This is a genomic window from Nocardiopsis sp. CNT312 (assembly GCF_000515115.1).
In the GTDB taxonomy this organism is placed as follows: domain Bacteria; phylum Actinomycetota; class Actinomycetes; order Streptosporangiales; family Streptosporangiaceae; genus Nocardiopsis.
This window is the reverse complement of sequence record NZ_AZXF01000032.1, coordinates 1-57671: the sequence shown is the minus strand read 5'-3', so window position 1 is coordinate 57671 and position 57671 is coordinate 1. Positions and strand designations below refer to the sequence as shown.

General features: G+C 70.1%; 42 protein-coding genes, 1 pseudogene, 1 CRISPR repeat array and 1 riboswitch (1 of these 45 running past the window's edge). Of the genes and pseudogenes, 31 read left to right on the top strand and 12 right to left on the bottom strand.

Annotated features, from left to right (window positions below):
* Nucleotides 1–321: a CRISPR direct-repeat array (repeat unit 29 nt; unit sequence GGGTCCATCCCCGCGTGCGCGGGGAGCAG); it reaches 13 nt to the left of the window's first position.
* Nucleotides 322–1498: 1177 nt separating this feature from the next.
* The gene (locus B042_RS0115055) at nucleotides 1499–2221 is read right to left on the bottom strand and encodes a glycerophosphodiester phosphodiesterase (protein ID WP_028649007.1); all 723 of its coding nucleotides are present in this window, start codon (nucleotides 2219–2221) and stop codon (nucleotides 1499–1501) included.
* A gap of 233 nt (nucleotides 2222–2454) precedes the next feature.
* Between B042_RS0115055 and B042_RS0115050 the strand changes: the two genes are divergently transcribed.
* Complete coding sequence (locus B042_RS0115050) at nucleotides 2455–3225, top strand: DeoR/GlpR family DNA-binding transcription regulator (protein ID WP_028649006.1); 771 nt, start codon at nucleotides 2455–2457, stop codon at nucleotides 3223–3225.
* A gap of 21 nt (nucleotides 3226–3246) precedes the next feature.
* Here the strand turns inward: B042_RS0115050 and B042_RS0115045 are convergent, their stop codons facing one another.
* Both B042_RS0115045 and B042_RS0115040 read right to left on the bottom strand, forming a co-directional pair.
* Complete coding sequence (locus tag B042_RS0115045; RefSeq protein ID WP_028649005.1) at nucleotides 3247–3660, bottom strand: VOC family protein; 414 nt, start codon at nucleotides 3658–3660, stop codon at nucleotides 3247–3249.
* 197 nt (nucleotides 3661–3857) lie between these two features.
* Nucleotides 3858–4313, bottom strand: coding sequence for an Lrp/AsnC family transcriptional regulator (locus B042_RS0115040; RefSeq protein ID WP_028649004.1), 456 nt, complete (start codon nucleotides 4311–4313; stop codon nucleotides 3858–3860).
* A 181-nt stretch (nucleotides 4314–4494) separates the two neighbouring features.
* Between B042_RS0115040 and B042_RS0115035 the strand changes: the two genes are divergently transcribed.
* The 8 genes from B042_RS0115035 (at nucleotide 4495) to B042_RS0115000 (ending at nucleotide 13910) form a co-directional block, all read left to right on the top strand.
* A complete protein-coding gene (locus B042_RS0115035; RefSeq protein ID WP_028649003.1) occupies nucleotides 4495–5403 on the top strand; it encodes a tryptophan 2,3-dioxygenase in 909 nt (302 codons plus the stop codon).
* A 32-nt stretch (nucleotides 5404–5435) separates the two neighbouring features.
* Complete coding sequence (gene kynU, locus B042_RS0115030; RefSeq protein WP_028649002.1) at nucleotides 5436–6674, top strand: kynureninase; 1239 nt, start codon at nucleotides 5436–5438, stop codon at nucleotides 6672–6674.
* A 591-nt stretch (nucleotides 6675–7265) separates the two neighbouring features.
* Nucleotides 7266–8147 carry a hypothetical protein gene (locus B042_RS0115025; RefSeq protein WP_028649001.1) on the top strand — a complete coding sequence of 294 codons (882 nt, stop codon included), beginning with the start codon at nucleotides 7266–7268 and terminating at the stop codon, nucleotides 8145–8147.
* A gap of 187 nt (nucleotides 8148–8334) precedes the next feature.
* A complete protein-coding gene (locus B042_RS0115020; protein WP_028649000.1) occupies nucleotides 8335–9129 on the top strand; it encodes a PhzF family phenazine biosynthesis protein in 795 nt (264 codons plus the stop codon).
* A gap of 40 nt (nucleotides 9130–9169) precedes the next feature.
* Nucleotides 9170–9598: a hypothetical protein gene (locus B042_RS0115015; protein WP_028648999.1), complete on the top strand. Its 429-nt coding sequence runs from the start codon at nucleotides 9170–9172 to the stop codon at nucleotides 9596–9598.
* Between the two features lie 320 nt (nucleotides 9599–9918).
* Nucleotides 9919–11667, top strand: a complete 1749-nt coding sequence (locus tag B042_RS0115010; protein ID WP_028648998.1) for an ABC-ATPase domain-containing protein — start codon at nucleotides 9919–9921, stop codon at nucleotides 11665–11667.
* Nucleotides 11668–11838: 171 nt separating this feature from the next.
* The gene (locus tag B042_RS0115005; RefSeq protein WP_028648997.1) at nucleotides 11839–12765 is read left to right on the top strand and encodes a proteasome assembly chaperone family protein; all 927 of its coding nucleotides are present in this window, start codon (nucleotides 11839–11841) and stop codon (nucleotides 12763–12765) included.
* On the top strand, nucleotides 12762–13910 hold the full coding sequence (locus B042_RS0115000; RefSeq protein WP_028648996.1) for a quinone-dependent dihydroorotate dehydrogenase: 1149 nt from the start codon (nucleotides 12762–12764) through the stop codon (nucleotides 13908–13910). The genes B042_RS0115005 and B042_RS0115000 overlap by 4 nt, the downstream gene beginning before the upstream one ends.
* A 10-nt stretch (nucleotides 13911–13920) precedes the next feature.
* On the opposite strand, the gene B042_RS0114995 is transcribed toward B042_RS0115000, so the two are convergent.
* Together B042_RS0114995 and B042_RS0114990 are read right to left on the bottom strand one after the other, a co-directional pair.
* Nucleotides 13921–15375 (bottom strand): polysaccharide deacetylase family protein, encoded by a 1455-nt coding sequence (locus B042_RS0114995; protein WP_051415714.1) that lies wholly within the window; start codon nucleotides 15373–15375, stop codon nucleotides 13921–13923.
* A 251-nt stretch (nucleotides 15376–15626) separates the two neighbouring features.
* The gene (locus B042_RS0114990; RefSeq protein WP_036555193.1) at nucleotides 15627–17165 is read right to left on the bottom strand and encodes a polysaccharide deacetylase family protein; all 1539 of its coding nucleotides are present in this window, start codon (nucleotides 17163–17165) and stop codon (nucleotides 15627–15629) included.
* A gap of 224 nt (nucleotides 17166–17389) precedes the next feature.
* A riboswitch (cobalamin riboswitch) is annotated at nucleotides 17390–17634 on the top strand.
* A 138-nt stretch (nucleotides 17635–17772) separates the two neighbouring features.
* On the opposite strand from B042_RS0114990, the gene metE reads away from it, so the two are divergent.
* Nucleotides 17773–20046, top strand: coding sequence for a 5-methyltetrahydropteroyltriglutamate--homocysteine S-methyltransferase (gene metE / locus B042_RS0114985; RefSeq protein ID WP_028648993.1), 2274 nt, complete (start codon nucleotides 17773–17775; stop codon nucleotides 20044–20046).
* A 103-nt stretch (nucleotides 20047–20149) separates the two neighbouring features.
* Here metE and B042_RS0114980 read toward each other — a convergent pair whose 3' ends face one another.
* Together B042_RS0114980 and B042_RS0114975 are read right to left on the bottom strand one after the other, a co-directional pair.
* Nucleotides 20150–21199, bottom strand: a complete 1050-nt coding sequence (locus tag B042_RS0114980; protein ID WP_028648992.1) for a hypothetical protein — start codon at nucleotides 21197–21199, stop codon at nucleotides 20150–20152.
* A 458-nt stretch (nucleotides 21200–21657) separates the two neighbouring features.
* Nucleotides 21658–22716, bottom strand: coding sequence for a hypothetical protein (locus B042_RS0114975; RefSeq protein WP_028648991.1), 1059 nt, complete (start codon nucleotides 22714–22716; stop codon nucleotides 21658–21660).
* A 501-nt stretch (nucleotides 22717–23217) separates the two neighbouring features.
* On the opposite strand from B042_RS0114975, the gene B042_RS0114970 reads away from it, so the two are divergent.
* The 17 genes from B042_RS0114970 to B042_RS0114885 all read left to right on the top strand — a co-directional run bounded on the left by B042_RS0114970 (nucleotide 23218) and on the right by B042_RS0114885 (nucleotide 41937).
* On the top strand, nucleotides 23218–24615 hold the full coding sequence (locus tag B042_RS0114970) for a GH1 family beta-glucosidase (RefSeq protein WP_028648990.1): 1398 nt from the start codon (nucleotides 23218–23220) through the stop codon (nucleotides 24613–24615).
* 91 nt (nucleotides 24616–24706) lie between these two features.
* A complete protein-coding gene (locus tag B042_RS0114965; RefSeq protein ID WP_028648989.1) occupies nucleotides 24707–25741 on the top strand; it encodes a LacI family DNA-binding transcriptional regulator in 1035 nt (344 codons plus the stop codon).
* 360 nt (nucleotides 25742–26101) lie between these two features.
* Entirely contained in the window at nucleotides 26102–26764 is a 663-nt protein-coding gene (locus B042_RS0114955; RefSeq protein ID WP_028648988.1) for a hypothetical protein, read from the top strand.
* 749 nt (nucleotides 26765–27513) lie between these two features.
* Nucleotides 27514–30699, top strand: a complete 3186-nt coding sequence (locus B042_RS0114950; RefSeq protein WP_369797711.1) for a nitrate- and nitrite sensing domain-containing protein — start codon at nucleotides 27514–27516, stop codon at nucleotides 30697–30699.
* A 232-nt stretch (nucleotides 30700–30931) separates the two neighbouring features.
* On the top strand, nucleotides 30932–31333 hold the full coding sequence (locus tag B042_RS0114945; protein ID WP_028648986.1) for a roadblock/LC7 domain-containing protein: 402 nt from the start codon (nucleotides 30932–30934) through the stop codon (nucleotides 31331–31333).
* 98 nt (nucleotides 31334–31431) lie between these two features.
* Nucleotides 31432–31848, top strand: coding sequence for a DUF742 domain-containing protein (locus B042_RS0114940; RefSeq protein ID WP_231494102.1), 417 nt, complete (start codon nucleotides 31432–31434; stop codon nucleotides 31846–31848).
* Nucleotides 31849–31882: 34 nt separating this feature from the next.
* Entirely contained in the window at nucleotides 31883–32476 is a 594-nt protein-coding gene (locus B042_RS0114935) for an ATP/GTP-binding protein (RefSeq protein ID WP_028648984.1), read from the top strand.
* 414 nt (nucleotides 32477–32890) lie between these two features.
* A complete protein-coding gene (locus B042_RS0114930) occupies nucleotides 32891–34561 on the top strand; it encodes a DUF885 domain-containing protein (protein ID WP_028648983.1) in 1671 nt (556 codons plus the stop codon).
* Nucleotides 34562–34638: 77 nt separating this feature from the next.
* Nucleotides 34639–35205 (top strand): HIT domain-containing protein, encoded by a 567-nt coding sequence (locus tag B042_RS0114925; protein ID WP_028648982.1) that lies wholly within the window; start codon nucleotides 34639–34641, stop codon nucleotides 35203–35205.
* Between the two features lie 105 nt (nucleotides 35206–35310).
* Nucleotides 35311–35937: a phosphatidylinositol phosphate synthase gene (gene pgsA / locus B042_RS0114920; protein WP_036555172.1), complete on the top strand. Its 627-nt coding sequence runs from the start codon at nucleotides 35311–35313 to the stop codon at nucleotides 35935–35937.
* A 26-nt stretch (nucleotides 35938–35963) separates the two neighbouring features.
* A complete protein-coding gene (locus tag B042_RS23340) occupies nucleotides 35964–36920 on the top strand; it encodes a phosphatidylinositol mannoside acyltransferase (RefSeq protein ID WP_081748803.1) in 957 nt (318 codons plus the stop codon).
* Nucleotides 36917–38143, top strand: a complete 1227-nt coding sequence (locus B042_RS0114910; protein ID WP_028648980.1) for a glycosyltransferase — start codon at nucleotides 36917–36919, stop codon at nucleotides 38141–38143. The genes B042_RS23340 and B042_RS0114910 overlap by 4 nt, the downstream gene beginning before the upstream one ends.
* Nucleotides 38125–38751: a hypothetical protein gene (locus B042_RS23335; protein ID WP_369797710.1), complete on the top strand. Its 627-nt coding sequence runs from the start codon at nucleotides 38125–38127 to the stop codon at nucleotides 38749–38751. Before B042_RS0114910 ends, B042_RS23335 begins: the two co-directional genes overlap by 19 nt.
* 113 nt (nucleotides 38752–38864) lie before the next feature.
* The gene (gene pdxS / locus B042_RS0114900; RefSeq protein WP_028648979.1) at nucleotides 38865–39776 is read left to right on the top strand and encodes a pyridoxal 5'-phosphate synthase lyase subunit PdxS; all 912 of its coding nucleotides are present in this window, start codon (nucleotides 38865–38867) and stop codon (nucleotides 39774–39776) included.
* A gap of 89 nt (nucleotides 39777–39865) precedes the next feature.
* Nucleotides 39866–40474: a pyridoxal 5'-phosphate synthase glutaminase subunit PdxT gene (gene pdxT, locus B042_RS0114895; protein ID WP_028648978.1), complete on the top strand. Its 609-nt coding sequence runs from the start codon at nucleotides 39866–39868 to the stop codon at nucleotides 40472–40474.
* A complete protein-coding gene (locus tag B042_RS0114890; RefSeq protein WP_028648977.1) occupies nucleotides 40471–41220 on the top strand; it encodes a YebC/PmpR family DNA-binding transcriptional regulator in 750 nt (249 codons plus the stop codon). The genes pdxT and B042_RS0114890 overlap by 4 nt, the downstream gene beginning before the upstream one ends.
* A 228-nt stretch (nucleotides 41221–41448) precedes the next feature.
* Nucleotides 41449–41937: a DUF4282 domain-containing protein gene (locus B042_RS0114885; RefSeq protein ID WP_028648976.1), complete on the top strand. Its 489-nt coding sequence runs from the start codon at nucleotides 41449–41451 to the stop codon at nucleotides 41935–41937.
* Nucleotides 41938–41952: 15 nt separating this feature from the next.
* Here the strand turns inward: B042_RS0114885 and B042_RS0114880 are convergent, their stop codons facing one another.
* The 4 genes from B042_RS0114880 to B042_RS0114865 form a co-directional block, all read right to left on the bottom strand.
* Complete coding sequence (locus tag B042_RS0114880) at nucleotides 41953–42390, bottom strand: DUF6653 family protein (RefSeq protein WP_028648975.1); 438 nt, start codon at nucleotides 42388–42390, stop codon at nucleotides 41953–41955.
* 65 nt (nucleotides 42391–42455) lie between these two features.
* Nucleotides 42456–42731 carry a DUF397 domain-containing protein gene (locus B042_RS23330; protein WP_036555166.1) on the bottom strand — a complete coding sequence of 92 codons (276 nt, stop codon included), beginning with the start codon at nucleotides 42729–42731 and terminating at the stop codon, nucleotides 42456–42458.
* Between the two features lie 10 nt (nucleotides 42732–42741).
* Nucleotides 42742–42948 (bottom strand): DUF397 domain-containing protein, encoded by a 207-nt coding sequence (locus B042_RS23325; protein WP_036555164.1) that lies wholly within the window; start codon nucleotides 42946–42948, stop codon nucleotides 42742–42744.
* Nucleotides 42945–43802: a helix-turn-helix transcriptional regulator gene (locus B042_RS0114865; RefSeq protein WP_028648974.1), complete on the bottom strand. Its 858-nt coding sequence runs from the start codon at nucleotides 43800–43802 to the stop codon at nucleotides 42945–42947. The genes B042_RS23325 and B042_RS0114865 overlap by 4 nt, the downstream gene beginning before the upstream one ends.
* Before the next feature lie 223 nt (nucleotides 43803–44025).
* Between B042_RS0114865 and B042_RS0114860 the strand changes: the two genes are divergently transcribed.
* The 4 genes from B042_RS0114860 (at nucleotide 44026) to B042_RS25775 (ending at nucleotide 56088) form a co-directional block, all read left to right on the top strand.
* A complete protein-coding gene (locus B042_RS0114860; protein WP_028648973.1) occupies nucleotides 44026–44382 on the top strand; it encodes a hypothetical protein in 357 nt (118 codons plus the stop codon).
* Nucleotides 44383–44816: 434 nt separating this feature from the next.
* A complete protein-coding gene (locus B042_RS0114855) occupies nucleotides 44817–48332 on the top strand; it encodes a LamG-like jellyroll fold domain-containing protein (RefSeq protein ID WP_028648972.1) in 3516 nt (1171 codons plus the stop codon).
* A gap of 79 nt (nucleotides 48333–48411) precedes the next feature.
* Nucleotides 48412–55575, top strand: coding sequence for an RHS repeat-associated core domain-containing protein (locus B042_RS26950; RefSeq protein WP_051415709.1), 7164 nt, complete (start codon nucleotides 48412–48414; stop codon nucleotides 55573–55575).
* A gap of 207 nt (nucleotides 55576–55782) precedes the next feature.
* Nucleotides 55783–56088: a hypothetical protein gene (locus tag B042_RS25775; RefSeq protein ID WP_155989112.1), complete on the top strand. Its 306-nt coding sequence runs from the start codon at nucleotides 55783–55785 to the stop codon at nucleotides 56086–56088.
* A gap of 88 nt (nucleotides 56089–56176) precedes the next feature.
* Here B042_RS25775 and B042_RS23315 read toward each other — a convergent pair.
* Nucleotides 56177–56940, bottom strand: a pseudogene (locus B042_RS23315) (transposase family protein).
* Nucleotides 56941–57671 lie beyond the last annotated feature (731 nt).

Below are 57671 nucleotides of genomic sequence, written 5' to 3'. Positions count from 1 at the left end.
CGTGCGCGGGGAGCAGCGCGCTGGGGTTGGGGTCGAGGGCTAGTTGTAGGGTCCATCCCCGCGTGCGCGGGGAGCAGCTCGGCGGCGGCCATGAGAGTGAGGATGCACTGGGTCCATCCCCGCGTGCGCGGGGAGCAGGACTCCCCCCCTCGGCTCCGTTTCGGCGCTCCGGGTCCATCCCCGCGTGCGCGGGGAGCAGACGGTGGAGGAGGCCGCCCAGCAGATGGCGCGGGGTCCATCCCCGCGTGCGCGGGGAGCAGAGGTTGAGGGACTGGATCTGCGACCACTGCTCGGGTCCATCCCCGCGTGCGCGGGGAGCAGTCTTCCTGACCAGCAATTTTATCCGAGTGAACCCCTCGAATCTGCAAGTTGTTCAGAAACGGACATTTCGCGCACCCTTGCCTGCCAGGCTGCTTCGCTCGAATCGGCCACCAATGGCGGCTACTGCGGAGGCTACACGGAGTCTGCGGAGGCTGCCAGGAGGCTGGAGTCTTCGCTTAGCCTCCGCCCCGTTTCCGCACGTCAGCCGTTGTTCGCCCGCGACTGCGGAGGCTGCGGAGGCTCCTTCTCCTAACTCTCTAAAGAAAGAAGACGTACAGGAGCCCCCCGAATGGCTAGCCATGGGGGGCACCTTGTCAGGGGAGAGGGCGGGCGAACGCTTCCCTGGTCTGAGAGAGGGCTCCGCGAGGCACTTCATCGCGCCCCCACGGGGAATACACGTTGAAGTTTTCGCGCCCACTGACGGGGGTGGGGGAGGAGCGCAGGTCAGGCCGCATGCGCTGATGTGAGGGTGTGTGGACTCATAATCCCTGGGTCGCGGGTTCGAGTCCTGCCCGGCCTACCTCCTTCACCTGCGGCGACGCTACTCCGCAGGGTTCGGGGGCCCGGTTGTGAAACCCCGTTCGAAACCCTGGGCGCTGCAAGTCCTCGCGAACACAACGGACCCGATTCCACCCCGTTCGCCTGTTCTGTGTATTTTTGCACGATTGTTCGGCTCGTGTCGGAAAAGGTTGCGTTGTGTCCGGCCTTGTGCGAGCTGTCGGAGTGGTGGCCGCCACGCCGTCGGGGCGTGTGCCCTCCTCGGTGCGGGCAGCCCGGGTGGTGGTGGGCCACCAGGTTGACGAAGACGGTGCCGAGGTCGGCGGGGTCCGTTCCGGTCTCGGAGGCGATCCAGCGGGTCAGGGCAGACATCGTCGCACCGTGTTCGGCGAACGGGCCTGCCGCGCAGTCCAGGGCAGGGCCCGCCGTCCGGAGCCCGTGAGGGGAGGTCTCGGCCGTCATGAGTTTTTTTCGTCGTTCGGAAGGACCGCTGGGGGCTGGGCGGCGTGCGGCTGATTCTGAGTAGGCCCTTTCCGAGGATATCCCGGAGGGGAGTGGAAAGGTGCCGAACGGAGAATTCACGGCGACGTTTCGACGGTTCTCGTCGATGGAGGGGACGGCCTCCCGGGAGCGGTGGTGCGCCCGCTGCGGTGGAACCGGGATCAGTGCTGATGGGAGTTCACGCCGACTCCGCCGCCTGAGGGATGTCGCCGCGGTCGCGTGAGGACAGCGACACCAGGTCCTCGACCCGCTCCGTGGCGAGTGCATCGATCCCCATTCCGACCTGTCGCGCCATTTCCGGAAACTCGTTGACTCCCCACGCCGCGACGAGATACCCAAAACGATGGATCTCCCCGATTCGTTCCCTGTTCAGCAGTGTGTGCTGAATACGGAGGTAGGTCGGCCGCAGTGTGCGTGCGACGTCCTCCGGGGGCAGACCCGGCTGGTCCCAGGACAGCATCGTCCCGGCCTCCTCACCCCGGGTGCGCAGCGCCCCGAGGACCTCCGCGGAACCGGTGAAGGGCACGCGTCCGGCCAGCCCGCGCTCGTGCAGCAGGGACTCCGCGGCCAGAGCGGCCTCGGCGGCGGGGGCGTGGATCAGCAGGGGCGGCACGGTGCCCGGACGGAACTCGGCCAGCACCTCCATGAGCGTGGGTACGCGCTGTTCCACGTTGTCGCGCGCGGCGGCCAGTTCGGCCAGGGACAGTTCACGGACGGGCCGGGGCGGCGCACCCGGGGAGGGGCTGACCTGTTCGGGTGCCAGGACCGGGTAGCCGTCCGCACTCAAGTGGACGTCGACCTTGACCAGGTCCGCTCCGGCGCGCAAGGCTGATCGCAGGGCCGGGAGGGTGTTTCCCGGTGCCTGGGCGGTGTCTGCGCTCATAGCAATGGACAACGTCATGGTGCAAGGGTCGCAAAGACGGGCACCGTACGTGGGGCAAACAGGGAAAACATCGGCTTCGTCCTCCGGGCGAGGAGCATCTGCGTCGGCGTCTGGGGGGCGTCCGCACCGTGATGGGAGCCGTCTCACGCCGCGGGGACGCTGTTGCGCCCCCTCCACGATGGGAAACTTTGTGACATGGCACCGTGGAAGCACGGTGCCCCTGTGGTTGGCCCCTGAGCGTGAGGCGAATGATGATTCCGGATCAGCGACGAGAGCACATCCTGAAGCTCCTCCAGGAGCGTCACGTGTTGAGCATCAACGAGCTCACGTCCATGCTGTCCGTCTCGCACATGACGATCCGGCGCGACATCCAGGCCCTGGAGAACGACGGAAAGGTCCTGTCGGTCACCGGCGGAGTGCGCCTGGCCGCCCGGCTCAAGAGCGAGCCCTCCTACTTGGCCAAGGCCCAGTTGGAGGTGCCCGCCAAGCGTGCCATCGCCCGGGCCGCGGCCGAACTGGTCCGGGAGAACTTCACCATCTACCTGGACGCGGGGACGACCACCCTCCAGATGGTCCCGATGCTCACCGACAAGGTCGGCCTCACCGTGATCACCAGCGACTTCAACGTCGTGGGCCACCTGATGGAGTACCCGGGGATCGAGCTGATCCACACCGGTGGAGTGGTGTCCCACTCCGACCACTCCTCGGTCGGCCAGTACACGGCCGACTTCCTGCGCAAGGTCAACGTCGACCTCGCCTTCATCGCGAGCAGCTCCTGGGACGCCGACCGCGGTTCGACGACCCCCTCCGAGGCGAAGGTGATCCACAAACAGGAACTGCTGAGGATCGCCTCGAAGAGCGTCCTGACCGTCGACAGCACCAAGTACGGCAAGTTCGGCACGTTCAGGGTGGCGCGACTGGAGGAGTTCGACCTCATCGTCACCGACGACCGGCTCCCGCGTTCGGCGGTCGAGGAGCTCGCCGAGCGCGACGTGCGGCTGCGGACGGTGGAGAGCGAGTGAGGAAGGCGCCGCCCGGGCCCTTCAGGACTCGGTGTCGTCCAGTTCGGCCGGGACGAACAGCGCCAGTTCGGTGCCGTCGGGGTCGAAGAACACCAGCGTGGAGCCGTCGACGTCGTGGCTGGTGGGTACGTGCTCCACGTCCAGGTCGGTGAAGCGGTCCTCCCAGGCCTCCAGTTCGCCCAGGTTGCCCACCTGGAGGACGAGCTGGTCCAGGCCGCAGCGGCGGTGGTCGAACCGGCCCTTGAAGTTGTCCCGGTGCTGCACCAGGTCCAGTAGGAAGCCGCAGGAGTGGCGGCACTCGGTGCGCATGGTCCCGTGGTCGTCCTCGGTGCGCCGCAGCTTCTTGAAGCCCAGGACCGAACGGTAGAACCGTACGCTCTCGTCGAGGTCGCGGACGGAGAGCGTGACGCGTGCGAGACCGCTGATGGACGGCACGTTGACCTCCCTTTTGCGTCGTGGGGACCCGGGTTTCATGGTGGCCAGTAGTTCGAGCACGGTTCCCGAGCCTAGGGCCGATTGACCAGTAGCAGGACCTGCCTTAACGCGTGCTTAACACCCGATGTTCCCAGGTCGCTCGACGGTCTTCCCCGAGTCTCGATGGGGTCTCGTCCACCTCACGGTCCGTGGGTGTGTCATGGGGTCACCCGACGCCACGGGACGGGGCTGGAGAGCACCATGGTGCTGGAGGGGCGGCCGTGCTCGGCCAACCGGTCGATGACCTCCTCGAAGTGCTCCATGGAGCGCACCGCGATGAACAGGACGCAGCAGGCGTCGCCGGTCACGCGGTGCACCTGGAGGATCTCCGGTGCCTCCAAGGCCAGGGGCTCGCGGAGTAGGCAGTGCGGCCCGAAACACTCCATCCGCACCAGGGCCGTCACGGGAAGGCCGGCGGCGGCCGGGTCCACGTGGGCGTGGTAGCCGGAGATCACGCCCCGGTCCGTGAGGCGCCGGACGCGGTCGGCCACCGCTGGGGCCGACAGGTTCACCTTGCGGGACAGCGCGTTGAAGGACAGTCGCCCGTCCGCTTGGAGCTCGGACAGGATGCGCAGGTCGACGCTGTCCAGCGGGACGCCCGCCTGTGGAGCCATGCTTTGCACTCCCAAAGTCGATGAGCGGATTTTTCTTCTCTATGTTAACTCGATGACCGATATGCGTGCTCATTGAATCTTCCGAAGCGGCCCCCTCCCGTTCGATCATGGTCTGCGCCCGCGGGGCCCGTCCGCGACGGCGCTTCCGCGGCCGAACGCACAGCACCGACGAGGGGTTCCCATGTATTCCGCGACCGTCCCGCAGTGTCCGTTCTCCCCGGAGGACACCGCGGCGGAGGAGGCCCGGACACCGGCCGCCGCACCGGAGGAGGCGGCAGGGGGAACTCCGACGCTCTCCTTCGACCGTGTCACTCCCTACGTCGGCTACGCCGGGATCGACACCCTCCTGAGCCTCAAGCGGACGCGCACCGACGAACCCGCCGAGTCCGCGTTCATCCTCGCCACCCAGGTGATGGAGTTGCTCTTCTCCCTGGTCGCGGAACGCTGGGAGGGGGCCCGTGACGCCCTGGAGGCCGACGATGTCCCCGGCGCCCTCGCCTGGCTGCGCCGCGCCCACGACGCCCAGGACGTGCTCAACGACTCCTGGAAGCTGCTCGCCGACATGACACCGAACGAGTTCGCGCGCTTTCGCGGAGCCTTCGGCGAGGCCTCCGGCTTCCAGTCCTACGGCTACCGCAAGCTGGAGTTCCTCCTCGGCCACAAGTCCGCGGCGATGATCCGTCCGCACAGGGCCATGGGCGGGGTCGCCGACGAACTCACCGCCCTCCTGGAACGGCCGAGCCTGTACGACGCTGCGCTGCGCCTCCTCCACCGCAGGGGCCTCCCGGTGCCCGGGGACAGGGTCGAGCGCGACTGGAGGGGCGACTACGAGCCCAGCGCCGGGGTCGAACGCGCCTGGGAGGGGGTCTACGCCGACGACAGTCCCGGCCACGACCTGTTCCTCCTGGCCGAGGCGCTGCTCGACGTCGCCGAGCGCACGGCCGAGTGGCGTCGCCGCCACCTTGTCGCCGTCAAGCGCGTCCTGGGGGCCAAGCGTGGCAGCGGCGGCTCCAGCGGCCTGGCCTGGCTCGCCCGCAACGCCGAACGGGACGCCTTTCCCGAACTGTGGAGCCTGCGCTCCGCACTCTGACCACGACAGCACCGCCAGAAAGCAGGAACCGCATGCCACCCGCCACCCGCGAGGAGTGTGCCGCCCTCGACGCCGCCGACCCCCTCGCCCCCTTCCGTGAGGAGTTCGTCCTTCCCGAGGGGGTGGTCTACCTGGACGGCAACTCGCTGGGGGCGCTGCCGAGGTCCACCCCGGGCAGGGTCGCCCGCATGGTCGAACACGAGTGGGGCCAGGGGCTGGTCACGAGCTGGAACGGCGCGGGGTGGTGGGACAAGCCGCGCACCCTGGGTGCCGGGGTCGCGCCCTTGGTGGGCGCCGGGGCAGACGAGGTGGTCGTCGGCGACGGCACCTCGGCCAACCTGTTCAAGGTCCTGGTCGCGGCGCTGGGTATGTCCGACCGCTCGGTCGTCCTGGGAGAGGCGGGCAACTTCCCCACCGACCTGTACGTCGCCGAGGGTGCGGCCGCGCTCACCGGGGCCGTGCAGCGCCGGGTGGACCCCGACGGACCGGACCTGGCCGAGGCGCTGGCGCGTGGGGACGCGGCCGTCCTCCTGCTGAGCCACGTCGACTACCGGAGCGGCACACTGCGCGACATGGCGGGGATCACCCGTCTGGCCCACGAGCACGGGACTCTGGTGGTCTGGGACCTGTGCCACAGCGCTGGCGCCGTGCCGGTCGCCCTCTCCGCGAGCGGGGCCGACTTCGCCGTGGGCTGCACGTACAAGTACCTGAACGCCGGGCCCGGTGCCCCGTCCTTCCTCTACGCCGCGAAACGGCACCACGCCGCCGCGCACCAGCCGCTGAGCGGCTGGCACGGGCACGCCCGCCCCTTCGACTTCACCCCCGAATACGAGCCTTCGCCGGGGGTGTCGCGCTTCCTGAGCGGGTCGCAGCCCCTCGTGGCCGCCGCCGCTCTGGAGGCGAGCCTGGACGTGTGGGCCCGGGCCGACCTGGGTCTGGTGCGGGCCAAGAGCCTGGCGATGACCGACCTGTTCCTGCACAGGGCCGCCGAGGCGGGCCTGGCCTCGCTCACACCCCCCGAGCACGAGAGGCGGGGCAGCCAGGTCGCCTTGCTGGAGCCGGAGCGGGGCGCGGGCTACCCGATCGTCCGGGCGCTGATCGAGCACGGTGTGATCGGCGACTTCCGGGCCCCCGACGTCATGCGGTTCGGTTTCACTCCGCTGTACCTGCGCTACGTGGACGTGTACGATGCCGCGTCCGCGCTGGTGGAGGTGGTGCGGACCGGCGAGTGGCGCCGGGGGCGCTTCGCAGTGCGCGACCGGGTGACCTGACCGACACGCCTTGACCTTCCGGTGGCTCGGCGGGGTGTTTCCGCCGGGGCGCCCTTGTGCCGCGGCCCCTCGTCCGAACGTCCTGCCCTCGCGGGCGGGGCGGCTGCCAGAGGTGTGGCGCGTGGTGCGGGGGCGGTCTCCCCGCCCGGTCCGACGCCCGGGGTCTCCTGCCGAGGCGGCGTTGGCACGTGCACCGAGGGCACGGGGGAGACATGCCACAGGGTTATCGGTCAACTGCGAAGTGTCATTTTACGGTTGATGGCTCGCCAATGTGATTAAACGTGGACTAGTGTCGTTCGTGATCGGTTCGTTATTAAACATTGACGAATCGGTGCCGAGCCCTTGGATGGCCGAGTGCCGCAAGGGAGCCGAGACCTTCTCTCGGGACGCTCGGCGCGCGACCGCGCGCCCGTCCCGGCGGAGTGCCGGTGCCACCGGCGCCCTCCCGCCCCATCCGATGCCGCCGCCTGCGGCGCGGGTGATCCATGTCATGACTTGTGGTCACACTGTGCACGTCCACCGTGCCCGTGGGGGCTTGTGCGTCATGCCAGCGGTCTTCTCGGCCCTGTCGCCTACCTGGCTATTTCTTACATGAGCAACGAGACTCCGATTCAGTACGGCAAGGTCACCGCCACCTACTTCTGGGACGACGGTTCCGGCATCAACGGGGACACCGGCGCCCCCGCGAGCGGAGAGCCCATGCAGAAGGGCCTGTTCTCCAGCCCGAGCTGGCCGCTGGGTACCGAGGGCTACATCGTCTACGAGGGCGAGGAGTACGAGTTCTTCATCGGCGACCGCGGCCCGGGCGTCCCCTCCTACGACTGCGACGTACTGCTCGACATCGACGGCAAGACCTTCGCCGACATGATGGGGGAGAGCTTCAACGAGACCACGCTCACCGTGAGCGGCGGCAACGGCCACGCCGACGTCGAGTACTACATCACCGAGTGGGGCGACGGCCACGGGACCCCGGGCGCCCCCCATCCCTTCCAGCAGCCCGGCACCTCCTGCGACAGCGCGGTCTCGCCGATCCCCGAGCAGGCCGCGGCCGAACCCGAGCCCGCCGCGGCGGAGCCCGTCGAGGAGGCCTCCCCCTCCGAGGAGCCCGCCGAGGACACCGAGCCCGCCGAGGACACCGAGCAGGAGGACTCCGCCGAGACGGCCGCCGCGGCCGAAGGCTCCGACGGGTCCGGGACGAGTGCGGAGACCGCGGCGACCGACCTCTCCGGTGCCGAGCTCACCGGATCCGACCACGCTCTGGGCGCGACGGCCCTGCTGACCCTGGCGCTGATCCCGGCGGTGCTGATCGCCCTGTTCTTCGTCTGGTCCCGCCGCAGCCCCGCAGGTGCGCACGCCGGCGCGGCCGAGAACGGCAAGGGTCTGTTGGGCAGGAGCACCGGTGGTCACGGCCTTGCCTCCCTGTACGAGCGCAGCGGCCTCAACGCGATGGTGGAGAAGCTGCGCCGCAAGTAGGCCGGAGCGGCCCCGGGCCCGCTCACCGGGGAGGCGTTCCATGCGCGGGGCCGTGGTCGGTGACCGACCACGGCCCCGACGCGTGTCCCGCCCCCCCGGGCGTGCCGCCTCCGGCGGACTGGCGTTCGGTGCCACTTTGTGGGACTGGTCCTTTCGTGGGCCGCAGCGGTCTTCCACCATGGTCCGCATGACCGAGTACCGCGTCGTCGACGCCTTCACCGACCGCCCGCTGGCGGGCAACCCCGCCGCCGTCCTCGTCCTGGACGGTCCCCGTCCCAACGCGTGGGCGCAAGGCGTGGCCGCCGAGTTCAACCTGTCGGAGACGGCATTCGTGCACCCGGTCGAGGACCCCGGCGCCGACTTCGCGCTGCGCTGGTTCACCCCGGCGGTCGAGGTCGACCTGTGCGGGCACGCCACCCTCGCCGCCTCCCACGCCCTCACCGAACTGGGTGTCCCCGGTCCCCACCGCTTCGCCACCCGCAGCGGGGTGCTCACTGTCACCACCGACGGCGAGCGGCTCTGGCTGGACTTCCCCGCCAACCCGCCCGAAACCGGTGAGAGCCCCGACGGCCTCGTCGAGGCGCTCGGCGCCGAGCCGCTGTACGTGGGGCGGGCTGCGACCGGCGACCTCCTGGTCGAGGTCGCCGACGAGGCCGCCGTCCGGGGGCTCTCCCCGGACCTGGCCGCGCTGAAGGCCCTGCCCGCCCGCGGGATCATCGCCACCGCCCGCGGAGAGGCGCACGACCTCGTCTCCCGGTTCTTCGCCCCCGCCGTCGGGGTCCCCGAGGACCCCGTGACCGGAAGCGCCCACACCGTGCTCGCCCCGTTCTGGGCCGAGCGCCTGGGCCGCACCGGGCTCACCGCCCGCCAGGTGTCCGAGCGCGGCGGCGACCTGCTGCTGCGGCTTCCGGAGGGGGCGCCCGGCCGGGTCCTCATCGGCGGCACGGCGGTCACCGTGGCCCACGGGACCCTGCGGCTCTAGGGTGTCGTTTCGGACCGTCGCCGACACAGGGAGCCAGAGCATGGACGAGCAGTGGGAGACCAGGGAACGCGTCATCCGGGCCCGACAGGAACTGGAGGCCTCCCACACCGGGTGGCGACGGCCCGCGGCCTACGCGGTCGGTGTCGAAAGGGACGGCGTGACCGGGTTCGGGCTGACCAACGCGGGAGGCAACCACCTGCCCGCCGTCGTTCTGGCGCGGGTCCTGGGACACACCTGCGGCACCGCGACCTACCCCATGACACTGGACCAGCTGGACGAGGCGATCGCCGGACTGGCCCCGGCCGAGGCCTGCCCGGACTTCGACCACCCGAACCTGCACCACTGGCGGGAGCTGCGTGCCGAGGTGGCGGAGCGGGGCGGCCGACCGGTCGCGGTGTTCGTCGGCGACCTCGGCGACGACCCCGCCGGTCCGCACGACGCCGTCCTTCGCGCCGCGCTGAAGGGCTGAGACGGCCGACCAGCGGAAGCCGGATCACCCGGGATCGAGGTTTCCCCCGCAAAGGGAGCCGACTTCCGGTAGAAAAGAACGCGAGGCGCCTTCCCCACCCCTCCCGGGAAGGCGGGAACCCGCGGTGCGACCCGGAATGCCCCCTTGATCCCGGAGCGCATCACGGACACCTCACAGGGGCCGCCCTGGTACCGCCACCGGGGCGGCCCCCTCTCCGCCCGGGGGTCGGCCCGCCGTCCCTCCCGGGCCGTCGTCGGGGGCGGAGCCAACGCCCTACCCTGGCGGGGACACCCACCACGAGGCATAGGGGGAAGCACACGATGGCGGGACGCTACGGGGGCGGCCAAGGGCGTCGACACGGCGGTGGCGGCGGTCGTGGGGGCCGCAGGCCCGAACCCGAACCGATCCGCGGCGTGCGCGACGACGCCCGGCTGTCGTCGGAACTGCTGGCGATGGACGGCGGCTCCTACGGCCGCTACAAGTCGCTCAAGGGCGACTGGGACTTCGGTGACTTCACCCTCACCGTCCAGCACGCGCAGTCCGACCCCTTCGCGCCGCCCTCGCGCGTGCGCGTGCTCGTCCGCGACGCGGGCATCCCCGAGAGCGCCTGGGCCGACCCCGTGCGCCGCCGTGCCACCGCCGACTACCTCGGCCGCAGGGCCCGACGCCTCCTCAAGGGGTCCCTGCTCAAGATCGACACCGGCGGGCAGGAGGTCATCGAACGCTCCTCCTGCCAGGTCACCGAGGGCGGAATCGACCTGCGGATCGGTGTCGACCTGCCCGGACGCGGTCGCCGTATCGACGGCCGCGCCGCCGAGCGCGAACTCTGCGGCACCGTCCCCGACCTCGTCGACGGCCTGGACTGGGAGGAGATCGACTCCGCCGAGGCCGTCGCCTTCGCCGACAGCGTCGCCGACACCGTCGCCCTGCGCTCCGGACTGGAGGGGCGCGGGCTGGTGGCGTTCGTCGCCGACGGGGCGGTCCTGCCCCGGCGCAGCGGCGTCAGCGACCAGCCCATGGCCGGCGGCGCCGTCCCCTTCGACTCTCCCGCGTCGCTGCGCGTGAGCGTGGACCTGCCCCACCGCGGCACTGTCACCGGCATGGGCGTGCCCGAGGGCATCACCCTCATCGTCGGCGGCGGCTTCCACGGCAAGTCCACCCTCCTCCACGCACTCGAACGGGGTGTCTACGACCACATCCCCGGCGACGGCCGCGAACTCGTCGTCACCCGCACCGACGCCGTCAAGATCCGCGCCGAGGAGGGGCGCCGGGTCGAGCGCACCGACGTCAGCCCCTTCGTCCGGGGCCTGCCCACCGGTGCCGACACCGGCGACTTCCGCACCGAGAACGCCTCCGGGTCCACCTCCCAGGCTGCCAACATCTGCGAGGCCGTCGAGATCGGCTCGCGCACGCTGCTGGTCGACGAGGACTCCACCGCCACCAACCTGATGATCCGGGACGAGCGGATGCAGGCCCTCGTCCACGGCGACCGCGAGCCCCTCGTTCCCTTCATCGACCTGGTACGGCCGTTGAGGCGCGACCACGGTGTCTCCACCGTCCTGGTCATGGGCGGCAGCGGCGACTACTTCGACGTCGCCGACCACGTGGTCATGCTCGACGCCTACCATCCGCACGACGTCACCGACCGTGCCCGGAAACTGGCGCGCGAGCGCTCCGACGCCGACTTCGCCCGGCCCCGCCCCCGGGTCGTGGACCCCGCGTCGGTGGACGACACCACCGCGCGCGGCCGAGGCAGGATCAAGCGCCGCGACATGGACGTGCTGGTGTTCGGCGAGCACGACGTCGACGTCCGCTCGGTCGAGCAGTTCGTCGACCCCGGCCAGATCACCGGGGCCGGGCTCGCCCTGCGCGCACTCGTGCGGGGAGGCCACCTGGACGGCACCCGCACCCTGTCCGAGGCCCTGGACTCCCTCGAACGGAGGCTGGCCGAGGACGGCGTCACCGTCCTCGGCACGGAGTTCGGCGGGGACTACGCCCTGCCGCGCAGGTACGAGATCGCCGCCGTACTCAACCGCCTGCGCGCCCTCAGGGTCGCCGAACTGCGCTGACGTCCGCCGTGTCCCGGGGTGACCGGCCACGTCCGATCGGCCACCCCGGGGTCGGTATTGTGGAAAACAGGGCACACCGCCCCATACGGCGCGCCGACCGGGCTTCCCCCGCAGGCCGCGCCACGCGGACGGCAGACCCGTGCGATCCCGACCCTTTGGAGACGAGACCCGGTGCGTGAACCCTCGGATCTGTACGAACTCCACCCCGGTTTCGACGACGTCACCGGTCTGGCGATGCTCGTCTGTCTGAACGGCTTCGTCGATGCCGGCCACGCAGGAAGGCAGGTGGCCTCGGAGATGTTCGACCGGCTCACCGCGGAGGAGGTCGCCACCTTCGACGCCGACCGCCTCGTGGACTACCGGTCCCGCCGCCCCCCGATGACGTTCGTCGAGAACACCTGGACCGGCTACGAGCCGCCCAAGATCGCCCTGTACCGCATGTACGACGAGGAGGACACCCCCTTCCTCGTCCTGCACGGACCCGAGCCGGACCGCGAGTGGGAGCTCTTCACCGCTGCCGTCATCGGACTGGCCGAGCGCTTCGGCGTCACCCTGTCCGTCGCCGTGCACGGCGTCCCCATGGCCGTTCCGCACACCCGCCCGGTCACCGTCACCCCCCACGCCACCCGCCCCGAGCTGGTGGCGGGCCACACCCCGTGGATCGGCAGGATCGAGGTCCCCGGTACCGCGGTGTCGCTGCTGGAGTACCGGCTGGGCGAGCGCGGTCACGACTTCATCGGCTACGCCGTCCACGTCCCCAGCTATTTGGCCCAGTCCGAGTACCCCCGGTCGGCCATCGCCGCCGCCGAGTACGTCGGCGGCGCCACCGGTCTGGCCCTGCCCACGAGCGCTCTGGAGGACACGGCCAGGGCCACCGACGTCGACATCGCCGAACAGGTGGCGGCCTCTGAGGAGGTCCAGCGCGTCGTGGCCAACCTGGAGCGCCAGTACGACGACATCATGTCCTCCAGGAACGACGGCGGGGAGCGTCCCAAGCTCCCGCTCGCCGAGGAGGAGGGCGGACTGCCCACCGCCGACGAACTCGGCGCGGAACTCGAACGCTTCCTCGCCGAACGCGAGGGTGACGGGAACGGATAAGCGTGTTCTACCAAGTGCTCTTCAGCTCGGTCCTGCGCCACATGGACGCCGAGCGAGCCCACGGAGTGAGCTTCGCCGCGCTGCGCGCCGCCGCTGCGGTACCCGGTGTCGCCGCGGGGATGGGCCGCCTGCTGGGGCCGCGCGAGCCTGAGCTGACCGTGCACGCCCTGGGCCGGGAGTTCCCCGGGCCGCTGGGCCTGGCGGCCGGGTTCGACAAGAACGCGGAGAGCCCACGCGGGCTGGCCGCGCTCGGGTTCGGGTTCGTGGAGGTGGGCACCATCACGGCCCAGCCCCAGCCCGGGAACCCGGCCCCGCGCCTGTTCCGCCTGATCGGCGACCGCGCGATCGTCAACCGCATGGGGTTCAACAACGAGGGGTCGGCCCTGGTCGCCGAGCGCCTGTACCACCAGCGCGGCACCCGCCTGCCGGTCCTGGGCGTCAACATCGGCAAGACCAAGGCGACCCCCGAGGAGGAGGCGCCCGCCGACTACGCGACCAGCGCCCTCCGCCTGGCCCCCTACGCCGACTACATGGTGGTCAACGTCAGCTCGCCCAACACCCCCGGGCTGCGCGACCTCCAGAGCGTGGAGCGGCTGCGCCCGATCCTGTCCGCCGTACGCGCCGCTCTGTCCGAGGCCGGGCACCCGGATCTGCCGCTCCTGGTGAAGATCGCCCCGGACCTGGCAGACGAGGACATCGACGCCGTCGCCGACCTCGCGCTGGCCGAGGGCCTGGACGGCCTCATCGCCACCAACACCACCATCGCGCGTGAGGGGCTGTCCGCCTCCGACGAGGAGGTGGCCGCGGCCGGTACGGGGGGCCTCTCGGGCGCCCCCCTCAAGGAACGCTCGCTGGAGGTGCTGCGCCGCCTGCGCTCCCGCGTGGGGGACCGGGTGACCCTGGTCGCGGTCGGCGGCATCGAGACCCCCGAGGACGCCTGGGCGCGTATCCGCGCCGGTGCCACACTCGTGCAGGGCTACACGGGCTTCGTCTACGGGGGGCCGGCGTGGCCCCGCCGTGTCCAGCGCGGCCTGGCCCGGCTGGTCCGCGAGGCCGGGTACACCTCCGTCGGTGCGGCGGTCGGCTCCGACGCCCCGCCCCCGGACCTGACGGTGGTGGAGGGCGGAGCCGAACAGGCCTCCTGACGCGGGCGGGTCAGGCCTTCGGCTCCCCGCTCGCGGCCTCCGGCACGTTCCGCCCCTCGGGGTAGGCCGCGCCGGTGACCGGGTCGCCGATCGCCTGGGTGGTGGTCGCGAACGTGTAGCCGTCCTCGCGCAGCAGCCCGATGAGCTCGGGGACGGCCGCCAGGGTGGCGGGCAGCGGGTCGTGCAGGAGGACGATCGCGTCCCGGTCGGCCCGGGCGGTCTGCTCCGTGACGCGCTCCACGATCTCGTTCGGGCCGATCTCCGTCCAGTCCTCGCTGTCGACGTTCCACACCACCTGGGCCATCTCCTGCGCGCCGACTTCCGCGAGCACCTCGGGCGAGCTCTGGCCGAACGGCGGCCGGAACAGCGTCACCCGGTACCCGGTCTCCCGGCTGACGATCGCGTTCACCGTCGCCACCTGCCGGGGCAGCGCGCTGACGGGCAGGTCGCGCATGTGCTCGTGCTGGTCGTTGTGGTTGGCGATCTCGTGGCCCTCGGCGTAGGCGCGCCGGATCACCGCCGGTCGGGTCAGCGCGGGGTCGCCGTTGAGGAAGAACGTTGCGACCACCCCCTCCTCGGCCAGCAGGTCGAGCAGGTGCGGGGTGGTCTCGGCGGGGCCGTCGTCGAAGGTCAGCGCTACACACCGGACGCCCTCCGCCGCGCAGTCCACGTCCTCGCCCGCGGTGATCTCCCCCGGGACGGCGGGGCGGTCGGCGTTCGGCGCGTCAGGCACCGGTACGGCGAAGTCGGGCTCCTCCAGTGCGGAGGCCGCGCGCGCCCGCTCACCCAGGTCGGACAGGAGCGGGGCCGCCTCGTCTGCGTCGACGACCACCCCGATCCGCCCCGGGGAGGCGTCCGGTGGGTGCCCTTCGCGCACCGGTGAGAGGTGCCCGTCGTCGAACTCCACCACGAGGTCGCCGTCGGCGTTGAAGCCCATCGAGTCGTAGGTGGACAGGATCGGCCACAGCGTGTCCGCTCCCGCGTGGGGATGGTCGGCCAGCGCGTCGGCGACGATCCCGTTCAGCTGCTCCAACCCCTCCCGCCCGGCGATCAGCTCGGAGGAGTAGCGGGTCAACCCCGTCTCGGCGTCGTACCAGTAGGTCGCGTACCCCTGCCGGAGCCCGTGCAGGTCCTCCACGGTGTGGACCAGGCGCACCCCCAGGACGCCGTCGCCGGCCGCCGTCACCTCCCAGTCGATGTCCAGGCTCACCGGCTCCCGGCTCCCGCCGTAGAAGTCGCCCACCCGCCGGTCCACGTGCCCGGACAGCCCTTGGGAGAACCCCTCCGCCCCCTCGAACTCGGGGTAGGCGGCGGTCACCGTCACCCCGTCGGGGACGTAGGGGTGGCCGTCGAAGTCGGCCGCGGTGCCGGTCCACTCCGAGACGGGGCCCTCGGGGGCGTCGGCCACCACCGACATCAGGTCCGCGGTGTCGGCGGTGCCGGGATCGGCGGCGCAGGAGGCCATGGGCAGCAGGAGCGCGGCGGCCGCGGCACCCGCCCACCGGGGCCCGGGCCCCCGTCTGCCCGGCGGGGCCGGTTCCCTCGGCTCGTGTGCACGGGCGGTCGTCTGACCCACCGGCGATCCCTCATCCCTTGGTCCGAACGCGTAGCGGCTGCTGGGAGCAACATAGGGGACGGTGCGGCTCCGCCTGGCCGGGTGACCGGATCCGGCCAGGCGGCCACGCGGGGGAAAGGGACGTCGGGGGCGAGACCGGCTCAGCCCGCCGCCTCCTCGCCCACCTGTGCGTCGGTTCCGGAGGCCTCTGACGGTTGCTCCGCCTCCGGGACGCCGTCGGTGTAGAGGCCGCCGGGGGTGGTGGGGCCGAGCAGTTGGGTGACGGTGACCATCGTGAACCCGCGCGCGTCCAGTTCGGAGATGATCCGCCGCGACGCCGCGATGGTCGTGGGGTGGATGTCGTGCATGAGGATGATCGCCCCGTCCGAGGCCCCTGACAGCGCGCGCTGGGTGACCAGCGAGGCGTCGCGGTCCCTCCAGTCGTGGGTGTCCACGTTCCAGATGATCTGGGACAGGCCCAGACCGCTGGTCACGGCGGTGACGCCCTCGTCGGTGGCACCGTAGGGGGGCCGCATCATGTCCATGGTGTAGCCCGTCTCGCGGTACACCAGGGCCTGCACCGCCTCCAGTTCGGAACGCGCTCCCCGCTGGCTCAGCCCGGACAGGTCGGGGTGGTTCAGCGTGTGATTGGCCATCTCGTGGCCCTCGGCGTAGGCGCGCCGCACCGTCGTCGCATGCGACATGACCGGCACCCCGGTGACAAAGAAGGTGGCGCGGGCGTCGTGCTCGGCGAGGGTGTCCAGCAGGGCGGGGGTCCCGCCGCCGGGCCCGTCGTCGTAGGTCAGCGCCACGCACTTGGTGGCGGGGTCGGAGCAGTCCACCGTGTCGTCGACCGGGGACAGCACGCCCGGAGGGGGCGTGTCCGTACCGCCTCCGGCGGTCGCGGGCGGGCTCGGCACGGAGAAGGCGTCGGCGGCGACGGTCGCCGCGTCGCGGGCGCGCAGACCCAGTTCCGACAGCAGCGGTTCGGCCAGGTCCCGTTCCACGACGGCGTGCACCCGGCCGACGCCCACGGGCGCCGCCTGGCCGTCGTCGAACTCCACGACCAGGTCGCCGGCGGGGTTGAACCCGACCGAGTCGTACACCGAGGAGATGGGGTGGATGACCGAGCCGTCCGCCTGGTCGGACACCCGTTCCAGGACGAGGCCGTTGAGGGCGGCCAGTTCCTCCTGTCCGGCGATCAGGGCGGTCGAGCCGTGCGCCAGGCCGGTGTCGGTCTCGTACCAGTAGGTGGAGCGGCGCTCCCGGCTCTCCTCGGAGTCGGTCTCGGTGGCGGTCACGCGCACCCCCAGGACATCGCCCGCGGCGGCGGTCAGCCCCCAGGAGCCCGTATAGGACCTGGCGCCGGGGTTGGCTGCCTCGAAGGCGTGCACCTCGGTGGCGAGCGTGTCCGCCAAAAACGCGGTGAAGGGGTCGGCCCCCTGGACAGCGGGGTAGGCCACCGCCACCTCGGCGCCTCCGTCGTAGGCGAGTTCGACCTCCTCGACACCGACGACGTCGGCGGGATCGACGACCGTGAGTTGGTCGGGGTCCCCGGCGGCCGGGGGTGCGCTCTCCTCCGAGGACTGTGTGGCGGTGCTCCCACCGGGAGTTGAGGGCGGCCAGGGCAGGACCGAGAAGCGGGTGGCGGCCAGGGCCAGGACGACCAGGACCGCGACGGCGCCGGCAGCTGTGGCCATGGCGGCGGCAGGGGCCTTGGCGGATGGGGATGGATTGTTCACGTCGGGGGTTCTCCACGTTCATCGGGGGGCGACGAACATCGGCGGAGGGGAGGCGGGGGCGGCCTCTCTCCGCAGCCTGTATCGGTTGTGACGCACGACGGGGGCGTGCGGTTGCGGTGCGACGACGTGTGTCGGGGACGGTCGAGCGGGGCGGCCATGACGGGCTGGCGTCGGCCCTCCCTATACTCCCAGGTGTGGAAGGTACGCGTTCCGCACTCGGGCCAGCCCGGGCGGGGCGCGTCGAAAGAGGGAATCCGGTGGGAATCCGGAGCTGCCCCGCAGCGGTATGTGGGAACGACAGTCGCCATGAGCACTGGTGGGCCGGCCGAGAGGACCGGTGACCGGGAAGCGGCGGCCGGTAGGTGACCGGACACGGGTCCGGTGGTGCCCGCGAGTCCGAAGACCTGCCTCCACCCGGCGGCCCGCCCGGGCCGCCGGTGGTCCCGCGCCCCGAGGGAGGGCCGGAGGCGGTGTCGGGCGCGCTCGCGGCGCGCTGCCGACGCGTGCCCTCCCCTGCCCTCGTCCCGGTGCCGGAACCCGGCTTTCGACGAGGGAGAGAAGCTGTATGGACACGCCACAGGCCGCCGGCGGGGGGAGCGTGCGCTCCACGGTGCACGGCTTTCCGCGGATCGGTCCGCGCCGTGAACTCAAGCGGGCGGTCGAGGCCTACTGGAAGGGCCGCAGCACCGCCACCGAACTGGACGCCGTCGCCGCCGGACTGCGCACGGACGCCTACGCCCTGTTGAAGGGAGCAGGGATCGACGACCTGCCCTCCAACACGTTCTCCTACTACGACCACGTCCTGGACACCGCGGTCATGTTCGACCTGGTGCCGCCGCGGTTCGCCTCACCGGCCTCCGCCGCCGATCGCGACGAGGAGCTGCGCCGCTACTTCGCGCTCGCACGGGGGGAGCAGGGCGCCCCGCCCCTGGAGATGACCAAGTGGTTCGACACCAACTACCACTACCTGGTCCCCGAACTGGAGCCCGGTACCCGCCCGCGCCTGGTCGGCGACAAGCCCGTCGCCGAGTTCTGTGAGGCGGCCGGGGCCGGGTACCGCACCCGTCCGGTCCTGGTCGGACCGCTCACGTTCCTGCTGCTGGCCAAGCCCGCGGACGGCGCCCCCGAGGGCTGGGAGCCGATCGAGCTGCTCGACCCGCTCCTGGACGCCTACGCCGAGCTCCTGGCCGACCTGAGGGCGGCCGGGGCCCATGAGGTGCAGATGGACGAGCCGGTCCTGGCCGCCGACGAGGGCCGGGCCGCCACCGGGCGACTGGAGCGGGCCTACCGGCGCCTGGGGGCGCTGACCGACCGTCCCTCCCTGCTGGTGTCCACCTACTTCGGATCCATCGGCGCCGACGCCCTGCGCGTCCTCAAGGACGTCCCCGTCGAGGCGGTCGGCCTGGACCTGGTGAGCGACTCCGAGGGCGTCGACGACCTCGTGAAGGTGTCCGGTCTGGGCGCTACCCGCCTAGTCGCGGGCGTCGTCGACGGCCGCAACGTGTGGCGCACCGACCTCCCCGCGGCCGCCGCCACCCTGGGCACACTGCTTGGCCTGGCCGACAAGCTGACCGTGGGCACCTCCTGCTCGCTGCTGCACGTGCCCGTGGACCTGGGCGCGGAGACGTCCCTGGACCCGGGGCTGCGCCGGGCACTGGCCTTTGCCAAGCAGAAGGCCGAGGAGGTCGCCCTGCTCGGGCGGTTGCTCTCCCAGGGGGCCGGGGTCGGAGCGCAGGACTCCGCCCCCTCGCCGTCCTTCACCGACGCCCGGGTCCGGGCGCGGCTCGACGCGCTTGGGCCGGAGGCCGCCGTGCGCCCGGGGGAGCGGGGCGTTCCGGCCGGCACCCCCCTCACCACCACGACGATCGGCTCGTTCCCCCAGACCGCCGAGCTGCGCAGGGCGCGCGCCGCCCACAGCAGGGGAGAGATGGGGAAGGAGGAGTACGAGCGGATCATGCGCGAGGAGATCGACCGCGTGATCGCCCTCCAGGAGGACATCGGCCTGGACGTGCTCGTGCACGGAGAGCCCGAGCGCAACGACATGGTCCAGTACTTCGCCGAACGGCTCGAGGGCTATGCCACCACCGAGTGCGGGTGGGTGCAGTCCTACGGTTCGCGTTGCGTGCGGCCCCCGGTCCTGTACGGGGACGTCTCCCGTCCCGAGCCGATGACGGTCGGGTGGACCACCTATGCCCAGTCGCGGACGCGCAAGCCCGTCAAGGGCATGCTGACCGGCCCGGTCACCATGCTCGCCTGGTCCTTCGTCCGTACCGACCAGCCGCTGGGCGACACCGCACGCCAGGTCGCCCTGGCCCTGCGGGACGAGATCGCCGACCTGGAGCGCGCCGGGATCCGCCACATCCAGGTGGACGAGGCGGCCCTGCGCGAGCTGCTGCCGCTGCGCGAGGAGCGGCGTCCGGCCTACATGGACTGGGCGGTGGGTTCGTTCCGCCTGGCCACCTCCGGGGTCGCGCCGACCACGACGATCCACACGCACATGTGCTACTCGGAGTTCGGGCGGATCGTCGGCGGGATCGAGGCGCTGGACGCCGACGTCACCAGTGTCGAGGCGGCCCGTTCGCGGATGGAGCTCGTGGCGGACCTAGGCCGGCGCGGCTACGCGCGCTCGGTCGGCCCCGGCGTCTACGACATCCACTCGCCGAGGGTGCCCTCGGTGGAGGAGATCGAAGAGTCCCTGCGCCTGGCGCTGGAGCACGTGGACGCCGACCGCCTGTGGGCCAACCCGGACTGCGGTCTCAAGACGCGCGGCTACGCCGAGGCCGAGCAGGCCCTGCGCAACATGGTCGAGGCGGTCCGCCGGGTCCGCGCCGACCTGTGACCGCCGCTCGCGCGGACCCCGCGGGGCCTGTGCGAGCGGACGGGCGCATACGAGGGGGCCGCGGCGCACGCGCCGCGGCCCCCTCGGGCGTTCCGGCCCCGGGTCAGGCGCTGCCGACCAGTGCCAGGGCCTCGTTGCCGGCGTTGAACATGAGGTCCTCGGTGTTGTCCGGCAGGCTCAGCTCGTCGACGGTGGCGTCGCCGAGGAGGCCGAGGAGGACCTGGTACTCGATCTGGATGTTGACGTTGGCCGTGCGGATCAGCAGGACGGCCGTGGGCACCTCGTCACCCAGGTAGTCGTAGGTGGTCAGGACGTAGTGCGCCTGGTCGCCGAGGTCGACTTCACGGTTTTCCTCGACGCCTTCGGCCAGGTAGGCCGAGTAGTCGTTGGCACCCGTGACGTACTCGAGGTTGTACTCGTAGTCGTCCTCGGCGGCCTCCAGCGAGTCGGAGGCGGAGTAGGGCACCGCGTACTCCACGCGCAGGGAGGCGTAGGAGTCCTCGGGGTTGCCCTCGGGTGCGTCGGCCAGGGAGCTGTGGCAGCTAGCGGTGCTGTCCTGGACGGACTTGTAGCCGGCTTCGGTGAGCATGAAGTCCGCGTAGACCTGGTCGGTGAGGGCGTCGCAGGGCTCGGCGGGCACGGCGTAGGGGGGCTCGCCCGTGGGAGCGGCCGTGTTCGGGTCCGGCTCGGAACCGGTGCCCGGCTCCGTCGCGGTGGTCGGCTCCTGCTCGGTGGCGGGCCCGGTCGGGGGCTGCGCGACCGGGTTGTTCTGGCCGTTGATGAAGACGGCCGCCACGACCGCGATCAGCAGGACCACGATCACCGCACCGCCGATGCCGAGGATCCAGGCGACGGCCCTGCCGCCGCTCTTGGGGGGCTGCGGCTGCGGCATGTACCCGGGGTGGTAGCCGGGGCCGTACCCGGGCTGGCCACCGGTGCCCGGGGCGCCGCCCGGGCCGTAGCCGGGGTGGCCGCCCGTGTACACCTGCTGCTCGGGGCCGGGGTGGTAGCCGGGGCCGTACCCGGGCTGGCCGCCGGTGCCCGGGTCGCCGTAGGGGGCGCCGTGAGGCGGCCCGTAGGGCGGCTGCCCTCCGGGCTCTCCGCCGCCGTGGGGGTTCTGCGGTGGCTGGTTGTAAGGTCCGTTTTCGCTCATGGCTCCCCTCGCCCGGTTTTCGCTGACCGTGTTGTCTGTGACGCGTGGGAGCGCCGGTGGGTTGCGGCTTCCCGTATCCGTGGAACCGCCGGTCCGGGCGGCGGGCACGGGAACCGCTGGGGAGGCACCGACGCCGGCGACCGGCCCGCGGGCGAGAACGAGCGATGTGGGGCGGGGGTTCCCGATGTCCTGAGGAGGCCCCCGGGGGTGGGAAGCGACCTTGCGCCGGATCCGAGGACCGTGGAGGCGTCCCCACGGGCCGGACCGGACGTGTTGCATCCTAACCGCGGGGTGTGGTCACGGGGCAGGGCACCCCCTCTCAAGTGGGCGGATCGTCATCGTATTGTGCCCCTCGGGAGGAAAACGAGGTTCTGTTCGGTGCCGCCGTGGTATCGGCGGGAGGGACCCGCGCTGCGGACCGCGGGGACACACGAGGACGCCGATCCCGGCCGGCGGGATCAGAACATCGAGATGTGCACGTGGTCGTAGTGGTTCTCGGTGAGGTTGCCCCGGTCGGCCATCGGGCGCCAGCTCGTGTCGCCCCGGCGGATGTCCCAGATCTGCTGCCGGTAGATGACGTACATGATCCCGAAGTCCTCGGCGTTCTCCCTCGCCCACTCGGCGATCGCCCACCCGCGCTGGACCTGTTCCTCGGAGGGCCACTGCCCGTTGGGGTGGAGCATGAAGTCGCAGGCGCGCCCCTTGGGGTGCTCGCCGACCACGTAGCCCCCGTAGGGGCGGTAGCAGCCCACACCGCCCACGTTCGCGCCGTCGCCGAACAGTCGCTTGACCTCGTCGCGCATCTGCCGGGTGCGCGGCGTGATGCTGTCCGGCGGCTCCATCGGCTGATAGGGGTGGTCGGCGATCAGCCGCTGCACCTCCAGCCGCTGCTCCTCCAGCTCGTCCAGGTCCTCCTCGACCTCCGCGAGCCGCTCCTCGGCGTTCTCCTGTGCGGCCTCGTCGCGTTCGAGTGTCTGGCCGAGCAAGTCGAGCAGGTCCTGGTTGGTGTTGGCGAGGTAGTCGATGATCAGGGCACGGTCGATGACGTCGTCGGGCTCGGCGTCGACGAACAGGGACATGGCGGGGTCGATCCCGCTTCCGGTGTAGGTGGCCACAGCCAGGGCGCGTACCTCGGAGCGGACCTCCTCGACCTCCTCGCGGGAGGTCTCGGCGCGCTCCTGGGCGCGTTCGGCCTCCTCCATGACGGCCTCCATGTCGCGCAGCTCCCCCTGGTAGTCCTCGGTGAGCGTGTCGACGCGTGCCCGCAGAGTGTCCATGTCCTCCGGCTCCCGGGGCAGGGCCGCCGCTCCCGCGGCGTGGGGCGAGGCCACCACCAGCGCCGCCAGGGCGGTGGCGAGGGCTCCGGCGCGGGAGCGGCGCGGGCCGCGGGCCGCGAGACCGGACAGGACGTCGCGCCAGGTCCACGCGCGGAGGTCCGGGCCCCAGAAGTCGGCGAAGGGGTCCTCCCCGGACGCGCGGGCGAGGCCGGGTTCGCTGATCGGATCTTCGGACTGCACGATGTATCGCTCCTCGAACCCGCATGCGGAGGACGCCGGGGCTGACGCTTGCCTGTCCCGGAGCGGTCCGCCGCGGCGGACGCCCGGTTCCCGCCTCCCCGCGCGCGGTCTTCCGAGAGGCGGAACGAGGGGGATCGCCACGAGTGTAGGCGGGTTCGTGCGAATGGGGAAAAGACCTCCCATATCCACCAGCGCCGAAGCCCCCAATGCGCCAAAACAGCCACCCTCAGCACAAGAGGGCCATGGATCTGGCTCGCCGGGGGCGGTTCACGGGCTGCGGTGCGGGCCGGCGGGCACCTTCGTGTCGTGCCCGCCCCCGGTCGCCACCACCGCCGACGCGTCGGTGTGCGAGGCCGGGTGGGAGAGTGCGGATACCGGCCCTGACGTTCGGTAACGTTTGGGTCTCGTCGAATGTCCTGTTCATTGACATGTTCGCAACACCTCTGTTTACGTGATGGGAGCGCTCCCAAATACCGACCACAGAAGGTGCGTGCCGACGCTGTGACCGACCAAGAACGCTTCCCCGAAGGCTTCCTCTGGGGAGCCGCCACCGCCTCGTTCCAGATCGAGGGCGCCACCACCGCCGACGGCCGTGGCCCCAGCATCTGGGACACCTTCGCCGACCTGCCCGGAACCGTCCTGGGCGGCGACACCGGTGAACCGGCCGACGACCACTACAACCGCTACCCCGAGGACATCGGGCTCATGCGCGAGCTCAACCTCGGCGCCTACCGCTTCTCCATCGCCTGGCCGCGCGTGCTCCCCCAGGGCTCGGGGGCCGTGAACCAGGCCGGAATCGACTTCTACGACCGCCTCGTCGACGCTCTCCTGGAGGCCGGGCTCCAGCCCTGGGCCACCCTCTACCACTGGGATCTGCCCCAGACGCTCCAGGAGTCCGGCGGCTGGACCGACCGCGACACCGCCGAGCACTTTCGCGACTACAGCGCGGTCGTCGCCGAAGCCCTCGGCGACCGGGTCGAGAACTGGATGACCCTCAACGAGCCCTGGTGCGCCTCCTTCCTCGGCCATTACCACGGGGTGCACGCCCCCGGTCACCGCGACTCCGTCGAGGCCCTGACCGCGGCCCACCACCTGCTGCTCGGCCACGGCCTGGCCACTCAGGCGATCCGAGCCACGGGGCACCCCTCCCGGGTCGGGATGGCCCACAACCAGGCGGTCATCCGCCCCCACGGCGCCAGCGCCGCGGACGCCCGCGCGGCCCGCCGCGCCGACGGGGTGCGCAACCGCATCTTCACCGACCCCGTCCTCAAGGGCGTCTACCCCGCTGACGTCAAGGCCGACCTGGCTGAGGTCACCGACTTCTCCTTCATCAAGGACGGGGACCTGGAGACCATTCACCAGCCGCTCGACTTCCTGGGCGTCAACTACTACACCCCCGAGTGGGTCGCGGGCTCGGCCAAGGGCCTGGACCCCGCCACGGTCAGCGGCGAGGGGAGCGCCTGGCTCGGTGCCGACCCCGAGGAGGTGCACGTCTCCCAGGGCCTGCCTGTCACTCACATGGGCTGGGAGATCGACCCGACCGGTCTGTTCGACGTACTCCAGCGCCTGGCGGGGGAGAGCGGCGGCATCGACCTCTATGTCACCGAGAACGGGTGCGCCTTCGAGGACTCCGTCGCCGACGACGGCGGTGTCCACGACCCCGACCGGATCGACTACTACGAGAGCCACCTGCGGGCCGCCCTGGAAGCCGTGCGCGCCGGTATCCCGCTTCGCGGCTACTTCGCCTGGTCCCTGTTGGACAATTTCGAGTGGGCGTGGGGATACTCCCGCCGGTTCGGCCTCATCCACGTCGACTACGAGACCCAGAAGCGCGTGGTCAAGGACAGCGGCAAATGGTACGCGCAGTTGGCGCAGACCAGCCGGTTCCCCAACCGGTAGAACTTGAGTCACAGGGGCGGGGCGCCGCGGTGCCCCGCCCCGCGCGTGCAGGGCCCGGCAGGGCCGAACGAGCTCATGCGAGGAGCAGCAGGTGGCCAGGAACGGTGACGGTCGGCGGCGTCCGACTCTGGAGATGGTGGCGCAGCGCGCCGGGGTCGGACGCGGTACCGTCTCCCGGGTGATCAACGGGTCCGAGCAGGTGAGCCCACGGACCCGCGAGGCCGTGCGCAACGCGATCGCCGAACTGGGCTACAGCCCCAACCAGGCCGCGCGCACCCTGGTGACCCGGCGCACGGACACGGTGGCGCTGGTGATCTCCGAGCACCGGGACCGCCTGTTCACCGACCCCTACTTCGCCGACATCGTGCACGGGGTCAGCTCGGTCCTTTACGAGCGTGACCTGCAACTGCTGCTCACTACGGCCAGGACCGAGGCCGAGCACCGCCGGACCGGCGACTACCTCAGCGGTTCCCACGTCGACGGCGCGCTGCTGGTCTCCCTCCACCGCGACGACCCCCTGCCTCAGCGCCTGGAGGAGGCCGGGGTCCCGGTGGTGCACGGCGGCCAGCCGCACGCCACGGCCCGGCCCGCCCGCTACGTCGTCGACGTCGACAACGTCGGTGGGGGCCGCACGGCCACCCGTTACCTCGTCGGATCGGGGCGGCGGCGCGTGGCCACCATCAGCGGCCCCCAGGACATGAGCGCCGGCGTGGACCGACTGGCCGGGTACCGCCTGGAACTCGAAGAGGCCGGGATCGCCCCCGACGACGGGCTCATCGTGGAGGGCGACTTCAGTGTCGAGGGCGGTGCCCGGGCGATGGAGCGCATGCTCGATGCCGGGCAGCGGCCCGGCGCCGTCTTCGCCGCTTCCGACATGATGGCGGTGGGGGCCCTGCGCGTCCTGCGCGAACGCGGCCTGCGGGTGCCCGAGGACGTCGCCGTGGTCGGCTTCGACGACACGCCCATGGCCCAGCACAGCGACCCCCCGCTGACCACAGTGCGCCAGCCCGTCGAACGGATGGGGCGGGAGATGGCGCGGCTGCTTGTGGAGGTGGCGATCCCCGGTGTCCGGGAGTCGCAGTCCGTCGTCCTCGACACCCGCATGGTGGTCCGCGAGTCCGCCTGAGCCGCCGCGCGGAGGCGTCAGAAACCGCTCTGACCCGCCCTTTCCCGAAGTATCACGGCTGGACGCGCCCCCGGGGGCTGTGCAAGGCTGGTCGCGATTTCGCTGGGGACGGTAGGAGTGCATGAACCCGACGCGGGAACCCACACACAAGCGGTGCGCGATCCTCTCATGTGACTGGTGCGAGCGCGGGGCCGACTGTCGTTTCTGCTCCGGTACCGGCTGGTGGCGGCCGCAGCGGCCCCACCGCGAGGGTAGCGGGGTGATCATCTGGCTCAGGGTGGACGAGCCCTGCCGCGTCTGCGCCGGGACGGGCAGGGAGCACGGCCCGCCCTCCGAGGGCGACCGGTCGGAGGAGGGGCCGTGGAGTGGGTGACCTACCTGTCGCCGAGCGGGGGCGGTGAACGCCTCGGAGCGGTCGACGACGGCGATGTCCTCGGCTGTCCGGGGGAGAGCGGTCTGGCCGCTCTGCTGGACGCCGGGCCCGAGGCCCTGGCCTCCGCCCGTGCCCGGGCCCTGGACGCGCCCCTGGAGATCATCGCCGAGCCCGAGGCGCGCGTGTGCGCGCCCCTGGTGCCGGAGGAACCGGTGATGGTGGGCCTGCACGGCGCCGAGGCCGCCGTGCACCCCGGCCTGGTCCGCGGTGTGGACGACGGAGTCGCCTCCGGGGCCCGGCGGGCGCGTGTGGGGCTGGCGGCCGTGTCCGGCTCCGGGGGAGCCCGGGACGCCTTCACGATCGCCTGCCTGTGGTTGGACGCCTCCGGCGAACCGGTCCAGCTCACCCTCGGGCCGAGGCTGGTGACCGCCGACGGTCTCCGCGCGGACCCGGAGTGCTCCGTCTTCGTGGCGGACGAACCCGTCGGCTTCGCGGTGCTGACCCTGGCCGGCCCGTGGCCGACGGGCGGAGCCCACCGGGTGCGGGTTCTGCCGCTGGTGGAGACACCGTCGCTGGAGGAGGGGGACGAGGTGGCGGTCGACGCCGGGGAGTTGGGCGGGTTCGGGGTCCGGGTCGGATCCCGGGTCTGAACCCGATCGCCACACCCTGAGGCCTGCTTTCGGCCGCCTTCTCCGGGTTCCGGACAGCATGGGCCAACCCCTGACCGACGCGCGGACACCGAGCGTTACCGTCGCGTGACGGTGCGGCTCTCGGTGTCCCGTTTCCCGCGGGGCCTGCGTATGCGTCGTGTCACGATGTCATGTCGGTCGGGGCGTGATGAGGGGGTTGCGCTTTGACCAAATAGTTACTTTGGCCTCTTTTGGGGTTTCGGACAGCCATCTTGACCTGGGGGGTTGGTCATAATGCCGCCAAACACGGCATGATTGGGGCGGTCGGGTGAAGATGATCCCGCCGACAGCGGTCCGGTGATGGAAGCGAGGCCTTCGCCCCCTCTTGGTACGCTATCGACCGCACGCGCACTCAGGGTTCTTCTTGGGAGGACGACCCCACGGGTGTGCGGCTCCTCATCTTCCCAGGCGAGTCCGGCGGACAGTCTTCACATCTCCCCAAACTCCCACCGCTTCCCGTATCTGGTGGATCCTGTGGTCTGTACCGGTCCCAGCAGAAGGCTTCTTCGGCTGGAGAGTGGTCGAACCCTGGGTCCGACACCCGTTCGAGGCGGTGACACGAAAGGTTGCGAGGGTCCGTGTCGACACGAGCGACAGCAAACGGGGCCAATGCGCAGAGCGAGGCAGCGCAGGCCGAACATGCCGATGCCGCGCCCAGGCGCAGAGCCATGCGGTGGTGGCCACGTCACTGGCGGGTACGCTCCCGGCTAGTGGCTCTCATCGTGATCCCCACCGTCCTTGCGCTCGCGCTCGGCGGTCTGCGGATCTATGAGTCGTCGGTGACCACGGTCACCCACACCAACATCGAGGAACGCGCCGAGATCGGCGTCCTCGCGGCCCAGCTCTCGAACCAGCTCGGCCGGGAACGTTCGGCCAGCGCGATCTACATCTCCGATGACCCCGATCCCGAGCAGAGATCGGACGAGCTCCGCCAGGAGCTCGACACGGTGCGCGGGACGACGCAGAACCTCTACCTCCAGCTCGACTCACGGCTGGCCGACCTCGGCGAACTGGACGACCCCATCGCCCAGGCCCGCCTGGAGAGTCTGAAGAGCCAGCTCGACACGCTGGAGGACCTGCGCGAGGAGGTCGACGGGACCCGTATCACGGTGCTCCCCGTGACCGCCAACTACCGCACCATCACCCGCGCGCTCACCGAGTTCAACCAGACCATCGCCGACCAGAGCGACGACACCGAACTCCGTGAGGGCGTCCGTGCCCTGACCGCGCTCTCCAGCGCGCGCGACCAGCTCGCCTACGAGACCGCCCTCATGCGCCACGCGCTCTCACGCAACACGATGACCGGCGGTGTCTCCGAGGCCATCGAGTCCAGCCGTGCGCGGTACGAGAACGAGATCAACAACTTCATCCAGGCCGCCGACTCCGCGCAGCGCCGCGTGTTCGACGAGAACTACACGGGTCTGGACGTCAGCCAGGTCTCCACGATGCGCATGCGCGTGATGTACCGCGCCGAGCGCGACGCCCCCCTCACCGGTGTCACCGACAACGACGGTGCCGGGGACTACCAGGAGATCGCTGCCCGCGCCCTCGAACGCATGGAGGAGGTCGAGATCACCATCGCCGAGGGCGTCCGGGACGACGCCGACCGGCTGGGCAGCGCGGCCCTGGTCCGCACGGTCACCGACCTCTCCGTCATCGCGGCCGTCCTCCTCGCGGTCTTCTTCGTCACCTCCCTGGTGGCCCGCTCCCTGGTGCGCCCGCTGCGCACCCTGGAGGAGGGCGCCCGGCGCGTCGCCGAGCGCGACCTGCACGAGGCGATCACCCGCATGCAGGAGGCCGGCAGCGCACCGGAGGCGGTGCGCGTCAACCCCATCGACGTGCACACCGAGGACGAGATCGGCGAGGTGGCGCGCGCCTTCGACGACGTCCACCGCGTGGCCCTGACACTGGCCTCCGACGAAGCCGCCCTGCGCAGCAACGTCAACGCGATGTTCGTCAACCTCTCCCGCCGAAGCCAGACGCTGGTGGAGCGGCAGTTGCGTCTCATCGACGGTCTGGAGCAGTCCGAGCAGGACTCAGACCGCCTGTCCGACCTGTTCCAGCTCGACCACCTCGCCACGCGTATGCGTCGCAACAACGAGAACCTGCTGGTCCTGTCCGGGCAGGACAACACCCGCAAGTGGGCGCAGCCCGTCCCGCTGGTCGACGTCCTGCGCGGCGCCGTCTCCGAGGTCGAGCAGTACGAGCGCGTCAACGTGCGCGCCCCGTCCCACATCTCGGTGCTCGGCCGCCCGGTCAACGACATCATCCACCTGGTGGCCGAGCTGGTCGAGAACGCCACGTCCTTCTCTCCGCACGACACCGAGGTCCTGGTCAGCGCCAAGACGCTCGACAGCGGCGGGGTCCAGGTGGACGTCACCGACAGCGGTATCGGCATGGCGCCGGAGGACCTGGCGGCGATCAACGCCCGCTTGGCCGCCCCGCCGGTCGTCGACGTCGCGGTCTCGCGCCGCATGGGCCTTTTCGTGGTCTCGCGCCTGGCACATCGCCACAGCGTCACCCTTCAGCTGATGGAGGCCCACGGCGGCGGCACCACCGCCCGCGCGATCCTTCCGCCGGACCTGCTCATCACCCCGGTCGAGGGACAGCACTCCGTCACCGGAGCGCAGACCCGCGCCGAGCTGCCTTCGGGCGCGCCGGACACCTTCGCCGACGCCGAGGCCGCCTTCGCCTCCAGCACAGCCCCTACCGAGCCCGGTGACACCTGGCAGGGCCAGGAGGGCGGTGTCAGTGCCCTGGGCAGTGGGCTGCCCAAGCGCAGCCCCGGTTCCAACCGGGCCGACGAGCACCCGCCCAGCGGCCAGGATCTGTGGAGCACCTCCAGGAACGGCTCCGCCCCGATCGAGCCGACCAGGGGGGCCGGTACCACCGACACACCCGGGATCGACGGCCCGCAGCAGGTGGTCGACCCCTACGACGCCCCGGAGGAGCAGCGCGCGTCGGACACCACCGGCGGCCACAGCCTCTTCGACCCGGCCCCGCGCAGCGGCGGCACCCGGTCCGACTTCGGCGACATCGGTGCCCCGAACCGTTCCAGCGAGACCGGTGCGTTCGCCCGGCCCACGGACACGGGCGCGTTCAACCGGCCCACGGACACCGGTGCGTTCGCCCGGCCCACGGACACGGGCGCGTTCAACCGGCCCACCGACACCGGTTCCCGCAGCGTTTTCGGGGGTTCCCGCACCAGCGGCCACGACCGCTCGTCGCCGTCCGGTGAGAGCCGGACCGAGTCCTTCCCCGCGGTCTCGCCGGAGCCCGCACCGTCGGCCAACGACACCGGGCGCTGGAGCCCGGGCGGCAACGAGTCCCGCGAAGGATACGGCTCCACGGCCTACCTGTCGCGCCGCTACGGCGGCGCCCAGGGAGCGGACAACACCGTGGTTCCCCCGACTCCGGCCAGCGAGAGCAACGACTCGCTGCCGATCTTCGACGCCATCGAGTCGAACTGGTTCAAACGTCGAACGGGAGGACCCACCGTGGACTCCACCGAGACCGGACCGATTCCCCAGGTCGGCGGGGACGTTCAGCATCCCGTGAACGAACCCTCCACGCCATCGGCACCCTCCGAGAAGGCCGCACCCCCCGAGAAGGCCGCGCCGGCCGGCGGGACCGAGCAGGGCTGGAACTCCGCGGCGGACCGCGGATGGAAGGCGGCCCGGACCGCGGCCGACCCCATGGCGGGCGGCCTGACGACCTCGGGCTTGCCAAAACGCGTTCCCAAGGCAAACCTTGTTCCGGGAACCGCTCCCAAACCGGAGAACTTCAATAGGATGCCCGCACGCAGCGCGGACCGCGTCCGCAACCGCTTCTCCGGGTTCCAGAAGGGCGTTCGGGACGGACGCAACCAGCTCGGAGGAGGTTCGAACGAGGGATGACCTCAGAGGACCGCGGTGGGATGGGGTCCCCCTTATTTCGGGAAGCAGAATGCAATAGCATCTACCGAGCTTCTCGGACACGTTGCGCCCACCGCCTGACGAGAATCGAACACCAGACCCCCGGCCGTTCCCTCGGGAGGGACCGGGTACGACGCAGAAACAGTGCTGTCACATGCCGTGCCGGCGGTAGCAGTGCAGTGAGACCAGCCGGCGAATTCGGACAGGAGATCAGATGAGTCGACAGGTGAACGAGCTCAACTGGTTGATCACTGACTTTGCCGATCGGGTCCCCGATGTCGCCCACGCGATCGTCGTCTCCTCTGACGGCCTCCCGCTGGCATCGTCATCGGGGTTCCCGGCGGACAGGGCCGACCAGTTGGCCGCCATCGCCTCCGGGCTTTCCAGCCTGACTCAGGGAGCAGCCCGGGTGTTCGAGGGCGGAGCGGTTGCTCAGACCGTCGTGGAGATGGAGCGGGGACTGATGCTGATCATGGCCATCAGCGACGGCTCCTGCCTGGCGGTTCTGGCGTCGGCGGAAAGCGATCTGGGTCTGGTCGCGTACGAGATGACCCTGCTCGTCGAGCGGGCGGGGCGGGCGCTGACACCAACGGCGCGCACCTCGGGAATCCACTGATCCACCACCGACAGGAGGAAGTGGTGGCACCTCACAGTAGAGATGCCGGGAGCGCCTCGTGGTTCGGTCAACAGCCGAGCGGTCCCCCCACGGGTGGGATGCCGTCTGTGCCGAGCGGCGGAGATGTTCCCCGACCTATCCAACAACCATACGAACAACGGCCCGTAGGGAGCAGTTCGCCCAGCTCGCTGGTGCGTCCCTACGCGGTCACCAAGGGTCGGACCAAGCCGAAGTCACAGCTTCCCCTGGAGGCTCTGATCTCGGCGACGGCCGCGGCCCGCAACGAGTCTGGGACGCTGACGCCCGAGTGGCAGGCGATCAGCGACCTGTGCCGGGAGTGGCGGTCCGTGGCGGAGATCTCCGCCCTTCTCCGGATGCCGCTCGGTGTGGCGCGGGTGCTCGTGGCGGACATGTCGGAGCAGGGCCTGGTCCAGATCAGGTCTTCGATGAACAACGACGCCCGTCCCAACACCAACCTGCTTGAAAGGGTGCTCAGTGGACTTCGCAAGCTCTAGCCCAGCCGAGGAAGGCGGTGCTGGGGGGAACGCGATGACGTCGGTCAAGATCGTCGTCGCCGGGGGCTTCGGTGTCGGGAAGACGACATTCGTGGGCTCCGTCTCCGAGATCGTGCCGCTGACCACCGAAGCGGTCATGACCAGCGCCAGCGTCGGGGTCGACGACCTCGCCAAGACGCCGGACAAGCAGACCACCACCGTGGCGATGGACTTCGGCCGTGTCTCCCTCGACTCCGACCTGATCCTGTACCTGTTCGGCACCCCCGGACAGCACCGGTTCTGGTTCATGTGGGACGACCTGGTCAAAGGCGCCATCGGCGCCGTCGTCCTGGTGGACACCCGCCGCCTGGCGGACTGCTTCCCCGCGATCGACTACTTCGAGGAGGCGCGTCTGCCCTTCATCGTGGCGATCAACGGGTTCGACGGCTACTACCCCCACGCCGCCGACGAGGTTCGGGACGCGCTCACGCTCAGTCCCGAGATCCCGATCGTCACCGTGGATGCCCGCGACCGGGCCTCCACCAAGTCGACGCTCATCACCCTCGTCGAGCACGCCATCACGGTGGGCGATCCCGAAGGTGCGGCCGGACAGCCCACCTCCACGGGAGGCCAGAACTCCTGGCGATAGTTTCCATGCCCGCTCAGGAACCGCTCCACCTCAGGTTCGTGTTCGGGCGCCCGCAGGGTGCCGTAAGGCTCGCAGCCGCAGACGGCCCCGTGTCGAGGGCGCCCGAACCGTGCCCACCCGTCACCCACCACCACCCTCAACGGTCGGCCTCCGGCCGCAGCGGCTGCCCACCCGTCACCCACCACCACCCTCAACGGTCGGCCTCCGGCCGCAGCGGCTGCCCTCTTCGTCACCCACCACCACCCTCAACGGTCGGCCTCCGGCCGCAGCGGCTGCCTTCTTCGTCACCCACCACCACCCTCAACGGTCGGCCTCCGGCCGCGGTGTTCCCGCCTTCCATCACGCCAGGGCGGGATCTGTGGTGCGCACTGGCATCATGGGGGGATGAGCCCTTCCTCCCCTGACGCCCCAGACATGACCCGGCGGTTCCGTGAGGTCGCCGAACGGGTGCTCGACGCCCTTCTGGAGGACGCCCCCGAATGGGCGCTCGACCTCGGTGACACCGGTTCTGCCGCCCGGCTGTCCGACCGCTCAGCGGAGGCCGACGCGCGCCGCGTCGCCATGCTCACCGACGCCCTCGGCTCACTCGACGAGATCGACGGGGACCTGATCCCGGCGGGGGACCTGGCAGACCTGGAGATCCTGCGCTCCCGGATCACCGCGGACCTGTGGCGCACCACCGAGCTGCGCCCGCACACCTACGACCCCCTCCTGTACTCCCCGGGCGAGGCCGTCCACACCCTCCTGGAACGCGACGCGCTCCCGCTCCCCGAACGCCTGGAGGCGCTGGCAGCGCGCTGCGCCGCGCTGCCCGAGTACCTGTCCACGGCCCGCGCTCGCCTGTCCGAGGGGCCGGGCATGCCGCGTGTGCACGTGGAGACCGCTCTGGCCCAGCTCGCGGGGGCCGAGGCGATGCTCACCGACGCCGTCCCCGCACTCGCCGCCCGCGAACCGTCCCTCGCGTCCAGGGTCGAACCCGCGCGGGAGGCCGCGCTCGCTGCCGTCGGCACCTACCGTGCGTGGCTGCGCGAGCAGCGGGAGGGGGCCACCGCCGATCCGCGCCTGGGCGAGCGCGCCTTCGCAGCCCAGCTCTGGTACACGCTCGACTCCGAGCTCTCCCCCGAGGCGCTCCTGGTGCGGGCCGAAAGCGACCTCATCGCCACCGAGGAGGCCATCGCCGAGGCCGCCGCAGAATACGAGGAGAGCCCCCGCAGGCCCGGACAGGTCGCCGAGGTCCTCGCCCGTATCGCCGACACCTCGGCCACCGGACCCGACACCGTCCAGCCCACCTGCGTCCGGGCCCTGGACCACCTCAAGGCCCGGGTCCGCGACCTGGACCTGGTCACCCTGTACGACGACCCGGTGGAGATCGTCACCATGCCCGAGGCGCGCCGGGGCGTGGCCGTGGCCTACTGCGACCCGCCCGGCCCCCTCGCCCCCCGCGCCCACGAGCTGCCCACGTTCATCGCCGTCGCCCCGCCGCCTGAGGACTGGCCGCAGCGGCGACGGGCGTCGTTCTTCCGCGAGTACAACGCCACCATGCTGCGCAACCTCATGGTCCACGAGGCGGTGCCCGGCCACGCCCTCCAGCTCGCCCACGCGGCCCGCCACGACGGCGCCACGCGCGTGCGCAGGATCCTGGGCAGCGGCACCTTCATCGAGGGGTGGGCGGTCTACACCGAGGAACTCATGGCCCGCCACGGCTGGTCCGGTGCCACCGGGCGGGAGGCGCGCCGCGCCGACCTCGCCCTGCGGCTGGTCCAGCTCAAGATGCGGCTGCGCGTCATCCTCAACTCCATCCTGGACGTGCGCGTGCACACCGGTGACCTCACCGAGGCGGAGGCGGTCGCCCTGCTCACCGGGCGCGGCCACCAGGAGGAGGGCGAGGCGGTCGGCAAGTGGCGCCGCGCCCAGCTCACCAGTGCCCAGCTCTCCACCTACTACACGGGCTACACCGAGGTCGCCGAGATCTCCCGCGACCTGGCCGAGCACCGCCCCGAACTCGCCGTGCGGGGGCGGCACGACGCCATGCTTGCCCACGGGTCCCCGCCGCCGCGCCACCTGCGCACACTGCTGGGACTGTGACGGCGCGTCCCTGTCTACCGCCCTATGCTGGGGGTGGACGAGGAACGCATAGGGCCACGGAACGGAAATCAGGTGCCATGAGCGGTGTCGACGACGAACCCGGGAGCGGTCGGCCGGGTACCGGGACCGGCAGCCCCGACGGCTGGGGGCGGCTGTGGACGCCGCACCGCATGGCCTACGTCAAGGGCGAGGGCAAACCCACCGGATCGGCCCCCGAGGACGGCTGTCCCTTCTGTCGGGCACCCGGACTCGACGACCCCGACGGGCTCGTGGTCGCCCGGGGCAAGAGCGCCTTCGTCGTCCTCAACCTCTACCCCTACAACAGCGGCCACCTGCTCGTGTGTCCCTACCGCCACGTGTCGGACTACACCGCCCTGGACGCCGACGAGACCGCGGAGGTCGCCGCGCTCACCCAGGCCGGGATCCACGCGCTCACCGCCGCCTACCGCCCCCACGGCTTCAACGTCGGCCTCAACCTCGGTACTGTTGCCGGTGCCGGCATCGCCGCCCACCTGCACCAGCACATCGTCCCCCGCTGGGGAGGCGACACCAACTTCATGCCGGCCATCGGGCAGACCAGGATCCTGCCCGAGATGCTGGAGCGTACCCGCGAGACCCTGGCCGAGCACTGGCCCGGCACCTGACCCCGTCCGCCGGGCCGCGGGCCGCGCCAGCCGGGCGCGGATCCCACCGCCGAACCCGTTCCCGCCCTACCATCACAAGAAGACATGCTGAGAATCCTTCGCCCCTTGACCTCACGGGTCACCGCTCCGCTCGGCCGGAGCCTGGCCCGGGTCGGCATCTCCCCGAACGCCGTGACCCTCGTCGGCACCGCCGGGGTCGTCGCCGCCGCGCTCTACTTCTATCCCCGCGGGGACCTGTACGCCGGCACGATCGTCATCGCGGTCTTCGCCCTCTTCGACATGCTCGACGGCGCCGTCGCGCGGGCCGGGGACCAGACCAGCGACTTTGGCGCCTTCCTTGACTCCACCCTCGACCGGGTCGCCGACGCCGCCGTCCTGGCCGGGCTCCTGTGGTGGTTCATCAGCGAGGACGACGAACCCGTGCTCGCCGGACTCACCCTGTTCTGCCTCGTCACCGGCTTCATGGTGTCCTACATCAAGGCCCGCGCCGAGGGGCTGGGCGTCAACTGCGACGTGGGCGTCGCCGAACGCACCGAGCGCCTCATCATCATCCTCGCCGCCGTCGGCCTGCACGGGTTCGGCGTGCCCTACGTCCTGGCCGCGGGGCTGTGGATCCTGGCCGTCATGAGCCTGGCCACCGTCCTGCAACGGCTCCTGGAGACGCGCGCGCGGCTCACGGGGGAGGCCGAGCCGGACGGATACGATCACCATGCCGCCGACGGCGAGGCCTGAGGCCGTACGCGACGAGGAAGGACGACGTGGACGAACGCACCGCCGCCCTGGCCTATGCGGCCGGGTGGGCGCTGATCCGCCGATCTCCCCAGTGGGCCGGACGCGGGGTGTTCCAGGCCATCGCCGACCACGCCTGGCGCACCCACGGCGACGGCACCCGCGGACTGGAGCGCAACCTGCGCCGCCTCCTCGGCCCCGGGGCCACCGACGCGCGGCTGCGCGCGCTCTCCCGCGCCGGGATGCGCTCCTACATGCGCTACTACTACGAGATGTTCCGCCTGCCCGCCATGGGCCGCGACCACATCCTCGCCCACACGCGGGCCGAGGGCATCCACCGCGTGGAGGAGAACGTGCGCTCCGGCCGGGGCGCGATCGCCGCACTGCCGCACATGGGCAACTGGGACCACGCGGGCGCCTGGATCAGCCTGCGGGGCATCCCGCTGACCACCGTCGCCCAGCGCCTGGAACCGGAGAGCGTCTACCGCCGGTTCACCGCCTACCGCGAGTCCCTGGGCATGGAGGTCCTGCCCCTGACCGGGGGCGCGGGCGTCTACGGCACGCTCGCGCGGCGGCTGCGCGCCGGCGGACTCGTGTGCCTGCTCGCCGACCGCGACCTCGGCGGTACGGGTCCCGAGGTCGAGTTCTTCGGCGAGGCGGCGCGCATGCCCTCCGGCCCGGCCGCCCTGGCCCTGAACACCGGTGCCGCCCTGCTGCCCGTCTCCCTGTGGTACGACGGCCCGCGGTGGAACATCCGCGTCCACGAGGAGGTGCCCGTCGCCCCCGGAGCCACCCGATCCGAGCGCGTCCAGGCCACCACGCAGCGCCTCGCCGGCGTCTTCCAGAGCGAGATCGCCGCACACCCAGAGGACTGGCACATGCTCCAACCCGTGTTCAGCGCCGACCACGATGCCCGCCGCCTCGGACACTGGCCCGACACCCGCCATCCCGGGGCCCCGGTACCGGCAGGGGAAGCGCCCGCGTGAGCGCACCGATGCGGGTGGGCCTGGTCTGCCCCTACGCCTGGGACGTACCGGGCGGGGTGCAGCAGCACGTCGGCGACCTCGCCGACACGCTCACCGCCCTGGGCCACCACGTGTCGGTCCTGGCCCCCGTCGGCGGCAGCGGCACCGACCTGCCCGTCCACCTCGTCCCGGCGGGCCGCCCCGTCCCCGTGCCCTACAACGGGTCCGTGGCCAGGCTCAGCTTCGGACCGCGCACCGCCGCGCGCGTCCGCCGCTGGATCGACGAGGGCGGCTTCGACCTGCTGCACATCCACGAACCCTCCGCGCCCAGCGTCTCCCTGCTCTCTTGCTGGGCGGCGGACGGCCCCATGGTCGCCACCTTCCACACCAGCAACCCGCGCTCGCGCGCCATGGCGATGACCTCGGGCGCGCTGCGCTCGGCCCTGGAGAAGATCAACGCCCGCGTGGCCGTCTCCGAAGCGGCCCGGCGCACCCTCGTCGAACACCTCGGCGGCGACGCGGTACTCATCCCCAACGGGGTGTGCACCGACCGCTTCGCCGCCGCCGAACCCCTGCCCGGCTGGCCCGGTGAGGGCGGCTCCCTCGGCTTCCTCGGCCGCCTGGACGAACCCCGCAAGGGCCTGGCCGTCCTCCTGGAGGCCTTCACCCTCCTGGCCCCCGATCGCCCCGGCCTGCGCGTGCTCGTGGCCGGGCCCGGCGACCCCGAACCTGCGCTCTCGGCCGTCCCCGAACCCCTGCGCCGCCGCGTCACCGTCCTGGGGCGGCTCGACGACGCCGACAAGGTGCGCGCCTACCACTCCGCCGACGTCTTCTGCGCCCCCAACCTGGGCGGGGAGAGCTTCGGCATCGTCCTCACCGAGGCCATGTCCGCCGGGGCGGCCGTCGTCGCCAGCGACATCCCCGCCTTCTCGGCCGTCCTCGACCACGGTGCCGCGGGCGCGCTCTTTCGCGCCGGCGACGCCGCCCACCTGGCCGAGTGCGCCGCGGCTCTCCTCGACGACCCGGCGCGCCGCGCCGAACTCTCCCGCGCCGCGCGCACGGCCGTGCGCCCCTACGACTGGGAGACCGTTACCGCCGACCTCGTCCGCGTCTACGAGACCGTCCTGATGCGCGACGGCCGGGGACGCCCGAGCGCGCCCCGCGTCCGCCTGGACACCGGGCCGCGCGCCACCGCCCTCCTGCGCCGGGGAGGGGGTGACACGCGGTGGACGCCCCGCTCCTGATCACCGCCGCCGTCACCACCGCACTGCTCCTGGTGCTGGCGGGCTTCTACCTGTCGTGGCGGGCCACTCGCCTGGACCGCCTCCACCACCGGGTGGAGACCGCCCGCGCCGCGCTGGACGCCGCACTGCTGCGGCGCGGATCGGCCGTCCTGGACCTGGCCGCCGCCGACGGGATCGGTGCCGACCGGGCCGCGGTACTGGCCGGGGCCGCCACCGCCGCGCGCCGGGCCGAGCCGGAGGGGCGCGAGGTCGCCGAGAGCGCGCTGTCCCGGGTCCTGCGGGAGGTGCTCGAACCCCTCGACCCTCCCGCCGGCCTGCGCGGCCACCTGGAGGAGGTCGACGACGCCGCCAAGGGCGTCCACCTGGCCCGCACCTTCCACAACGACGCCGTCACCGACACCCGGCGCGCCCGCCGCTCCCGCCTCGTGCGGGCCCTGCGCCTGGCCGGCACCGCGCCCCTGCCGGACTTCTTCGAGATCGACGACCAGCCGCCCGCCCTGCGACCGGCCCCCACACCCTCCGACGCCCGTGGGCGGAGTGTGCCGGGGGCAACACCGGACGTGCCCGAAAAGCCGCGAAAGGGACCAACTAGGATGGAGACCTGGTAGACCCAGGGTGCGCGGCGCCGATGGCGTCCGTGTCCCCACGCGCGACCGCTGTCGTTGCCCCGGCCCACCGCTACCCAGCAAGCAGCGACACACCAGGGACGGGAGTCCACACCGTGGTCACCAACGCATCGAAGCCCGCCGACACCGCCGTCGGCACCCAGCGCGTCAAGCGCGGCATGGCCGAACAGCTCAAGAACGGCGTCATCATGGACGTCGTCACCCCCGAGCAGGCCAGGATCGCCGAGGACGCCGGTGCCGTCGCCGTCATGGCCCTGGAGCGCGTCCCCGCCGACATCCGCAAGGACGGCGGCGTGGCCCGCATGTCCGACCCGGACATGATCGACGGCATCGTCGAGGCCGTGTCCATCCCGGTCATGGCCAAGGTCCGCATCGGCCACCTCGTCGAGGCCCAGGTCCTAGAGCACCTGGGCGTCGACTTCATCGACGAGTCCGAGGTCCTCACCCCCGCCGACGAGGCGTACCACATCGACAAGTGGGCGTTCACCGTCCCGTTCGTGTGCGGTGCCACCAACATCGGCGAGGCCCTGCGCCGCATCGCCGAGGGCGCGGCCATGATCCGCTCCAAGGGCGAGGCCGGCACCGGCAACGTGGTCGAGGCCACCCGGCACATGCGCTCCATCCGCTCCGACATCAAGCGCCTGGGCACCCTCGACGAGGCCGAGCTGTTCGGTGCCGCCAAGGAGCTGCGGGCGCCCTACGAGATCGTCAAGGAGGTCGCCGAACTCGGCAAGCTGCCCGTTCCGCTGTTCTCCGCCGGGGGAGTGGCCACCCCCGCCGACGCCGCGCTCATGCGCCAGCTCGGCGCGGAGAGCGTGTTCGTCGGCTCGGGCATCTTCAAGTCCGGCGACCCGGCCAGGCGAGCCGACGCCATCGTGCAGGCCACGCTGCACTACGAGGACCCGGCCGTCATCGCGCGGGTCTCGCGCGGCCTGGGCGAGGCCATGGTCGGCATCAACCTGGATGACCTGGCCGAGTCCGAGCGTTACGCCGGACGGGGCTGGTAGCAGGCGACGGGCGGCGGCCCGGGCCGCCGCCCCGCCGTCGGCGCGGCCGACGGCGCCCCCCTTCAGCGACACCACGAATGAGGCAGTACGTGACCGCCAGACCCACCATCGGCGTCCTGGCCCTCCAGGGCGACGTCGCCGAGCACCTGCGCGTCCTGGAGCAGCTGGACGCGGCCACCGTCAAGGTCCTGGACGCCGACACGCTCGACACCGTGGACGGGCTGGTCCTGCCCGGCGGCGAGTCGACCACCATGTCCAAGCTGGCCGTCCGCTACGGCCTGCTGGAACCGCTGCGCAAACGGGTCCGGGCCGGGATGCCCGCCTACGGCACGTGCGCGGGCATGATCATGCTGGCCGACCGCCTCCTCGGCGGCATCGAGGACCAGGAGACCGTCGGCGGCATCGACATGACGGTGCGCCGCAACGCCTTCGGCCGCCAGACCGAGTCCTTCGAGGCCGCCGTCCCCGTCCAGGGGGTGGGGGAGGACCCCTTCGACGCGGTGTTCATCCGCGCCCCCTGGGTGGAGTCGGTGGGGCCCGAGGTCAGCGTGCTCGGCCGCGTTCCGGCCGGGGACGGGGCCGGTAGGATCGTCGCCGTACGACAGGGCGGCCTGATGGCCACGTCCTTCCATCCCGAACTGACCGGAGACGCGCGCATCCACCGGCTCTTCGTCGACATCGTGAGAGGACACGCATGAGCGGCCACTCCAAGTGGGCCACCACCAAGCACAAGAAAGCCGTCATCGACGCCAAGCGGGGCAAGCTCTTCGCCAAGCTGATCAAGAACGTCGAGGTGGCCGCGCGCACCGGTGGCGGTGACCCCGACGGCAATCCGACGCTCTACGACGCCATCCAGAAGGCGCGCAAGAACTCGGTCCCGCTCGACAACATCGAGCGCGCCCGCAAGCGCGGCTCCGGCGAGGAGGCCGGCGGCGCCGAGTGGCAGACCATCATGTACGAGGGCTACGCGCCCGGCGGCGTGGCGATGCTCGTGGAGTGCCTCACCGACAACCGCAACCGCGCCGCCTCCGAGGTGCGCGTGGCGGTGACCCGCAACGGCGGGAACATGGCGGACGCCGGTTCGGTGTCCTACCTGTTCAACCGCAAGGGCGTCGTCCTGGTGCCCAAGGAGGGCACCACCGAGGACGACGTCACCCTCGCCGTGCTGGAGGCCGGCGCGGAGGAGGTCGAGGACCTCGGCGAGTCCTTCGAGATCGTCTCCGAGGCCACCGACCTGGTGGCGGTGCGCACCGCGCTCCAGGAGGCCGGGATCGACTACGAGTCCGCCGACACCAACTGGCTGCCCACCATGGAGGTCCCGGTCGACGCCGAGACCGCCAAGAAGGTGCTGCGCGTGGTGGACGCCCTGGAGGACTCCGACGACGTGCAGAACGTCTTCACCAACGCCGACATCCCCGACGAGGTCATGGCCGAGATCGGCTGAGACCCACCCGCGACCGACGCCGGTGGCCGCGCCCGCGAGGGGCGCGGCCACCGGCGTGTCCGGGGTCCTCGCGAGGGCACCGCCTGGCCGGTTCCGGTCACAAGGAACCGAAAGCGCGGGCAACACGGCGATCCGCGATCGCCCGGACACGCGGAACGGTAAAGTCCGGTACGTCGTTCACCTTGGACTCCGTGTCCGGCTTCCGCCACCACCACCGAGGACCCCAGTATGAGCACGCCTCCGGAATACCCCTACGACCCCTCCCAGCCCCACGGCCAGCAGCCCTACCCGCCGCAGCAGCCCCAGCAGCCGGGCGGCCCGCAGATGCCTCCAGGCGGTCAGTACGGCTATCCGGCCGGAGGGAACCAGCCCTACCCGCCGCAGCAGCCCGGGTACGCGCAGGCGCCGCAGCCTTCCGGGCCGGGGTTCTTCGGATCGCTGTTCGACTTCTCGTTCCGCGAGTTCGTCACGCCCAGGATCATCAAGGTCCTGTTCATCCTGTGGCTGGTCCTCATCGGCCTGTTCACCCTGTTCGGCGTGATCGGCGGCTTCGCCATGATGGGCGACCAGCCGTTCCGGGGCATCCTCACGCTCTTCGGCAGCCTGCTCATAGGCGCGATCTACGTGCTGCTGACCCGGATCGGGATGGAGATCCTCATCGTGGTCTTCCGGATCAGCGAGGACCTCTCGGCCATCCGCGGACAGCGCGGGATGTAGCCCCGGCCCGGCCGGTCACCGCGGGGCGTCCGAACGGTGCCCGTCGTAGTAGCGGGCGGCCAGGTCCCAGTACACGAGCAGCAGCGCCATCGAGGCCGCACAGGACACGGCGGCGGGCACCGACCTCCTGCGCCGGGCGGAGGCCATCGCCGCGAGCATGGCCGCCGACGCCGCCGCGTTGACGGCCGTGGCCGCGTCCCGGGGCCGGTCGGTCATCCGCATCTCCTCGCCGAGCATCGCGCGGGTCGGCCACGCCCGGTCGTCGGCGGGTTTGGGGAAGACCACCGGGTTGAGGGCGAACCACACGGCCACGGCCGCCGCATGCTTTCGGCTGCGCGTCCACACCGGGAGCAGGACCAGGGGAGTGGTCGCCCACCGGCTCCAGGCGCTCCACGGGTGCGAGTGCCGGGCGAAGACGGACCGCCGCAGCCGACCGAGGTGTGTGCGTGCCATGTTCGCGCTCCGTCCGGAAGGGGAACCTGCCGACGGTGTCACGCTACGCCCGGCCGCCCGGCGGATCAACGGTCGCGAGGGACGGGGGCCGGGCCGACCTTCGCCCTGCGGCCAATCTCGGCCCGGAATGTCGTCCTGGAACGCTCCTCGACCGTGGCGAGCGCGGCCACGAGTGCCGCCCACTCGGTGCCGGTGAACGTGAGGTGCCCGTGGCCGCGGTGCTGTGAGTCGCGTACGGCGAACCTGTGGATGCCGTTGGTGAAGGGGCCTGCTTCGACACATCGGCCACTGCCTTCGGAGCTGTAGGTACTGATGTGCCAGGCGACCGGGGCTTTCGTCATTCGACGCTCCTTACTCCAGCGATGCGAGAAGCGCTGCCCACTCACGGGTGTCAAAGATGAGGGTTCCGTTGCTGCGGTGCTGTGAGTCGCGTACGGCGAACCTGTGGATGCCGTTGGTGGAGGGGCCTGCTTCGACGCACTGGCCGCTGCCGTTGACGCTGTAGGTACTGATGTGCCAGGCGACCGGGGAGGTGGTGGCCACCTTGTCCTTGCTCATCGAAGTTCCTTTTCTAGAGCCGCAAGGAGTGCGGCGGTGTCCTCGGTACTGAGGCTGTGTTCCTGCAACCAATCGTAGGTGTCCACGAAGTGGTCCACAGAGTCGGTTTCCAGATAGATGGAACCGGCGGGGCTCTCGATGTGGGCGACCGCTGGAAACGGATCAGCCATCTTGATGAGGGTGAAGGGGCCGTCTGGGCTGGCATGGGCACCGACGTTGAAGGGCAGTACTCGTATCTCAATGTTCGGAAGAGCTGCCGATTCCGAGAGACGTAGAAGCTGTGCGGCCATGATCTGTGGGCCACCCACTTGGCGTCGCAGAGCCGCCTCATCGAGGATCACGGATACTTGGAGTGGTTCGTCACGGTCGAGGGCCTGTTGGCGCTCCATCCTCAAGCTGACCCAACGCTCGATCTCACGCTTGGTGGAGTGCCTGTTGGCAACCAGCATCAGCGAGCGTGCGTAGTCCTCGGTCTGGAGTAGGCCAGGAACAGTGTTGGTCGTGAACATGCGCAACGAGTGGGCTCGGCTTTCAAGCCACACGAAGTCAATGGTGGAGTTCCAGACGTTGTCCTTGGAATATCGCTCCCACCATCCAGTACGTGTCAGCTCGCCCGTGAGGGTGATGAGCATGTCGCGCTGGTTCTTGTCCTCGACTCCGTAGAGATCCATGAGCGCGAGTACGTCACCGCGTCTGATGGGGTGCACGCCGGACTCGAAGCGACTGAGAGCTGACAGGTCCCGTTGGAGGTACTCCGCCGCCTCCTTCAGCGTGTATCCGTTGTCCTCGCGCAGTTCCCGCAACATCTTGCCGAGCCACTGCGCGCGGAGGGTCACCTTCCGTGTGGTCGGCATGTGGATCTCCCCGCGCATCCTAGTTATCAAATTTGAAGTTGCTGTTGTAGGTGAACTTTATGTATGTCATCCTAGCAGAGGGTGAGATCCAACTCACTCGAAACGGGAGAACCGGGCGGTAGGGCACTGTCCGGCCCGGCCACGAGACCACCGTCTGGGCCGCTCTCTGGAGTTAGCCGCTCATGTAGCGACCCAGGCGGTGCCTCTGAGAGGAGAACACCGCATGACCGAAGTCTGTGCCCTCCCGGCTCCGATTGTCCCCTACGACTGGGACGGCGTCGACACCTCTGTGGACGAGGAGATCCCCGAACTGCTCAGCGAGGACCAGTTGGACCGGTACGTCGAGACCGTCTCCGAACTCCTGAGCGCGGCGGGCCTGCACGTCACCCGCGACCCCGGCGACACCGCCCACCTGTCCGTCGGCAGGCCCGGCGGGCGCTTCACCCTCGACCTGTACATCCGCGACGACCGCAGCACCGAGTGGACCATCGAGGGCGGTGACGAGACCCCGGTCGGCACCACCGCGGTGGGGCTGGCGGCCTTCCTCGCACCGCTGATGCGGGCTGACACCGACCGCTGAACCAGGGAAGGGCTCCCGGCGCCCCCACGGGAGCCCTCGCGCCGGCCCGTGCCTTCCGTCCGCCCGTCTTGTGGTGAGAGTCCTTCGGTAGCCCTGTCGGTGTGAGTTCACGGTGCCAGATCGCGCCTTGCGGTCGGCCTTGGAAAGCGAACGATCGATGAACGCTGTCTTGCCTCAATCCGAGGTTCTCATGCACGTGGTTTCCGCCCCTTGAGAGCGGATTGGCCGGATCCGGCCACCCGGATTCTGCGGCCACGGGTTTAACCGCTGTTCGACCCCAGGGCTCACGGCGGCGGTTGTCATGGTGTGAGCATGCTGCTGAGTCGCGTGCCTTGTGTGGGCTTGGTGGAACCGGATACCTTCGCGGCGGTTTGTGCCACCGATGACCGAATGGAACGGTTTTCGGCATCCTCCACTAGGACGGCTCCTTTCCCATGCGTTGCGCCCTGACCCGCATGACGGCGGCCTCGACCGCTGCCGTGCTGGCCCTGACCCTGCTCCACGTCGCCCCGGCCTCCGCCGACGACGAGGACACCCTCCCGCAGTCGACAGGCGAGTCCTCCGCTGAAGGCCCGGAGGAGTCCAACGCCCTCGCCCTGGCAGCGGAGACGGGGGAGCGGGTGGAGATCGAGTCGCTGACTGACGAGAAGACCCGCCACTTCGCCAACCCCGACGGCACCCTCACCGCGGAGATCTCCGCACTCCCGGTCCGGGTCCGCACCGCCCAGGGCTGGACCGACGTGGACACCACCCTGGTCGACACCGGCGACGGCCTCCTGCGCCCCCGCGCCACCAACGCCGACCTGGCCTTCTCCGCCGGCGGCGACGCCCCCATGGTCACCATCGGGCTGGGGTCCAACTCCGTCTCCCTGGGTTGGGAGGGCGATCTGCCCGCACCGGAACTGGACGGCAACCAGGCCACCTACCCCGACGTGCTGCCCGACGTCGACCTCGTCCTGACCGCGGGCGTCGAAGGCTTCGGCCAGGTGCTGGTGGTGCACACCCCAGAAGCGGCCGCCTCCCCCGAGCTGGCCGAACTGGAACTGGCCCTGGACACCGCCGGCGTCACCATGGCCGCCGACGCCCACGGCAACCTCACCGCCACCGGAGACGAGGGCGGCCAGAGCGTCTTCTCCGCCCCCGCCCCCACTATGTGGGACTCCACCGGAGCCGACCAGGCCACCGCCACCGGCGAGGACCCCACCACGGCGCCGCTGACCACCTCCCAGGTCGAACCCCTGGAGGCCGCTGTCGGGGTCGACACCCTGAGCCTGGTTCCCGACCAGCAGATGCTCACCGACGAGGCAACCCAGTACCCGGTCTACATCGACCCCTCCATCAGCGTCTCCCGCCCCAACTGGACCTTCGTCGACGCGGCCTTCCCGAACACCAACTACCTCAACGAACCCGACGAGCCCAGCGTCGGTGTGGGTCGCATCGAGTGGGACCGTGTCTACACACGCCGGGCGTTCTTCCAGTTCTGGGTGGCCGGACGCACCAAGCAGGACACCACCACCATCCACGCCGCGACCCTGCGCACCGAGGTCGACTGGGCCTACGACTGCAACAGCGACTCCCACGTCCAACTCCACCGCACCGACCGCTTCGACGGCTCCACCACCTGGAACAACCAGCCCACCGTCCACGACCACCTCGACACCCAGAACGTCACCGGTGGCTGGGCCACCTGCCCCGCCTCCAGCGGAGTGGAGTTCGACGCCACCGGCGCCTACCAGTGGGGAGTCGACAACGACGAGGAGTACATCTACCTCCGGTTGAAGGAGCGCGACGAGGCCGGTACCACCGCCTGGCGCCGTTTCGATGTCACCGACGAGCCGCCGGTCCTGGTGGTGGACTACAACAACAAGCCCGACCAGGTCGAGACCGACTCCATGTCCGACTCCCTGGGCGGGGTGTGCTCCACCGACCCCGACAACCCGCGCCTGCTCAACGACACCACCACCACCTTCCGCGCCACCATCCGCGACTTCGACGCCCGCGAGAACTGGGGCAACCAGAAGCTGAAGCTGCGGGTGGAGTGGCGCATCGACGGCACCGGGCCCCGCGAGTACGCCGACTCCACCTATGCAGACGTGGGCTACTACTGGGACTACGGCTCCGAACGGTCGGTGACCGCCACCGGCCTGCCCGAGAACGAACTGGTGGGCTACCGGGCGATCGCCCACGACAGCACCGAGTGGGGCTACCCCTGGTCGGACTTCTGCTGGATCACGGTCGACACCGCCGCACCCGAGGTCGGCCCGCAGGTGGCCTCCACCGACTATCCCGCCGGCGACACCGCCCACGGCGGCCTCGGACGGACCGGTGAGTTCACCTTCACCAACAACGGCGTCACCGACGCCTCGGCCTACCACTACAGCCTCAACGACGCCTCCTGCTCCACCGAGATCACCCTGGACACCCCCGGCGCGGACGCGACCGTGCCCATCACCCCGAACCGGGTCGGATCGAATCTGATCCATGCCCGGACGGTGGACGCTCACGGGAACGCCTCTGACTGTGTCCTGTCCCACAGGTTCACGGTCGCGCCGCCAGCCACCTCGATCGCACATTTCCCGTTGGACGAGGGGCAGGGTTCGACCGTCACCGACGCTGCGGACACGTCCCGCACGGCCACGACCACCACGGCTCCGTCGTGGGTTCGTGGCCGGATCGGTGAGCGCTTGGGCCAGTCCTACCGTCTGGAGGGCACCGCCGCCGACCTGGACGGCAGCGCCGCACTGACCACCAGCGGACCCGTGGTGGACACCACCGGCTCCTTCTCCGTCTCCGCCTGGGTCAGACTCGACTCCACCCCCACCGGCAACGCCACCGCCCTCGCCCAGATGGGCGACTTCCAGTCCGCCTTCCACCTGGGCTACCAGAGCAGCCAGGACTCGTGGGTGTTCAAGATGGCCCCCTATGATGAAGCTCCTCCTGGAGGGTCGACAGGCTGGATCTACACCTACAGCCAAAGCCCGGTCGAACTCGGCGTGTGGACCCACCTGCTGGGCACCTACACCCCCGACACCGGACGGCTCGACCTCTACGTCGACGGCCTCCACCAGGCCAGCGCCCACCACCCCGCTGCCTGGAATGCCAGCGGCCCCTTGGCTATCGGTGGTGCTCAACGTGAGGGTGCCCCCGACTACTTCTGGCCCGGCAACATCGACGACGTCCGCATCTGGGACCGCGTGGTCGTCGACACCCCCCTCGTCGACGACCCCGACGCCCGCTCCCAGGTGTGGGAGCTGGCCAACGAGCCCGCCGCTCTGGAGGGCCGCTGGAGGCTGGACGAGACCAGCGGCACCACCGTCGCCGACTCCTCCGATCACGGCCTGGACGGCACCCTCAACGCCGACCCCGCCACCGCCTGGAACCGCGCCTTCAACGACGTGACGTTCATGCCCGGCGTCGCCTTCGACGGCGCCGGAGAACACATCAGCGCCCCCTCGGCCATCCGCACCGACCGCTCCTGGAGCGTGGCCGCCTGGGCCAGGCTGGACGAGGCCTCGGGCAACGGCACCATGGTCTCCCAGTCCGGCGCTTACCAGTCCGGCTTCCTCCTGGGCCACCAGTCCGGCTTCAACGACCACTGGGTCCTGGAGACCACCGCCTCAGACGCCGCCGGATCCGCCGCCGGCCCCTGGTCACGCGCCATCTCCAACCACGCCGCCCAATTCGGCCGCTGGACCCACCTGGCCGCCACCTACGACCACACCCGCCAAGAACTCACCCTCTACGTCGACGGCATCCGTCAGAACACCACCGGCACCTGGGACAGCGCCTGGCACTCCCCACACGGCGTGGTCATCGGCCGCGCGTGGCGGTTGGGCGAGGAGGACCTGTTCGCCGGGCAGGTCTCCGACGTCCACCTCTACCAAGGGGTGCTCTCCCAGAACGACATCAACACGGTCTACGAGGGGCTGATCCCGACCAGCGCCCCCTGATCCCGCCACGCGTCTCTTTCGATCTCAGCCAGCTCACTGAACCCGGCGGCAACGATGACCGCTGGGACGGAGGCCCCCTGTGTCCGAGCACTCCCTCTCGATGACCAACCAGTCCCGCCACGAGTCCGACAGTCCGGTCAGGCGTATCCGGCGCCGGGCGGGACGCGGCATGGTCCACACCCTCTCCTTCGCTCTCATCGCGTCGCTGCTGTCCGTGACGACGTCACAGGCGCTTCCTTTCAACCCTGTGCCCGAGGTGGAGCACGAACCCTGGATCCAGGGCAACGAGGTGGTTGCCGCAGCGGCTGTGCAGGACAGCGCGGTCGCCGACGCGGCGATCGAAACACTGCCGCAGGCACAGTGGCCCGAGCCGGAGACCGTGGTGTTAGGGGCGACCGGAGCCCCCGAAGCGAGCGCGTTCTCGTCCATGTCAGAGGAGGACTCGGTCGTCGGTGTCGGCACCGTCTCCCAGAAGGTGCTCGACGACTGGGACGCCCCTTTCCCCTCGAATGAGGCAGCCCCAGACCAGGCGCAGGAGACGGTTCCGGCGGGATACCGACTCCCGGCCGAGCCCACGCCCTCACCGGAGGAGGCCACCCCCACGGCACCGGACGGGGGAGCCTCCGAGGAGGAGGGCGGGCCTGAAGCCGAGCCGTCGGCACCTGACAGGGAGACCGGTGCAGACGAAGCCACCGAGGAGAGCGAGGAGGCGGACCGGGGTTCCGAAGAATCGCCTACCGATGACGCCTCCTCGGAACCTGAGCCCGAGGACGGGTCCGACCCACGGGTAGTGGAGTCGGCCGAGGTCGAACTCCTGAGCCGTGCTGACGCCGAGGAAGCCGGGGTCGACGGGGTCCTGATGCAGGTACGGCGCACTGACGGCGTCGACGAGGCCGGTCCTGTCGAGATCGTGCTGGACTACTCCGGGTTCGCGTCCGCGTTCGGCGGCGACTACGGTTCCCGACTCAGGCTGCTGGCCCTGGCGGACTGCGAGACCGGTGGTGGCACCGAATCAGACGACTGCACCCGTGCCTACGACCTGGGGTCGGTCAACGACCCCGCAGCGAACACCCTGACCGTTGTGGCGCCCGCTACCACTTCGGGTGTAACGCTGATGGCCGCCGCCGACGCTGACAGCGGCAACGGCGACTACCAGGCCAGTGACCTGGCCCCCTCAGCCGCCTGGGACGTCAGCCTCCAATCGGGATCCTTCTCCTGGACCTACCCGATCCAGGCACCCGGCGTGGCAGCGGACCTGGCCCCCGATGTCTCGTTGGCCTACTCCTCAGGCGCGGTCGACGGACGCACCGCCTCCACCAACAACCAGGCTTCCTGGATCGGCGAGGGCTTCGACTACCACCCCGGGTTCATCGAGCGCTCCTACATCGGCTGCGCCCAGGACGGCCAGGAGGACCCTGACAAGACCGGTGATCTGTGCTGGAAACGGCACAACGCCACCCTGTCCCTGAACGGAATGTCCAGCGAACTGCTGCTGGACTCCGACGGCACCTGGCGGCTGCGCGATGACGACAACTCCACGGTGGAGCGGCTGACCGGGACCACCAACGGCGACAACGACGGTGAGTACTGGAAGGTCACTACTTCGGACGGCACCCAGTACTTCTTCGGCCGCAATCGACTGCCCGGCTGGACCTCCGGTGACCCCGAGACCGGCTCGGCCTGGACTGTGCCGGTATTCGGCAACGACTCCTCCGAACCGTGCCACGACACCTCCTTCGCCGACTCCTGGTGCCAGCAGGCCTGGCGGTGGAACCTCGACTACGTCGTCGACGCACAGGGCAATGTCATGACCCTGTACTACGACGAGGAGCGCAACCACTACGGCCGCAACATGGAGGCCGACGACGCGACCGGCTACGACCGCGGCGGCCACCTGGACCGGATCGAGTACGGCCTGCGCAGCGACGACGTGTTCGCCGCAGCCCCGGCCCGAGTGGACTTCGATGTCGCCGAGCGGTGCGTGCCCACCGACTCCTTCGACTGCGCCGAGAGCGACCGCGACGAGGACAACGCCGACCACTGGCCCGACGTCCCCCTCGACCAGGTCTGTGAGTCCGGTGACGAGTGCACCGACCAGTTCTCGCCCACCTTCTTCACCACGAAGCGGCTGACCGGTGTCTCCACTCAGGTCCATGACGGATCCGACTACACCACCGTGGACTCCTGGGAGTTCGCCCATGCCTTCCCCGATCCCGGCGACGGCACCGACCCCACCCTGTGGCTGAACTCCATCACCCACACCGGCCATGTGGACGGCACACTCGCCACCCCGCCGGTGACCTTCGGCGGCACACCGCTGCCCAACCGGGTCGACTCCACCAGCGACGGCGTGGCACCCCTCAACAAGTGGCGCATCACCTCCGTCCACACCGAGACCGGCGGCCAGCTCGACGTCTCCTACTCCGACCCAGGGTGCATGGCCGGATCGACCCCGACGCCGCACACCAACACCCAGCGCTGCTTCCCCGTCAAGTGGGTGCCCAGCGGCCAGGGGGACGACGACATCACCGACTGGTTCCACAAGTACGTCGTCGTCCAAGTCCAGGAAATGGACCTGGTCACCGATCAGCCGACCGTCATCACCGGCTACGACTACGTCGGCGACGCCGCTTGGCGGTACATGGACGCCGACGGGTTCATCGAAGACGACAAGCGCACTTGGTCGCAGTGGCGCGGGTACGACACCGTCCGCGTCACCACCGGGGCCGAAGGCGGCACGCAGTCGGTGACCGAGCACCGCTTCTTCCGCGGCATGCACGGCGACCACCTGCCCGACGGAGAGCGCAGTATCGTCCTCACCGACTCCGAGGGCGGCGAGCACACCGACCACGACCACTACGCGGGCAGGTCCCTGGAGACCACGGCCTTCAACGGTGTGGGCGGGGAGGTCCTGGAGAAGAAGATCACCGTCCCCTGGAGCAGGGAGACGGGATCGCGCACCTACTCCTGGGGAACGCTGCGCGCCCACCAGGTCGACGCGCAGTCGGTGCGTACCTACACACCCCTGGCAGACGGAGAGTGGCGCCAACACCGCGTCGACACCACCTATGACGCCTACGCCCTGCCGATCGAGATCGATGACTGGGGCGACACCGCGGTCAGTGGTGACGAGACCTGTACGCGCACCACCTTCAACCGCAATACCGCCCGCAACCTGCTGGTGACGGTCTCACGCGAGGAGATCGTCTCCGTTCCCTGTGACCAGACCCCCTCCAGACCCGAAGACGTGGTCAGTGACCTGCGCACCGCCTTCGACGGTCAAGCTATGGGCGAACCGCCGGTTCAGGGCCTGGAGACCTTCCACCAGCGCCTGACCGGCTACGAGGACGGCGAGCCCGTCTACCAGACGACCGGGACCGCCACCTTCGACACCTACGGCCGTAAGCTCACCCAGGCCGACGCCGAGGACAACACCACCACGACCGCGTACACCGACGACGTTCCCGGCGGGAACGCCACACAGGTCACCACCACCAACCCCGCAGGCCACACCAACACGGTCGAGATCGACCCCGGCCGTTCGGCAACCCTCGCCGAGGTCGACGCCAACGGCAAACGCACCGAACTCGCCTATGACCCGCTCGGACGCCTCACCGACGTGTGGCTGCCCAACCGCGACCGCGACCTGGACACGCCGAGCATGCGGTTCGAGTACCACATGTCCAAGGACGCCCCCACCTACGTCGTCACCAGCACACTCAACCCCCACGGCGACTACACCACGACCTACCGGATCCACGACGGTTGGCTGCGCCTGCGCCAGACACAGTCCCCCTCGTACACGGGGGGAGGGCGGGTCATCAGCGACGTCCTCCACGACTCACGGGGGTTGGAGGTCCAGACCAGGCAGGCCTACCCGGCCGAGGGCGACCCCGGCGGAGACCTGTTCGTCGCCAACAACACCGATCTCATTCCCCGCTACACCGAGACGGTCTACGACGGTGCGGAACGGCCCGTGCACGAGATCCAGATGTCGGCGGGGGAGGAGGTGTACCGCACCTCCACCGCCTACGTCGGCGAACAGACGAAGGTGACCGCGCCTGAGGGCGGAACCGGAACCACCACCGTCAGCGACCTGCACGGCAACACGGTCGAACTGCGCCACCACCACGGCCGCCAGCCCACTGGCGACTACGACGCGATCCACTACACCTACACGCGCAACAACGAACTGGAGACCGTTACCGACTCCGCCGGCAACGAGTGGAGCTACACCTACGACATCAACAGCCGCAAGGTCTCGGCCACCGACCCCGACAGCGGCACCACCACCTACACCTACGACGGCCTCGACCGCATGACCACGCGCACCGACGCGCGCGGACAGACCCTGGCCTACGCCTACGACGACCTCGGCCGGACCGTCGCCCTGCACGACGACTCCCTCAACGGCCCGGTGCGCGCCGCATGGGCCTACGACACCCTGGAACTGGGCCAGCTCACCTCCTCCACCCGCTATGACGACGGTCTCGCCTACACCAACCGGGTGCTGTCCTACGACGACCTGTACCAGGTCGAGGCCTCGACCGTCACCATCCCCCAAGAGGAGACCGGGCTCGGCGGGACCTACCGGTTCATCACCCGCTACAACGTCGACGGCAGCGTCAACCGCCAGGTCGTGCCCTCCGGGGGAGGCCTCTACCAGGAAGTCGTCAACTACACCCGCGACGACCTGGGCCAGGTCACCGCGATCGCCGGTGAGGGCACCTACCTGCGCGACGCCCACTACTCCCAGATCGGCAACCTCGTCCAGCGCCTGCTGGGCCGGACCGAGAGCACCGACGATCTGACCTGGCAGGACTGGGACTACGACCCCGCCACCGACCGGCTGACGGAGAGCCTCGTGGCGCGCCACTTCGGGTCGGGCTCCCTGCGCCACCAGTTCTACGACTACGACGACGCCGGCAACATCCTGTCCATCCGCGACGAGCCCACCGAGCAGAACCATGCCGCCGACGTCCAGTGCTTCACCTACGACCACCTGCGCCAGCTCACCGAAGCGTGGACTCCTGATGCCACCGGGCCGGAAGCGTGCGACGCCGCGCCCAGCACCGGCTCTCTGGGCGGCCCCGCCTCCTACTGGCACACCTACACCTACGACGAGGTCGGCAACCGTGTCACCGAGACCCAGCACGGCGGCATCGGCGGGGCGACCGAACGTACCTACACCCACCCGCAGGCGGGACAGGACCACCCCCACGCCGTGACCGAGGTGTACGAGACCGGACCGGCCGGGGACCGCCTGGAGCAGTACGACTTCGACGAGTCGGGGAACATGGTCTCGCGTGTCACCCCGCTCCATGACCAAGTCCTTGAGTGGGACGCCGAGGGGCACCTGAGCCGGGTCACCGACGCCGACAGCGGTGTGACCTCCTACGTCTACGACGCTGACGGCGCGCGGCTGATCCGCCGGGACGCCACCACCTCGACCCTGTACCTGCCGGGGATGGAGATCCACTTCGAGCGGGACACCCTCATCTCCCGGGCACTGCGGTTCTACACCCACGACGGGGACGCCATCGCGGTGCGCGACTCCGACCACTCGGTGCACTGGCTGTTCTCCGACCACCACGGCACCGGGGAACTGGCGGTGGACGCCACCACGGGTGAGGCGGTCCATCGGCGGTTCACGCCTTTCGGTACGGACCGGTCCACCGGGGTCAACGAATGGCCGAGCGAAATAGGTTTCGTGGGCGGCACGATCGATGCTTCCACCGGGCTGACGCAGATCGGCGCACGGGCCTACGACGCGGATCTGGGCCGGTTCGTCTCCGTGGACCCGGTCCTGGATCTGACCGATCCACAGCAGATGCACGGCTACATGTACGCCAACAGCAACCCGGTGACCTTCAGCGACCCGGACGGCCGATGGGTGAAGAAGAAGATCGGCAGGCCGGGGACCAAGGTCAAGAAGAGAATGAGCGGGGCCTCCGGCAGGAGAAACCAGCCCTCCCGGGTGAACTGGGGAGGGGCCACTGGGACTGCGCGCGGTGTGACCACGACGGTCAACCGCGGCGGCCGGGGCAGTGGCCGGGGCTCGGGTAGTCAGGCTTCCGCTGTATGGCGCAATACCCCTTACGCGGGGGCGGTGGAGTTTGGCGCGGGCATGATGATGGGGCTCAAGCAGCACAGCGTCTTCTTGTGGGGAGCCGACTATGCGATGGGCCATTTCGGCCTCGGTATGGAGGATCTGAACGCGCTTGCCGGTATCGATCCGAACTCGGACGCGTACGGTTATGGGGATCTGGCCGGTACCTACGTGCCGGACATCATCACCGAGATTGCCACGGGGCCGATCCCTGCGGGTACGGCGTCCCGGTTGTTGCGTAACGGTGCGGGTTCGGTGGGGAACTGGCTTTCGCGACTGCGGCGGGGCGGATGCCACAGTTTCATTCCTGGAACTCTGGTGCTGATGGCCGATGGTTCGACCAGGCCGATCGAGGACCTGGAGGTCGGCGATGAGGTGTTGGCCACNGATCCGGAGACGGGCGAGCAGGGTGCGCGGGAGGTCCTGGCGACGATCATCGGTTCGGGGGCCAAGACCCTGGTCGAGGTCACGGTGGACACCACCACGCAGGTGGACGCTTCGGAGCTGGAGACCCCTGACGGGCTTGATGACGTGGTGGCGGGTCTGCCCGGCCCGACGGTGCTGGGGGACGTCATCGTCGCCACGGACCAGCATCCCTTCTGGGTCCCCGAGTTGGAGAGGTGGGTCGANGCGATCGATCTGGCTCCGGGGATGTGGCTGCTGTCCTCGGAGGGCACCCTGGTCCAGGTCCGGGGCGTGCAGGCCTGGATGCAGCCGGCCACGGTCCATAACCTGACCATCCAGGGTATCCACACCTACCATGTATTCGCTGGATCAGTGCCCGTTTTGGTGCACAATTGTCCTGATGGAAATGGGCTTAATTGGAGCCCTCAGAGTCGTCCGACCTTTGGTCATACTTTCAGTGGGCATGGCGCTGGGGTGTCTAATACAACTAGATTGACTGACAGGGCGAGAAGTACTGGAAATCAGCAAGGCCAGTGGCTTGATAATGGTGCTGCTTCAGATTTCTTGCGCTCAAATTACGATGCAGATGCGGGGGTGAGGAGTGTTCCTATTCCTGAAGGAATGGGGCAGGTTATTCGCCCGGATGGCTCGATCGTCAGAGCGACGCATGCCATTCTTGTTCCTGGCCGCAATGGTGGTTATAGGACAGCGTATCCAATTGCTCCATAGGGGTTTTCTGCTTTGAACTTTTGGATGAGAATAGTCGGACCGGAGCCCGGCCCCTTTCCAGGGGCGGCTCAGTGCGAGTCCTGTCTTGACGACTACGAGTCTGTAGTTATGGATATTTGTGACTTGCTTTCACGGGCGGGGTATAATTTCTCTGTCGGTGGATTCGGCCAGCATGTCTGGCCTGTGGACGTTAGGTACGATCTTTCGATGGTGATTGAGCAACTCCCAGATGTGATGGAAAGATTTAAGCGTGGAGAGGATTTTGAAATAGAATTTTATGGACAAGGAATAGAAAGGGTTGTCGAATTCACTTTTATTGGTGGAGATGTTGAGGTTGGCTGCTTGCCTGCGATCGAGTCTACTCCGAATTCTTTTAGTGAAATTGTTCATGCTTCAGAGGTTTCAGAAATTTTGAATGGTATTGCTCGGGACTTTGCAGAATCTCTTCTTCGTGTTTCGCCGAACCTGGTTTCTATTGAGCCTTTTTCTTGCTGGTTGAATGGCGAATTTTAGGGGGTTTCGGAAGTTTGGTGTAATTTTTTGAATTATTTATGGGTAACTATTCAGGTCTCTCGGTGAGGGCTCAGGCATTGAGCGCTTTTCATCCTGCTTCGCGGAGTTGAAGGACGAGCGCAGCTCGGATGATCTCTCCGGCCCGGTGCGGGCAGCACCGCAACCGGCGTAGGACGCCCCAGTCCTTGAGCTGGGCGATACCCGCTCACCCGGGCTGCGAAGCTTGGCGTGGCCGGAGTCGGCGTCCTTCTTCCACTGCGGCTTGCCCCGCCCCTTGAACGGGCACAACACCGCATCCGAGAGCCCCACGTACCCCTTGTCACCCACGCCGAGCAGCCCCGAGGCCTTGATGTGTTCGGCGATCTTCCACACCCGGGCCGCTCTGGTGTCGTGTACCGATCCCAGCAGCGACCACGAAGTCCACAGGGGTTCCCCGTCCGGTGCGGCCACCACCTGGATGTTCATCCCGTGCTGCTGGTGTTTGCCCGAGGAGAACGGGCGGTCGGCCGCGACTCGGTCACAGGAGATCAGGGTTCCGTCAACGATCACGTACGCCCACCCCTTCCGGCGTGCGCGACGCAGTCCTTGTTCGAGGGCGGGTGCCTGCTCAGCGAGCAGGGCCGTGGTCTCGCGCACGTACCGCCAGGCGGTCGTGGTGCCCGCCTCGAAGCCGACCGAGACCTGGGCGAAGGTCTCGCCTTTGTACAGGTGGACTCCCGCGAGCAGGGCCTGCTGTGCCGGGTCCAGGCGCCGCCATCGGGAACCCGTGTCCTTGCGGTGGGCCCGGATGGCGCGGGCGGCCAGGTTCAGAGTGCGACGTGACAGGGACAGGGCGGCACGGTAGAACAGCATGTGGAGCCTCTGGTGGGCAGGTTTTCTTGGTCGTTAACCCATCTACCAGGGGCTTGTGTGCCACGAATGCGGGAGATCGGCGGTGGTAGCGGCCGGTCGAGCGTGGTGCTGCACGGGAGATGAAGGATTTTGGCCCTTCGGAGCCGCTTTTCGGGAGGAGGCTTCAAACCGCCCTCCGCTGCGTTAGCTGAAGACTGTCGTGGTGAGCGGGAGGGAAAAGACGCCCAAGAGGCGTCAGGTGGGGATCAAGAAGGCGTTGCATCGAAAGCCCCGTGAAGGGTTCACCGCGTAAGCGTCGTTAGGTATGAAGTGACATCGAAACCGGGCCTTTAAGCTCAACCCGGGACCAGTCTGGCGGGCGCCCGAGTATTGGCCAGGCGGTGTCCGGCGCAGAGGTGGCGCGATCTTGATCTGCTGCTCTCGTGTGGAACGTGGGATGGCGCGTCCCGACACAGCCGTGTCCTGGAAGGGCCGGGGCGAGAGGGAGTTCCCCAAGCGTCTGAAACGCAAGGGGGTGAGTACCGTCGCGGGACGCGCAGGCGGACNGGCTCGTAGTAGTGGAGATCCTCCCACTTGATGCGGTGGGGCGGGGAGCGAAGGGGCCGGCTCGACCGTGGTTCGTTGATGGGATCAACCGGGCGCTGAAGCGGCCGGGAGGAGTCGCATGGACGAGCAGAGGCCATCAGGCAAGCCGTTCGGCATTTCCAAACAGGAGGTCTGGGACGCTTATC

Coding starts and splice junctions, on each gene's coding strand:
- metE (WP_028648993.1), top strand. CDS start 17,773: ATGGACACGCCACAGGCCGCCGGCGGGGGGAGCGTGCGCTCCACGGTG.
- B042_RS0114855 (WP_028648972.1), top strand. CDS start 44,817: ATGCGTTGCGCCCTGACCCGCATGACGGCGGCCTCGACCGCTGCCGTG.
- B042_RS0115025 (WP_028649001.1), top strand. CDS start 7,266: ATGAGCAACGAGACTCCGATTCAGTACGGCAAGGTCACCGCCACCTAC.
- B042_RS0114935 (WP_028648984.1), top strand. CDS start 31,883: ATGACGTCGGTCAAGATCGTCGTCGCCGGGGGCTTCGGTGTCGGGAAG.
- B042_RS0114980 (WP_028648992.1), bottom strand. CDS start 21,199: ATGAGCGAAAACGGACCTTACAACCAGCCACCGCAGAACCCCCACGGC.
- kynU (WP_028649002.1), top strand. CDS start 5,436: ATGCCACCCGCCACCCGCGAGGAGTGTGCCGCCCTCGACGCCGCCGAC.
- B042_RS0114890 (WP_028648977.1), top strand. CDS start 40,471: ATGAGCGGCCACTCCAAGTGGGCCACCACCAAGCACAAGAAAGCCGTC.
- B042_RS0114925 (WP_028648982.1), top strand. CDS start 34,639: ATGAGCGGTGTCGACGACGAACCCGGGAGCGGTCGGCCGGGTACCGGG.
- B042_RS0115035 (WP_028649003.1), top strand. CDS start 4,495: ATGTATTCCGCGACCGTCCCGCAGTGTCCGTTCTCCCCGGAGGACACC.
- B042_RS25775 (WP_155989112.1), top strand. CDS start 55,783: ATGGTGATTGAGCAACTCCCAGATGTGATGGAAAGATTTAAGCGTGGA.
- B042_RS0114945 (WP_028648986.1), top strand. CDS start 30,932: ATGAGTCGACAGGTGAACGAGCTCAACTGGTTGATCACTGACTTTGCC.
- B042_RS0114885 (WP_028648976.1), top strand. CDS start 41,449: ATGAGCACGCCTCCGGAATACCCCTACGACCCCTCCCAGCCCCACGGC.
- B042_RS0115055 (WP_028649007.1), bottom strand. CDS start 2,221: ATGACGTTGTCCATTGCTATGAGCGCAGACACCGCCCAGGCACCGGGA.
- B042_RS0114940 (WP_231494102.1), top strand. CDS start 31,432: ATGCCGTCTGTGCCGAGCGGCGGAGATGTTCCCCGACCTATCCAACAA.
- B042_RS0114865 (WP_028648974.1), bottom strand. CDS start 43,802: ATGCCGACCACACGGAAGGTGACCCTCCGCGCGCAGTGGCTCGGCAAG.
- B042_RS23330 (WP_036555166.1), bottom strand. CDS start 42,731: ATGACGAAAGCCCCGGTCGCCTGGCACATCAGTACCTACAGCTCCGAA.
- B042_RS0115010 (WP_028648998.1), top strand. CDS start 9,919: ATGGCGGGACGCTACGGGGGCGGCCAAGGGCGTCGACACGGCGGTGGC.
- B042_RS0115040 (WP_028649004.1), bottom strand. CDS start 4,313: ATGGCTCCACAGGCGGGCGTCCCGCTGGACAGCGTCGACCTGCGCATC.
- B042_RS0114995 (WP_051415714.1), bottom strand. CDS start 15,375: ATGGCCTCCTGCGCCGCCGATCCCGGCACCGCCGACACCGCGGACCTG.
- B042_RS23325 (WP_036555164.1), bottom strand. CDS start 42,948: ATGAGCAAGGACAAGGTGGCCACCACCTCCCCGGTCGCCTGGCACATC.
- B042_RS0115015 (WP_028648999.1), top strand. CDS start 9,170: ATGGACGAGCAGTGGGAGACCAGGGAACGCGTCATCCGGGCCCGACAG.
- B042_RS0115050 (WP_028649006.1), top strand. CDS start 2,455: ATGATTCCGGATCAGCGACGAGAGCACATCCTGAAGCTCCTCCAGGAG.
- B042_RS0114930 (WP_028648983.1), top strand. CDS start 32,891: ATGACCCGGCGGTTCCGTGAGGTCGCCGAACGGGTGCTCGACGCCCTT.
- B042_RS0114880 (WP_028648975.1), bottom strand. CDS start 42,390: ATGGCACGCACACACCTCGGTCGGCTGCGGCGGTCCGTCTTCGCCCGG.
- B042_RS0114990 (WP_036555193.1), bottom strand. CDS start 17,165: ATGGCCACAGCTGCCGGCGCCGTCGCGGTCCTGGTCGTCCTGGCCCTG.
- B042_RS0115020 (WP_028649000.1), top strand. CDS start 8,335: ATGACCGAGTACCGCGTCGTCGACGCCTTCACCGACCGCCCGCTGGCG.
- B042_RS0114860 (WP_028648973.1), top strand. CDS start 44,026: ATGACCGAAGTCTGTGCCCTCCCGGCTCCGATTGTCCCCTACGACTGG.